Origin of the sequence: Pseudotabrizicola sp. (genome assembly GCF_030656345.1) — a bacterium.
GTDB lineage: Bacteria > Pseudomonadota > Alphaproteobacteria > Rhodobacterales > Rhodobacteraceae > Pseudotabrizicola.
Genome location: NZ_JAUSNR010000002.1, coordinates 114136 through 170965 on the forward strand (window position 1 = coordinate 114136; position 56830 = coordinate 170965).

Here is a 56830-nt window from a genome sequence, read left to right on the forward strand (position 1 = left end):
TGAACCGCTTGCGCGCCGAACGCGGGCTGACCTTTCTGATGGTCAGCCATGACCTTGCCGTGATCGACCATATGTGTGACCGCGTGCTGGTCATGCAGCATGGCCGCGCGGTCGAAGAGCTGACGCGCGACCAGCTTGCCGGTGCGCAGATGACCACGGATTATGCCCGCACGCTGTTTGATGCCAGTGCGGACCGGATGCTCGAGGCCTGAGCGGGCCCCGGAAAGGATATGATGGATTTCCCGGTTTTTGACGGACATAATGATTTTCTGCTGCGGCTCTGCAACGCGCCTGACCGGCGCGAGGAATTGTGGCTGACGGGCGAGGTGGATGCGAACGGCAAAGCGGTCGGCCATCTGGACCTGCCCCGTATGCGACAGGGCGGGTTTGCAGGCGGGTTGTTCGCAATCTACATCCCGTCGCCCGTGGCGCATGACAGTGTCGACTATCAGGCGATGATGAATGCGCCCCCCTATGACCTGCCGCTTCCCGATCTGATCGACGCCAAGGGCGCGCAGCCGGTGGCGCTGTCGATGGCCGCGCATCTGCACTGGATGACGCGCGCCGCCCCCGATGATTTCAGCCTGTGCACCACCGCCACCCAGATCCGCGCGGCAATGGCCGCAGGCCGCATCGCGGGCGTGATGCACATGGAAGGGGCCGAGGCGATCAGCCCCAGTCTTGACGAGCTGCCGCTGTGGCACGCGATGGGGCTGCGGTCCATCGGGCCGGTCTGGTCGCGCCCCACAGTGTTCGGTCATGGCGTGCCGTTCCGCTTTCCGGGCGACCCGGATACCGGGCCGGGGCTGACCGATGCGGGCCACGCATTGGTGCGCGCCTGCGACGAGATGCGGATCATGCTGGACCTGTCCCACATCAACGAAGCCGGGTTCAACGACGTGGCCCGCATCTCAACCGCCCCGCTGGTTGCGACGCATTCCAACGCCCATGCGGTGTCGCAATCGACCCGCAACCTGACCGACCGCCAACTGGCGATGATTGCGGAAAGTGGCGGCCTTGTGGGGCTGAACTTTGCGACATCGTTTCTGCGCCCTGATGGCCGGCAATCCCCCGCCATGGACTGGGACCCGGTGATGCGCCACCTTGACCATCTGCTGTCCCATCTGGGCGAGGAGGGTGTCGGGCTCGGGTCCGATTTCGACGGTGCGACCATTCCCGAAGGCATCGGCGACGTTACTGGCCTGCCCGCGCTGCTGCAGGCGATGATCCGGCACGGGTTCGGTGCGGATCTGGTGGAAAAGATCGCGCACCGCAACTGGCTGGCGCTGCTGCACCGGATCTGGGGCATGTGACCGGGGTGTTTGGTGCCGGGATCCGATGGATCGGGAGGAACTGCTCCGGCACTTATGTCCGGATTGACTTTCCGAACGGGCGGCCACCTTGCGTCGTTGTGACAGAAGCCTGCGGCGGCACACATCATATCGGCCGATTTTGCCTGCTGCATGGCCACGGGCAGCTGATGGCACCCCTCTACGCCCGACCCTCAGTCAAGGTCCACAGGAACGACGACCACGATGAGCAGGCTTCTGGCGGTTTTGTGGACACGAAGACAGGTTCGTGACCAAGGATGTCCTCGCCCGGCACGCCGGGAAATTCGGCCAGCGTTTAATGGACCGTCAGGTCAACGGGTTTCTGCCGCTCTGCGTCTAGCGGATCGCGCGGGACCGGGGACGTGGATATAGCGACCGCCCCTCGCCACCCCGTTCCCGACCCGGGAACAATTTCCCCCCTCAGCAGGTTCGACCGGAAGGAAGGCAAAGAAGGGGGAGCCGGGATGCTGCGGAAGACATGGGGTACGCTGCCCGTTCTGGTCAGGTTCATGCTGTCGCAGTTCGCGAACGGGGTGGCGATGGGATGGTCTTTTGGCTTGATGGTGATCTGGCTTGACCTTGGCGGCTTTGGCACGCTGCTGGCCCGTGTTGACAGCGCTGCGCTGACCGCACTGTTTTTTGCCAACGGCGGGCTGTTGTTCGGCACGACTGCGGCCAGTGTGGCGATCATGAGCCTGGGTGACGATTGATCCGGACCCTGCGCGACGCGTCTTGCGCCGGTCCGGCCTTGCTCAGACAAAGAAGGCGATTGTGGCCAGCGTTGCCAGCACCACAGCCAGACCCAGATACCGAGTGTTCTGATACCACGGCTTTTCAGCCATCTCGCGGCTTTCGTCGTCCCAGGTCTTGCGGCTGAACACCATGTCCTCCTCCAGCTCCGGCGGATCAGAGGTGAAGGTGATGAACAGAAAGATGCCAAGCGACAAAAGCAGCATCAGGCCGGTCCCATAGAGAAACTGCAGGTCGATTACCTCCATCACCTCGATCAGGGCAAAGCTCGCCAGACCCACCGGAATGCCGATGGCCAGCGTCGGAAAGGCGGCGTGGCGCGGCGGGCGGGCCCAGAACAGGCCGCCCAGAAACACCACCACCACAGGCATCGTGATGTAGCCGAGGAAAGACTGGAAATACGCCACGATCCCGTCGAAGTTCTGGATCATCGGGGCCCACAGGGCGGCAATGATCATGAAAACGCCCACCAGGACACGGCTGATCAGCAGCAACCGCGCTTCGCTCAGGTCTTTGTACCGGCGTTTGACGAAGTCGTTCACCGCGATGGACGCACTGCCGTTCAGCACGGAATCCATGGTCGACATCAGCGCCGCAATCAGCGCCGCAAGCGCCAGCCCGCGCAAGCCGGTCGGCAGAAACTCAAATACCAGCGCCGGCCAGATATGATCGCTTTCCTCAAGGTCGGGAAAAAGCGCACGGCCCATCAGGCCCGGCAAAACAAGGATGAACAGGAACGGCACTTGCAACGCGCCCGCCATCAGAGCCCCCCAGCGACCATGGTCGAGCGACTTGGCCGCCAGCACCTTCTGAACCACCACATGATTGGTCGTCCAGTAGTAGAACCCAAGCCAGAGCACGCCGGTAAAGATGCCGGGCCATGGCATGAAATCATCATCCGCGGGCTTGATGACCGACATGCCGCCTTCGGGCGCGGCATCGTTTACCGCCTGCCAGGTGCCGCCGATTTCGATGAAGACCATGACAAAGATGACGGTGCCGACAATCAGCAGCAGGATGCCCTGAACCGTGTCGGTGACCATCACAGCCTTGAGCCCGCCGAAAATGACATAAAGCCCGCCCAGCAGGGCGATGCCGGAAATCAGCATCCACAATGAAAATTCGGGAAACAGCAGTTGCAGCGTCATCGCGCCGGCAAAAAGCGCGCCCGCACTGTCGATAAAAATGGCGGTAAAGACCGAAAACCCTCCGAACAGGCTGCGCGCCTTGCTGTCATAGCGATGCTCAAGAAACTGCGGCATCGTGTTGACCTTGGAGCGCAGATAGAACGGCAGAATGAATATGGCGAAGAACACCAGAACCAGCGTGCCCATCCATTCATAATTCCACACCGCGATCCCGTCGCTGTAGCCCGACCCCGCAAGCCCGACGTAGGAGGTGCCGGAAAGGTTTGCCGACATCAGCGACAGGCCCACAATCGGCCACATCGCAGATCGACCGCCCAACAAAAAGCCTTCGCTGTCCTTTTGCGCGCGGCTGATCCAGAGCCCGAGGCCGATCACCGCGACAATGTAGATACCCGCAACGGTCAGGTCGATTGCGCCAATTTCGAAGTCTGGCATGGCTACCTCTGCTGGCTTGAAGGCAATTCGGGAACCAAGAAGCGCCGAAAAGGTTCCCGCAGAAGATGTTTTTTGCGCGGCCCGGCCGCCTTGGGCCTGAGGTCAGTTCCGTTGGAGTGTCATGCCAGAGTGGATGGAAGCGGTTGTTGTCTTTGTTGCTGCCCTGGCCCTGGCCTGGGTGCTGGGATTGTTGTTCTACCGCCTTGTGCTGAAGGCTTTGGCGCGGGTCGATACCTTTTGGCAAGAGCTGCTGGCGCGCACCCGGGGCCCGGTGCAGATGGCCCTGATCATCGTTGCGTTGGGGGTTGCCGGCAATCTGGCTCCGCTGTCCGTGCGGGTCACGGCAACCCTGCAACATGCGGTGTTGATCGGTCTGATCGCCTGTCTCACATGGGTGGTAAAGACCGCGCTGGATATTTGGATCATCCTGCATCTGAAGCGCTATCGCATTGATGTTGAAGACAACCTACTGGCGCGCAAGCATGTCACGCAGTCCAGAATCCTGCAGCGTGTCGGCACGATCCTGATCATCGCGGTCGGGACTGCAGCAGTTCTGATGACCATCGAGGCGGTGCGGCAGGTCGGGGTCAGCCTTCTGGCTTCGGCAGGGGCCGCCGGCATTGTGATCGGCCTGGCGCTGCAATCGGTTCTGCGCAATCTTCTGGCCGGCATCCAGATCGCGCTGACCCAGCCGATCCGTATCGATGACGCGGTCATCGTCGAGGGACAGTGGGGCAATATCGAGGAAATCAACGCAACCTATGTGGTCGTCCGCATCTGGGATCTGCGGCGGCTGGTGGTGCCGCTGACTTACTTTATTGAACAACCGTTTCAGAACTGGACACATAAAGATGCCACGCTCATCGGCTCGGTCATCCTTTACGTGGACCACGAGGTTTCCATTGCCGATCTGCGCCGCGAAGCCGAGCGCGTGGTCTCTCAATCAGCGCTGTGGAACGGGCAGGTCTTTGCGCTGCAGGTGACGGATTTTACCGAGCGTCAGGTCGAGATCAGGGTTCTGGCAAGTGCGCCCTCGTCAGGAAAGGCGTTTGATCTGCGCTGCGAAATCCGCGAGGCGCTGCTGGCCTATCTGCAGCACCAGCAGCCGAGCGCCTTGCCCAAAACCCGCATCGACCGACTTGCGCGCATTGGCCCCGGGGCGCGCGCCCCGGTGAGCCATGATTCAGGGCAACGCCGACATGAGGAGCCAAAGACACCGCAATCTGCCCTGACCGAACTGGTCGATGAGCCCCGGCAAATCGAAGATAAAGCCACCCGACCGGACCCGCCCGCCGATCAGAAACCTGAGCATTGAAAAGCACCACGCGCCCTCCCCGGGCCGTCGGTCAACGCGGCCTTGATTCAGTCAGCGACCACCCGGACAGGTACGCCCTTTGATGCAGGGGTCTTCGATGCCTTATCGTGCAGGTCAAGCGGAACCAGTGGGTTGGCCTCGGGATAATAGGCCGCCACACATCCGCTTGGCAGATCGTAGGGCACGATCCGCAGCCCGCCCAACCGACGCTCGAACCCGTCGTCATGGTCCGAAACCAGCGTCACCATCTGGCCCTCGGCCAGCCCGGCCCGGGTCACATCGCCGGGCGACATCAGCACGATCATCCGGTTGCCTTTCAAACCCCGCAGCCGGTCGTTGTCATCATAGATGGTGGTGTTGAACTGGCCATTCGACCGCAGGGTCATCAGCGTGAAGACACCGGCCCCCGGCACCTCGGCCAAGGCGGTCATGCGATCTGGAACGGTGAAGATCGCCTTGCCGTTTTCGGTTTTCCAGTCGCGCTCCCGGGCGCTGTTGCCGCGATAGAAGCCACCGGCCTGAAACATCCGTTCGTTGAACCGTCTGAACATGTCGGGATAGGTTTTCTCGATCTCGTCGCGGATCAGGCTGTAATCTGCGCACCACGCGTCCCAGCGCAGTTTGGGATTGGCAGTTCCCAATGTTGCCTTGGCCAGCCCGGTCACGATGGCGGGTTCAGACAGCAGCTGCGGCGAAGCGGGCGTGCGGCGGCCCACCGATCCATGAATATGGCTCAGACTGTCCTCGACCGTCACCGTCTGGCGGCCAGTCGCCTGCCGATCCTCTTCGCTGCGCGCAAGGCAGGGCAGCAGCCAGGCCCCATCGCCCACCAGCACATGCGACCGGTTGAGCTTGGTGGCAATCTGCACGTTCAGCGCCAGGTTTTGCCAGCACGGGTCCAGCCGCCCCTGATCGGGAATGGCCCGGGCAAAATTGCCACCCAGACTGAGAAAACCCTTCATCCGCCCGTCCAGCAGCGCCTCGGCCACAGAAACCGTGGTCCAACCTTCGTCGCGCGGGGGCTCAAACCCGAACTGTTCGGCAAGCTTGTCCAGTGGCACGAGGTCGGGCTTTTCCGAAATGCCGACCGTCCGTTGCCCCTGCACGTTGGAATGGCCCCGTACCGGGCAGATGCCTGTCCCTTCTCGCCCGATCATGCCGCGCATCAGCAGCAGATTGATCAGGGTTCCGATGCTTTGCGAGCCATGCACATGCTGCGTCAGACCCATGCCGTACAGGGCTATCGTCCGTTCAGAGCGGGCGCAGATATCGGCTGCCGCTTCCAGGTCCTGCCGCGACAGGCCCGAGAACGCCTCGATCTCGGCCCAGTCCAGCGCCCGCGCCCAGGCCTCAAACCCGGAAAACTCCGCCGTGTGCTCTTCGATGAAGGTCCGGTCCACAACCCCGCCGCGCTGATCCTCCAGCGCGAACAGGTGTTTGGCGATGCCGCCCATGGCGGCAATGTCGCCACCCGGGTTCAGTTGCAGATAAAGGTCAGACATCGCGGTGCTGGGCCCGGCCACCATCTGCGCCGGGTTCTGCGGATTGACGAATTCCAGCAGGCCCTTTTCGCGCACCGGGTTGAACACCACCACCTTGCAGCCCCGCTTGCGCGCCTGTTGCAGCGGATGCAGCAGGCGTGGGCTGTTTGATCCGGTGTTCTGGCCGAAGAATAACATCACGTCGCAGGTTTTGAAATCCTCCCAGACGCAGGTGCCCACCGAGACACCGATCACCTCTTTCAGCGCCACCGAGGTTGTCTCGTGGCACATGTTGGAACTGTCGGGCAGGTTGTTGTGACCATAGGCGCGCGCGAAAAGCGACCATAGGTAGGATGTTTCCAGACTGGCCCGGCCCGAGGTGTAGAAAACCGTCGATCTCGGATCAAGCGCGCGCAGGCTGGCCCCGATGCTGGCAAAGGCCTGATCCCAGCTTGCCGGTACATAACGGTCGCTGGCCGCATCATAGCGCATCGGATGCGTCAGCCGACCGGTCTTTTCCAAGGCGTGATCGCTCCAGCCCCGCAGTTCGGTGACGCTGTGCTGCGCGAAGAACTCCGGCGTGCAGCGGTCGCGCGTCAGCTCCCAAAGCGTCGCCTTCGCCCCGTTCTCGCAGAACTCGGCCGGATGCGGCGCGGGCGGCTTGGTCCAGGCACAGGACGTGCACATATGCCCGGCGGGTTTGTTCTGGCGCGCCAGCGTCATCAAGGCGCCGGGGGTAGGCCGATCCTGCAGAAACTGGCGCATGACGCTGTACAGCGATCCCCATCCGCCGGTGGCGTTCTTGTAATGCGGTGTTCCGGGGTCCTGGGTTTTCGGCGTGTCGTTCAAGGGGACTTCCTTTCCGAAGATCGGGCTCTGTAAGGGGAAGCATCCAGACGCGGATTTGTTCCACCCGACGCGCCCCGGGCTGGCCGGTTTGCGCCGGGCCCCATGTGCTTCGACCCTGCCGTCGGGGACAGTTTCGCCGTTCAAGGGTTTTCCGAAGGGAACAGAACCGCGCCGATCTGGTTGCACTTGCACCTACAGAAAGGAAAGCCACGCCATGACCAGCAACAAGCACCCGAAATCCGACAAGACGGTCGGTGCCGATCATCGTGACGATCTTGAGAATGACCCCGGTATCGGGTGTTCGAAGGGCCGGTTCGCCATGACGAACGAACCGCCACTTGAGGGGGAAAACACGTTCGAGGGTGATGTGAAGAACGACACCACCGCGCAAGGTGGGGTCGATCCGGAACAGCGGGGCCGGACCAACAAGTAGCGGCCCCAACACCCGGCGGGGAGCCTGAGCTTGCGCCGACCGCCCCTCCGCCCCGGATGGATTTTGCAGGAACACAAAGGGTGTGGTAGACTGACCCCCCGACAGAACACAAAGGGAAAGGCCTGAAATGTTCGAGAACGTGGATGCCATCCTGCTGGCCCGCATCCAGTTTGCCTTTACCGTCAGCTTCCACTTCCTGTTCCCGGCCTTCACCATCGGCCTTGCCAGCTATCTTGCCGTTCTGAACGGGATGTGGCTGCGCACAAAGGACGCGCAGTATCTTGATCTCTTTCGCTATTGGGTAAAGATCTTTGCGCTGGCCTTTGCCATGGGCGTGGTTTCCGGCATCGTCATGTCTTACCAGTTCGGCACCAACTGGTCGGTGTTTTCAGACCGCGCAGGCCCGGTGATCGGCGCGCCCATGGCCTATGAGGTGCTGTCGGCCTTCTTTCTCGAGGCGGGGTTCCTCGGCATCATGCTGTTCGGGCGGGAACGGGTCGGGCCGGTGCTGCATATGGTCGCCTGCGTGGCGGTTGCTGTTGGCACAGCGATGTCGGCTTTCTGGATCCTCAGCGTCAACAGCTGGATGCACACCCCCGCCGGATTCGAGATTGATCCGGAAACCGGGCAGTTTCTGCCGACGGATTTCTGGGCGGTGATCTTCAACCCCTCGTTCCCGTACCGGCTGGCCCATACGGTGACCGCCGCCTATCTGACCACCGCCTTCATCGTCGGCGGGGTTGCCGCCTGGCACTTGCTGCGCGCCCGCACCAGCGGCGGGCCGGGTACGGCCACGCGCACGATGTTTTCGATGGCGATGTGGATGGCGGCGTTGGTCGCGCCGGTGCAGATTTTTCTGGGTGACCTGCATGGGCTGAACACACTTGAACACCAGCCGGTCAAGGTCATGGCGATGGAGGGCCATTTCAACAGCTACCCCGAGGGTGCGCCGCTGTATCTGTTTGGCCTGCCCAATCAGGCAGAGCAGCGGCTGGACTATGCCATCGGCATCCCGAAGCTCAGTTCCCTGATCCTGCTGCACGATCTGAATGCACCGCTGGACGGGCTGAACACCGTGCCGGTCGAGGATCAGCCGCCGGTCGCCATCGTATTCTGGGCGTTCCGGGTGATGGTCGTCATTGGCTTCGCCATGCTTGGTCTGGGGATATGGTCGCTCTGGGCGCGCTGGCGGGGGCGGTTGTTCGACTGGCCGGCGCTGCACCGCGCGGCGCTGATCATGGGCCCTTCGGGTCTGGTCGCCGTTCTGGCGGGCTGGATCACCACAGAGGTCGGTCGCCAGCCCTTTACGGTCTATGGATTTCTGCGCACGGCCGACAGCGCCGCACCGCTGGACGCGGCGGCGGTGGGGGCGTCGCTGATGGCTTTTGTCATTGTCTATTTCGCGGTCTTTGGCGCAGGCACCTTTTACATCCTTCGACTCATGGCCAAGGCTCCCGCCGTTTCCGAGCCGTCGATCACCGACAGCATCGACGGCCCGATCCGCACCGCAGGCACAACGCCGGCGCAACAGTTTGAAACCCGCCGCGACGACCGGCCCGGCCCGAAGGCGGGTCACAGGGATTGATCGCAGAGACCGACCACGGAGACTGAGCATGCCCATCACCCAAGGCGTTTCCTTTGACCTCACCCTGATCTGGGCCTTCGTGCTTGCCTTCGCGGTGCTGGTCTATGTGGTGCTTGACGGTTTTGATCTTGGCATCGGGATGCTGTTCGCCACCGAACCGGAAAGCCGCGACCGCGATGTGATGATGAATTCGGTGGCCCCGGTCTGGGACGGAAATGAGACATGGCTGGTGCTGGGGGGTGGCGCGCTGTTCGCCGCCTTTCCGCTGGCCTATGCGCTGATCCTGCCCGCGCTCTATGTGCCGGTGACCGTGATGCTGCTGGCGCTGGTGTTTCGCGGCGTTGCCTTTGAATTCCGCTGGCGGACGGTACGTTGGCGGGGTGTCTGGGATGCGGCCTTTGTCGGGGGGTCGGCCATGGCGGCAATGGCGCAGGGCATTGCGCTGGGTGCCCTGTTGCAGGGCATCACCATTGACAAGGTCGCGCGCAGCTATGCCGGTGGCTGGTGGGACTGGCTGACGCCGTTTTCGGTGATGGTCGGGTTCGGGGTCATGGTCGGATACATGCTGCTTGGTGCCACCTGGCTGGTGATGAAGACCGAGGGCCCGCTGCAGGACAGGATGCGCAGGCGGGCCTGGGCACTTGGCATCGGAACGCTGGCATTCATCGCCCTTGTCAGCCTGTGGACACCGTTCCTGCAGGATGGCTATTACAGCCGCTGGTTTGGCGGGTGGAACATATTGCTTGCCGGTGCTGTCAGTGCTGCGGTGATGGGCGTGGCTTTCGGCCTGTATCGGTCGCTGACAGTCCGGCATCATGATTACTGGCCGTTCCTGCTGTCGCTTGCCCTGTTCGGGCTGAGTTTCGGTGGCCTCGGATACTCGATGTTTCCCTATATCGTGCCGGTCGAGGTGACGATCTGGGAAGCCGCCGCGCCCGAGAACAGCCAGCTTTTCATGCTGGCGGGTGCTGCGGTGTTGATCCCGGTCATTCTGATCTATACCGCGTATTCCTACTGGGTCTTCCGCGGCAAGATCGACCCGGATGAAGGCTATCACTGATGCGGCAGTCTCTGCGCCGATTGGGCTGGTTCGTGGCCATCTGGCTCGCCAGTGTCATCGTGCTGGCTGTGGTGGCCATGCTTTTGCGGGCGTGGATCGGCTAAGGCCTCAGGTGCCAATCGCCACCGGACTCTGCGCATGGGGATCAGACGGACCTGCGTTTCCCTTGCCCCTGTGTTACAGGGAAAGGATGTTCGGTAGTTCACGCAGACACCCCGGGCCGCATCGACGCCTGACGATCTTGACCCTGTGTTGCGTGCCAACATCGCCCTGATTAAGCATTTGTTGATCCAGCCCGGAGTGTTGTATTATCGCGCGTGCAGAAGATGGCAGAGCAGCTCTGTCAGGTGGCACCGCCCCCGCAGGGCATCAAACACCTGTGGCCTGCAGCAGAAAGAGAGCGCTAGGTGACCGCCGATCTGATCGACCTTGGCAGCGAAAGCCGGAATGCCGGAAGCTTCGTCACCTTCCTTGATCAGATCTGCGCCCGCTTCGAACTTGATCACGCCGCCTATGCCGGAACCAACCCGGTGTCTGGCGGGGTGCATGGTTATGTGAACTACCCCGACGCCTGGAAACGGCATTATTCCGAAAACGGCCTGCACCGGATTGATCCGACCCTGCTGGTCGCCAGCCGGTCGATCGCCCCGGTGGACTGGAGCCGGCTGGACCATACCGAGGGGTTTGAGAAGACCTTTCGCGATGCCCGCGATTTCGGCATCACCAACCGGGGCCTGACCATTCCGGTGCGCGGGCCGTATGGCGATATCGGCATGCTCAGCGTGACCCGCGATTGCAGTGTCGAGGAATGGGAAAAGCTGTCACGGCAGATCCTGCCGGATCTGCAATCGGTTGCGGTGCATGTGCATGACACGGTGATGCGGTCGGATGTGCTGTCGCGCGCCTTGCGCTATCCGGCGCTGTCCACGCGCGAACGCGAGATCCTGCAATGGATCGCCGCCGGCAAGTCGCAGCAGGATGTCGGGGACATTCTGGGCATTTCGCACCGCACGGTCGAGGTGCACCTGCGGTCCGGTCGCGAAAAGCTGTATGCGCTTACCACCCCGCAGGCCGTAGGCCGCGCGATCATGCTGGGCCTGATCTACCCGCTTTAACGCCTGATCGGGCGTGATCTTACGGGATTCCCCTCATAGTCTAATCCCTCTCCAACACGTTAACCTTGTTGGGGGAAGACCACTCATGTCAGGGGATAGATATGATTATCGTTATTGATGCACTGAACAAAGATCGTTTCGGCGATCTGCTGGATGAAATGTTCAAACTTCGCGCACGTGTTTTTGGCGACCGCCTGGGGTGGGAAGTCGAAATCATCAATGGGCGCGAGATTGACCAGTTTGACCGGCTCGATCCGGCCTATGTCATCGGGTTGGACGACGAAGGTCACGTCGTGTCCTGCGTCCGCGCGCTGCAGACCACGGGGCCGCACATGTTGTCAGACGTGTTTCAGGTTCTGCTGGATGGCGAACCGCCGCTGCGCAGCGCAACCTTGTGGGAATCGACCCGCTTTTGCGTCGATACCCAGCGGCTGTGCCGGAACGGCAACACGATGAAAGCCGTGTCGATGGCGACTTGCGAGCTGATGATCGGGTCGTTGGAATATGCGCGGCGGTCGGGGATTTCCGATATCATCACCGTGATCGACCCGGTGGTGAACCGGGTGCTGAAACGGTCTGACAACGCGCCCTATGACTATGTCGGCACGACCAAGCAGATGGGCAAGGTTCCGGCCATGGCCGCGCTGCTCGACTGCACCGAAGAGCGTATCAACCGGGTCCGCGCCTTTGCCGGCATCACCAATGACGTGTTTGCCAGCGAAGAAACCGTGCGCAGTCTGCTGGATGCGCGCCTTCTGGCATCGGCTGCGCAGATTCGCGATCCGTCAGACTGGGTCGCGATGATCCTGTCCGAGTCGGATGAACCCCTGCCGCCGGTTCTGCCGGAAGATATCCAGGATTATTGCCGCGCCCAGATCGAAGCCGCACAGACCGAAGAAGAGCGTGCCGCAGCCCTGCGGCTGGTCGATGTTCTGGTGCGCGAACGCATCCACCCGTCGATGCATCAGCTGGTGTTCCAAAGCTGAAGCCACGGGCGGCGCAGCTGTTCTGCCGCGAAAAAGGTGACCATTCCCGCAAAATGGGCCTTTCAGCGGGCTGCGCTGGCCCAGGGACCACAGCCTGCGCCGTCTTGTCCGCCAAACTGGTGGTCAGACCCTGCCGTCCACCGGCAGGGCGGCGCGGCGTGTCTTGCGCGTGCCAAGCCATCCGGCCAGCGCGAACAGAATCATAAATCCGCCACCGATCAGCGCAGTGTCCAGCAGGAATGACGGCCCCGCCATCACCTTGACCACCTGCGCCACATAGGCCAGCCCGGTGCTGGCGGCAAACACTGGCAGCGCGTGCTGTCCAAGTGTGATCAGCGGTGCCAGCTTCGGGCTTTCCGCCAGCCGCGTCAGCGCGGGCAGCGCGCTCAGCACATAGGCCAGCGCCAGAATGTGCAGCAAGCGGGGCAAGTGCACGAAACTCTTGTCGAAAGACGTGAACAGCCCCGGCGCGCCCAGGTATTCATGCGCCATCCACAGCGTGTGCCCGCCCCAGCCCGCAACCGCCGGCACCTGCACCCAGATCGCCGCTAGGCAAAGATAGGCCACCGCCAGCCAGAACGGCCAGATCCGGACCGGCAGCCATCGCCGCCCCTGCCGCATCGCCAGCCCGGTCAGCACACCGGCCACAAAGATCACTTGCCAAGCCAGCGGGTTGAAGAACCAGCCATTCTCCAGCGGCCATGTGGGCACCCTGATCCGGGCGATCCCGACCACCAGCCACAACAGCAATGACGCCAGCATCAGCCCGCGCGGCCAGCGCACACCCGCCGCCAGAACCAACGGGGCCGCCAGCAGCAGGGCAATATACAGCGGCAGAATATCGGCATAGGCAAACTGATGGCTCAGCGCCATCAGGGCCGGAACAAAGGTTACGGGGTCGGCAAGCGCGCGGGCAATGTTGCGCTTGACCGCCATTGCCGCCACTTCAGGATCGTGGACGGTCAGGTAAAACAGCGCCAGAATCCCCAGCACCACCAGAACATGCACCCACCACAGCGTCAGCACCCGCCGCCAGGGCCGCAGCGCCAGCGCCAGGGGCGGATAACGGTCGCGCATGAAAATGGGGCCATAGGCCAGCGCGGTGGCGATGCCGGACATCAGCACAAACCCCTCGGCCGCGTCGGAAAATCCGAAATTGCGCGAGGTTGCATGTTCCCACAACGTGCCCGGAATGTGGTTGATGAAGATCATCATCAAGGCAATGCCGCGCAGCAGATCCACCCGGTAATCGCGCCGGTGCGCTGCCTGCTCAGGCAACGCTTGTTTCCACCATGTCACTGTGCCAGTCGCGCAGCACTGCATTGTGGCGGGCAACAATGCCTGGCAGCACACGGTCCTCGGGCACCGGAAAGCGGCCGGGTGCCGCCGGTTGCGATGTCCACCAGATCAGCCCCGGGGCCAGCAGCATCGGCAGCAGCACCGGCAGCAGCCACAGCGTCAGCGCGGGGGCAAAATACTGCGCCACCCCAAGCCCCACAACGCCCCAACCGCTGATCCACCGGCCCGCAGCCCAGGCGTCGGCGAAGTCGAGCCCGCCATCGCCGCGATTGTTGGGCGGCCAGCCGCCATCGCGCCCCAAGAGCACCTGCACCACCGACCGGCATTGAAACGCCAGCAGCACCGGGGCGATCAGCGATGACAGCGCCAGCTCGGACAGCATGGCGCGCAGGGACGCCCCGGCCCCGCCAAACGCCGCCGAACGTCCCGAAAGGGCGGCGTCCAGTACCACCAGCAGTTTCGGCATGACCAGCAAACCGAAAATCCCCAGCGCCAGACCCACGGCCTTTGCCGTCTGGTCATAGGGAAACACCGGAAAGGGCCAGTTTTCCTGCGGAAAATAATCCGGCCCGCTGGCGGTGGCTGTGGCAATCACCGATGCCCCGATAAAGGCCAGCCAGATCACCGGCGCGATATAGGCGAATATGCCCTGAAACAGTGTGAATCTGCTCCACGCCTTCAGCCCCGGCGCGCCGATCACCTTGCCATGCTGCAGATTGCCCTGACACCAGCGCCGGTCGCGCTTGGCGTGGTCGACGATGTTTTCCGGCCCCTCTTCGAAGCTGCCCTGCAGGTCATCATCCAGCCGCACCGTCCATCCGGCGCGCGACAACAGCGCCGCCTCGACATAATCATGGCTCAGGATATGCCCCCCAAAGGGCGGACGGCCCGGCAGTTCCGGCAGGCCACAGCTTTCGGCCCAGGCGCGGATGCGCACAATGGCGTTGTGGCCCCAGAACGGCCCGGTGCGGCCCTGCATCGCCGCCAGACCATGGGCGAACACCGGCGAATGGAACGAGGCTGCAAACTGCATCGCCCGGCCAAACACCGTGCGCGCGCCGATCACCCGGGGCAGCGATTGCAGCAGGCCAAGCTTGGGGTCGGCCTCCATCCGGCGGATCATGGTCAGAACCGTTTCGCCCTCGATCAGGCTGTCGGCATCCAGGATCACGGCGTAATCCCATGCCCGACCTGATGTGGTGATGAATTCCTCGATATTGCCGGCCTTGCGCCCGGTGTTCTTGTCCCGGCGACGGTAAAAGATCCGGCCCTCGCCACCCTGCCGTGCCAGCAGGCGTGCGCACCAGTGGCGTTCTTCGGCGGCAATCGCCTCATCGCGCGTGTCGGACAGGATGGCAAAATCGACCGCCACCCCCGCGCCGGTCGCGCGCAGGGAATCGTCCATCGCCGCAATCCGGGCAAAGGTTATGCTGGGCTCTTCGTTATAGACCGGGACGATCACCACCGTCTTGCCGCTGATCTGCCCCCGCACTTCGGGGATCCGGGGCCGTGGCCCGGCAAACAGACCCAGCATTGCGGTGCCCGCGCCCCAGGCCAGCCACCAGGTGGACAGAAAGATCAGCCCCGACCGGACCAGATCCACCGCCGTGACCCCATCGGCCGCGCCATAGATGTGAAACACCATTCCCGCCGCAGCCGCAGACATCAGGCTGAACGCAATCGCAAACGCCCGCGCCCCGGCCGCGCGGAGGTTCCAGACAGGCGACAGGGCGGCGGTGGACACCGACACGGGCTTATCCCACGCGACCAAGATCCCGGCGCAGCAGGGACAGAACAGCACCAAAGCCGCGCAGCAGCGGACCGGCTTCGCGGGTCAGAGTTTGTTTCGGCATTGCCAGCGGGGCAACGGGCGGTTCAACCCCGCCCAGATCATTTGGGTCTGGAATCAAGGGGGCAGTCTTTTCGATGGTCATGCGCTCATCCATTGATAGAGCCAGTTTTCTGTCAGCTTGCGTCCGTAACCCGCCACATGCGCGACCAGTTCCACCGTGGCCCCCGCTTTCGGCTTCACATCGATGACAAGGCGCCAGACTGCATTGTTTTCAATCTTCGACAGGGTTTTGACTATAATTTCACCACCGGCGACGGTCACGACCGGCTCTACTTCGGCATCGGTGGGCAGACGCGACAGCAGGCCACCGGCGAAATCGACAACGAATTTGCGGGTGCCATCGGTGTTCTCAACGCCCGCAACCCCACCGACCCCGGCCCGGGTTTCCTTGACATACGCCACATCCGCCGCCGGATCGACCGGCAGCGCGCCCCAGTGCAGACGATAGGCAAATTCCAGCATCTGCCCCGGCACCGGCCTGGCCTCGGGCACCCAGAAGGCGACAATGTTGTCATTCACCTCCAGCGGGGTCGGAATCTCGACCAGACGCACCGCGCCCCGGCCCCATTCGCCCACTGGTTCCACCAGCAGGGAGGGACGGCGTTCATAATGCGATACCGCATCCTGATAATTCTCAAAATCGCGGTCGCGCTGCATCAGGCCAAAAGCCAGCGGGCTGTCTTCGACAAACCAGGACTCCGACAGCCGGGTCGGGTTGTTCAGGGGCCGCCAGTTGCGGTCACCGTCGCGGCGATGAATTGCCAGCCCGTCGCTGTCATGCACACTGGGACGAAAATCGTCAAAATCGGTGCGGCTTTTTTCCGAAAACAGATACATCGAGGTCAGCGGCGCAATGCCGATCTGGTCCACCTCTGTGCGGAAGAACAGCCGCGCGGTCACATCCATCACCGTATTGGTGCCGGGGCGGATCACAAAGCGGTAGGCCCCGGTGCAGCTTTCGCTTTCCAGCGCGGCGTGGACCACTACCTCGCGGGCAAACGCCGCAGGTCGCTCCAGCCAGAAGCGCGAAAAGCGCGGGAATTCCTCGGGCTTGCCCAGCCCGGTGTTGATTGCAAGCCCGCGCGCCGACAGGCCATAGCCGGTATCGCGCCCGACAGCGCGGAAGTAGCTGGCCCCCAGAAACGCCACCACCTCGTCAAACATATCCGCCCGGTTCAGCGGTGCGTTCAGCCGGAACCCAGCCACGCCCGGCAGCGGCTCATGCGCTGGCACCCGGTCGCGGATACGGTCGTAATAGCGGAAGTCATCGGTGGTGAACACGATCGGGCGGGCGGTGCCGGCCTCAACCTCGAACATGGTCACGGGTTCCGCGAACAGCCAACCAAGGTGAAAGGCATGCACATGAAAGCCGGCATCGGTTCCCGACCAGCGTGCCTGCGCCGGATTGAACTGCACGGCCTGATAATCATCATAGCTGAAGTCGCTGAAAAACCCTGCTGCCCGCTCTGCCGCCACATGTGGCGCGGCGGCTAAATTGCGCATCTCGTCGGTCAGCCGGTCAAAGTCGAACGGCACCCCGGCAGCATCTGCGGGCGCGTCTGTCTGTGCATGGGCAACGCCGGAAAGGGCGGTGCTGCACTGCAGCAGGGCCGCTGTTCCCAGCAGCCCAAGGAAAGACCGGCGTGGCATCATATCTGGCAGTCCCGGCGTATCCGGCATTTTGGCTCCCGCACGTCGATTCGGTAAAAACTCAATGAAGTTCTCAGGTTATAAGGGGGGGCGCCAGTGTGACAGCTATGCGCGCGGTGCAAGCCTGTCATGCTGCAACTGCAAAGCATTTTCCCGATCTGCCCCCAAAGCGCCCGGTCTACACGAAAGGCGCAGATGGGGTATCGGACCCGCGCCCGTCAATGGGCGATGCGCGGCGGTGCAGAACAATCTGCGACATATGGCTGCTTTCCGCCGAATGCCGGGTGGGTTTGCGGCCAAATCCGGCGAGACCCCGGGCCGAGCCGCCAGCGCCCCGCGCCCGTCACCCACCGGAACCGCTTTGCGAATCGGCGCGCGCGCCTGACACTCGGGGCAGGAAGGCAACGCCCGGGTCATTTTATCCGTGATTACGGACGCGTTTCTTTTATATTGACATCAAAGGCCAGCTTCACCACCATCCGCAGAATACAGAACAGGAGCCACCGATGTCGCGCACCGACTTCCTCCAACACCTCAACGACACGCTGTCGGACATCGAGTCTGCCGGCCTGTTCAAGCGCGAACGTATCATGTCTTCGCCGCAATCGGCGCATGTCACAGTGGCGGGGCGGCCGCTGCTGAACCTGTGTGCCAACAATTACCTCGGTCTGGCCAATGACCCGGCGCTGATTGCTGCGGCGCACCGCGCGCTGGATGATCAGGGGTTCGGCATGGCCTCTGTCCGCTTTATTTGCGGCACGCAAGATCTGCACCGCCAACTGGAAAGCCGCATCGCGCAGTTTCTGCACATGGACGACTCCATCCTGTTCGCCGCCTGTTTCGACGCCAATGGCGGGCTGTTCGAACCCCTGCTGGGGCCAGAGGATGCGGTGATCTCGGATGCGCTGAACCATGCGTCGATCATTGATGGCATCCGGCTGTGCAAGGCAAAACGCTATCGCTACGCCAATTCCGACATGGCGGATCTGGAGGCGCAGTTGCAAGCCGCCCGCGCGGATGGTGCGCGCCATATCCTGATCGCAACCGATGGGGTGTTCTCGATGGATGGCTATCTGGCCAACCTGCCCGCCATCACCGCGCTGGCCGAAAAGTACGGCGCGCTGACCATGGTCGATGATTGCCACGCCACCGGCTTCATGGGGCCGCAGGGCCGGGGCACGCCTGCGCATCACGGGGTCAGCGTCGACATCCTGACCGGCACCTTGGGCAAGGCGCTGGGCGGCGCGCTGGGCGGCTATATCGCCGGGCCGCAGGCCGTGGTGGATCTGCTGCGGCAACGGGCGCGGCCCTACCTGTTCTCCAACGCGCTGCCGCCGGCCATCGTGGCGGCGGGTCTGGCGGCGATTGATATGGTCGAGGCGGCAGATGATCTGCGCGCTCAACTCTTCGACAACGCCGCCTATTGGCGCGCCGGTCTGGCCGATGCCGGTTTCACCCTGCTGCCCGGCGAACACCCGATCATCCCGGTGATGACCGCCGAGGCCCCCTTGGCGCAAGCCATGGCCAGCGCGCTGTATGACCGTGGCGTCTATGTTTCAGGCTTCTTCTTTCCCGTCGTGCCAAAGGGGCAGGCCCGCATCCGCACCCAGATGAATGCGCAACTGACCCGGGCCGATCTGGACTTCGGTCTTGATCAGTTTCGTGCGGCGGGCAAAGTCGTAGGGGTGATCTGATGGGCCGCGACATGAAAGCACTGGCCAAAACGAAGCCAGAGGTCGGCCTCTGGCTGGAACAGCGCCCGGTCCCCGAAATCGGCCCCGATGACGTGCTGATCCGCATCCGCAAGACCGGCATCTGCGGCACCGACATTCATATCTGGAACTGGGACGATTGGGCCGCGCGCACCGTGCCGCTGGGTCTGGTGACAGGCCATGAATTCGCGGGCGAGATTGTCGAGTTGGGCCGCAACGTCACCAGCCTTGCCATCGGCCAGCGTTGCTCGGGCGAAGGACACCTGATTTCCAACCAGTCGCGCCAATCCCGCGCGGGCAAATTCCACCTTGATCCGGCCACGCGCGGCATCGGGGTAAATGAACAGGGGGCCTTTGCCCAATACCTGTCGCTGCCCGCCTTCAACGTGGTGCCATTGCCGGATGAGATTGATGATGACATCGGCGCCATCCTCGACCCGCTGGGCAATGCGGTCCACACCGCGCTGTCCTTCGATCTGGTGGGCGAAGATGTGCTGATCACCGGGGCCGGTCCCATCGGCATCATGGCGGCGGCGGTCGCACGCCATGTGGGCGCGCGGCATGTGGTGATCACCGATGTCAATCAGGACCGGCTGGATCTGGCCGCACAGGTGGCCGACGTGGTGCCGGTCAATGTGGCACTGCAGGATCTGCACGCTGTTCAGGCCAGCCTGAAGATGAAACAGGGCTTTGATGTCGGTATGGAAATGTCGGGCAATCAGGCGGCGCTCGATCAGATGATCGAAAATCTTGTGATGGGCGGGCGCATTGCCATGCTGGGCATCCCACCCGGCAAATCGCCGGTGGACTGGAGCCGGATTGTCTTCAAGGCCATCACCCTGAAGGGCGTTTACGGGCGTGAGATTTTCGAGACATGGTACAAGATGATCGCCATGCTGGAAAACGGGCTGGATATCCGCCGCGTCATCACCCACCGCTTTCCCGTCGACCAGTTCCGCGACGGGTTCAAGGTGATGCGCGCAGGGTCCAGCGGCAAGGTGGTGCTGGACTGGGGCTGAGCGGCTATAGCAGCCGGTTCAGATCGGCGGGGCGGTTTTCCAATATCCGCTCCATCGAAAACAACCCGGTCACCTTGTCGAATTCAAACCCGTCAATCAGCCGCTGATAAAAACGGTCATATCCGGCCATGCCTTGCGTGACGATCTTCAAAAGGTAATCCCATTCGCCGCCAATCCGGTTGAAGTCGATCACTTCCGGCAGGCTTTGCACGTGGCGCGAAAAGCGGTCCACCCAGTCGCGCGAATGGTGCCGGGTGCGGATCATCACAAACACCGTCAGATCCAGCCCCAGCGCCGCCAGATCCACCCGCGCCTGCGACCCGGCCAGAATGCCCGCCGCCTGCAACGCCTGTATCCGCCGCCAGCAGGCGTTCTGCGATAGGCCCACCAGATCAGCAATCTGGCGCTGCGACAGCGACGAATCACGCTGCAGCGTGGTCAGGATGCGCAGATCATAGATATCCATATTCTTCATATCTTAGATCATATGATCTGAATTTTTGGAAATCTACCGGAATAACGCCGCATCTGATTGCCGGTTTTCGATCTATCGTTAAGGCAGACCAAGGAGTACTGCCCCGTGACCGACACTGCCGATCTGTTTTCTCCGTTCCGCGCCGCCCTTCAGGCGGCAGATCCGCTGGCCGCGTTGCGCGGCGGACTGATCGGTGAAGGCATGCTGATAGACGGCCCATACGGCCCCAAACCCCTGATCTATGCCGATTACACCGCCTCTGGCCGCGCGCTGCGTCAGGTCGAAACCTTCCTGATGGATCACGTGCTGCCGTACTACGCCAACAGCCATACCGAGGCGTCGTTCTGCGGCGCGCGCATGACTCAAATGCGCCGCGCCGCCCGCGCCATCATCGCGCGGTCTTGCGGGGCAGGGCCTGATCATGCGGTGGTGTTCTGCGGGTCCGGGGCCACGGCGGGCATCAACCGGCTGGTGGCGCTGCTGGGGGCAGGCCCCGGCGTGCGGGTCATCCTTGGGCCGTATGAGCATCATTCCAACCTGCTGCCCTGGCGCGAAAGCGGGGCCGAGGTGATCGAGCTGGGCGAAGATCCCCAAGGCGGCCCCGACCGCGCCGGACTGGCGCAGGCGCTGGCATCGGCACCCAAGGGTGCGCGGGTGATCTGCTCTTTCTCTGCCGCGTCCAACATCACGGGCGAGGTGGCCGATGTGACAGCCCTTACCCGGCAGGTCCGGGCGGCGGGCGCGCGGATGGTCTGGGATTATGCTGGCGGCGGCCCCTATCTGCCGATCGCCATGTCCCCGGTGCCGGACGTCGACATCGATGCCATCGTGATTTCGCCGCACAAGTTCATCGGCGGGCCGGGGGCGTCGGGCGTGCTGATTGTACGCCACGATGCGGTGGTGTCAGACCGCCCCAGCTGGCCCGGCGGCGGCACGGTGCGCTTTGTCTCGCCCTGCACGCATGATTTCAGCCAGCGGCTGGAGGCGCGCGAAGAGGCGGGCACCCCGAATGTCACCGGCGATCTGCGCGCCGCACTGGTCTTCATGGTCAAGGATTGCATCGGCACCGCACAGATGGCCCGGCGCAACGCGGTTCTGGTAGAGCGCGCCAATGCCGCATGGGCCAGCCAACCGCGCCTCACCCTGCTCGGCCCCACCGACCGCAACCGCCTGCCGATCTTTTCCTTCCGTGTGCAGGACGGGCAGGGCGGCTTTGTGCATCATCAGCTGATCACCCGGCTTTTGTCCGATCTCTACGGCATTCAGGCCCGCGGCGGCTGCGCCTGCGCCGGGCCCTATGTGCACCGCCTGCTGGGCATCGACGCGGAAGCGTCTGCCCGCCTGCGGCAGGCCATCCTGTCGGGCGATGAGCTTCAGAAACCGGGCTTTGTCCGGCTCAACCTGTCACCGCTGATGACCGACGATAAGGTGCAGATCATACTGGACAGCGTTTCAGCCCTGTCCGGCAAAGCCGCCGATCTGGTGCGGCAGTATCAGTGTGATCCTGAAACCGCCATTTTTTCGCCCGTGCCCGAGGCGGCTTTGGCCTGAAGGCACCGCGCGCCGGATCCAGGTCACTTGCCAAAGCGTTGCATGCAGGCTGGGCTTGACCACGCTCCGGCAACCTGATCCTTCTGGCCAGCGTACCCCCAACAGGGCGGGGCCGGGTGCACGGCCCGTATCACGCCGGACATTACCATGACTGAAACTGCCGGACCCGCCATCACCACCGCTGCGATCACCCATCGCAGGGTGCTCAACATCGCCCTGCCGCTCCTTGTGTCCAATGCCACGATCCCGTTGCTGGGTCTGGTGGATACGGCTGTTATCGGGCAGATGGGGGCGGCAGCCCCGATCGGCGCGGTGGGTCTGGGTGGCATCATCCTGTCCTCCGTATATATGCTGTTCACCTTCCTGGGGATGGGCACCTCGGGCCTGACCGCGCAGGCGCATGGCCGGGGCCAACCGCGCGAAACCGCCCTCGTGCTTCACCGTGCTCTGCTGATCGCCTCCCTGTGCGGCGCGGCCCTGATCCTGTTGCACCTGCCGGTGCTGGCCGGGGCCTTCGCCCTGTCGCCCGCGTCAGACGAGGTCGAGGATCTGGCCCGCAGCTATGTGTCGATCCGCATCTGGGGGGCACCTGCCACCATCGCGATTTACGCCATGACCGGCTGGCTGATCGCGCAGGAAAGGACGCGCGCGGTCCTGATGCTGCAGCTATGCATCAACGGCATCAACATCGTGCTGGATGTGGTTTTCGTGATCAGCCTTGGCCTTGGCGTGCCGGGCGTCGCCGCCGCCACCCTGATCGGCGAATGGACCGGGTTTTGCCTCGCGCTCTGGCTTTGCCGCGCCGCATTTGTCCCCGCCATGCGCTCGCGCTGGGGCGAGATTGCGGAACGTGTGGCCCTCAAACGCATCATGGCGATGAACGCCGATCTGATGCTGCGCTCTGTTCTTCTGCAAGCCAGCTACACGTCTTTCGTCTTCCTCTCGGCAGGGCAGGGCGATGTCAGCCTCGCCGCCAATCAGCTGCTGCTACAATTTCTGCACCTGTTCTCTTACATGCTCGACGCCTTCGCCTATTCGGCCGAAGCGCTGGTGGGGCAGGCTGTCGGTGCCCGCGCCGTCGTCCCCCTGCGACGCGCGGCAATCCTGTCCGGCCAATGGGCGCTGGGCGGCAGCCTTGTGCTCACCACGGCGGCGCTGTTCGGCGGCCCGCAGCTCATCACCCTGATGACCACCGCCCCCGATGTGCAGGCCGAGGCGATGCGCTATCTGCCATGGGTCTGGATCATGCCGCTGGCCAGCTTTGGCAGCTTCATCTTCGACGGCATTTTCATAGGGGCCACCCTGTCGCGTCAGATGCGCAACGTGATGTTCATGTCGCTGATCTTCTACCTGATCACCATCGTCATCGGCATGCCGCTGATCGGCAACCACGCCCTGTGGCTGGGGATCATCGTGATGAGCCTGTCACGTACCCTGCTGATGGCCCGCGCCTATCCGCAGGTTGAGGCGAAGGCCCGCCTGCCGCAAGACTTTTAGCTGTTCTGCACAATCAGAATGGCCCGCGCCGGTCCGCCAACCGCCTCAATCCGGTGCGGGCGGTCGGCGAAATAGCGTGCCGTGTCGCCGGTGCCCAGTTGCTGGCTTTCCTCGCCCGAGGTCACCTCGATCCTGCCATCCAGCAGGGTCAGATGTTCCCGGCAGCCCGGCCCGTGCGGATCGCTGATCAGCTTGCCGCCCGTCGCAAAGGTCAGATCATAGACCTCATGCACCCCCACCGCTTCGGCAGGTGACAGGATACGGATGCTCACGCCAAGCCCGCGCCCGCCGATCACCGGGGCGGCCTCGGCGCGGATCACCTCAATCCTCGGGGTTTCGCGGGCCTCCAGTAAACCGGCGAAATCCACCTGCAACGCCTGTGTCAGGTTCCACAGCGTCGCCACCGTGGGGCTGCTCTCGCCGCGTTCGATCTGGCTGACCATCGACCGGCTGACCCCGGACAGCCGCGCCACGGCATCAAGGCTCAGGCCCTTGGCCGTCCGCGCCTCTTTCAGCGCGGCGGCAAGGCGGGCGTGAATTTCGGAACGCGGGTTCATGGATAATCTCTGACACAGGCCAAACCGTTGCACCGGACAGTCGGGCGCAACCGGGCAAGCGTGGCGCAATAACAGTGGCATGGCAATATGTTAAGTGTCGCGGACAGGCCCCCGCTCCGCCCCCGGCAGGCCGCGCACGGTCTGGTCATCGCGTCCCGGCCATGGCATCACAACGCTGATGGAACTCTGGATCGCCTTCACGATTTTCGCCGCGCTGACGCAAACCCTGCGGTTCGCGCTGCAAAAGGCGCTGGGCAGTACCGGCCTGTCCCCCGGCGGGGCGACATTCGCACGCTTCCTGTTTGCCGCGCCCTTGGCCACCGCCGCGGCCTGCGCGCTTTATGTGCAACAGGGCGTCAGCCTGCCCCTGCCCGCGCCGTCATTCTTTGGCTATGTCGTGGTCGGTGGCATCGCCCAGATCATCGCCACCGAACTGACAGTCCGCCTGATGGGGATGCGCAGCTTTGCTACCGGCATCGCCTTCACCAAGACCGAGGTGTTGCAGGCCGCCGTCGCCTCGGCGCTTATTCTTGGGGAAATGGTGTCTTTGAGTGCGGGCCTTGCCATCGCCGTCGGCTTTGCCGGTCTGGTCAGCCTGTCCTTCCCGGCCGGGCGACTGGCGTTTGAAGGCAAGCCCGTGGTCTTCGGCCTTGCCGCAGGCGCGCTGTTTGCGGTGGCCGCGATCTGCTATCGCGGCGCCACCCTGGCGCTGGAACCGGCCCCGTTCCTGCTGCGCGCCCTGCTGGCGCTGGCCACCGCAACGGTGATCCAGTCGGTGATTATGGCGCTCTGGCTGGTGGTGCGCGAACCGGGGCAGATCCGCCGCGTGCTGCACGGCTGGCGCCGCACCGTGCCGGTGGGCGTCACCGGGCTGCTGGGCTCGCTGGGCTGGTTCGCGGCGTTTTCCCTGCAAAACGCGGCCTACGTCCGCGCGCTGGGACAGGTGGAGGTGATCTTTACCCTGCTGTTCTCCACCCTCTACTTCCGTGAAAAACTGGGTGCGCGTGAGGTGGCGGGGCTGCTCTTGGTGTCGCTGTCGGTGATTTTTCTGGTGCTGGGCACTGACTAGGGCGGGGAAGGGGGCACCGCTGCGGACGCCCCCGTCTTGGCGGCTAAAGCCGCCTGCCGGTCGCGGGCGAGAACAGGTGAATGCGCCCCTCTGCCGCTGCCACATGCAGCCGGTCGCCGCGTTTGGCCACCGTGTTGCCGGGCAGGCGCAGGGTCATCAGCACATCCGACCCTTCAATCACGCCATAGCCAAAGGCATCCGCCCCCAGCCATTCGACTGATTTGAGGATCACCGGAATCGACGGCACGTCAGCGTCGACCAGCTCCATATCCTCGGGCCGCAACCCCAGCCGCACCTCGCCGCTGGCCGGCAGCCCCGGCAGCGGCAGGCGCTGCCCGCCGGGCAGCACCGCGACGCCCGCCTCGGCCTGCACGGTAAAGATGTTCATCGCAGGCGAGCCGATAAACCCTGCCACAAACTCAGTGGCGGGGGTCATGTAGACCTCATGCGGGGTGGCGATCTGGTCGGCCACGCCCTTGTTCATCACGATCAGCCGGTCCGCGAGGGTCATCGCCTCCACCTGATCATGCGTCACATACAGCGTGGTCTGCCCGGTACGCTGGTGCAGCTCCTTGATCTGCAACCGCATCTGCACCCGCAGCTTGGCGTCCAGGTTCGACAGCGGCTCATCCAGCAGAAACGCCGCCGGTTCGCGCACCAAGGCCCGCCCCATCGCCACCCGCTGCCGCTGTCCGCCCGACAGGGCGCGCGGCTTGCGGTCCAGATAAGGCTCCAGCTCCAGCATCGTCGCTGCTTTGGCCACCCGCGCTTCTATCTCCGCCACCGGCATCTTGGCGATCTTCAGGCCGTAGGCCATATTTTCCCGCACGCTCATATGCGGGTACAAAGCGTAGTTCTGGAATACCATCGCAATATCGCGCTCGCGCGGTTCCAGATCGTTCACCACCCGGTCACCAATGGAAATCGTCCCGGCGCTGATCCCTTCCAGCCCCGCCACCATCCGCAGCAGGGTAGACTTGCCGCAGCCCGAAGGCCCGACGATCACCACGAATTCCCCGTTGGAAATGTCCATCGTGATCCCGTGGATCACCTCTTGCCCGGCATAGCTTTTGCGCAGGTCGTTCAGTTGGATATGTGCCATTTACTTCTCCGTCTCGACAAGGCCCTTCACGAACCAGCGCTGCATCAGCACGACCACAAGGATCGGCGGCAGGATCGCCAGCACCGAAGTCACCATGACAAGGTTCCAGGGGGTATCGGCATCGGCAAAAGAAACCATCTTCTTCAGCGCGATGACGATCGTGTTCATCTCATTCGAATTGGTGACCAGAAGCGGCCACAGATACTGCGTCCAGCCATAGATGAACTGGATCACGAAAATCGCCGCCACATTGGTCAGCGACAGCGGCCACAGGATATCCTTGAAGAACCGCCACGGCCCGGCCCCATCCACCCTGGCTGCTTCCAGCAGCTCATCGGGAATGGTCATGAAAAACTGCCGGAACAGCAGCGTCGCGGTGGCCGAGGCGATCAGGGGCAGGATCAGCCCGGCATAGGTGTCGATCAGCCCCAGATCCACCATCACCTTATAGGTCGGCTGGATCCGCACCTCGACCGGCAGCATAAGGGTGATGAAGATCAGCCAGAAACAGGCCATGCGGAACGGGAACTTGAAGAACACGATGGCATAGGCCGAGGCCATCGAAATCACGATCTTGCCCACCGCAATCCCCACCGCAATCAGCGTGGTATTGCCCAGCAGACGCCACAGGCTGACCCCGCCGATCCGGTTGATCTCGCCCGAGAACGCGCCCCGGTAGTTTTCATAGGCGTCCGACCCCGGCAACAACGGCAAAGGCGGGCGCAGGATTGTCTGCACCGAATGGGTCGAGGCGATAAAGACGTAATAGACCGGAAAGGCCACGATGATCACACCCAGGATCATCCACAGATGCGCCATTGTCCGGCCCACCCCGCGCGCCACCAGCGGGCCTTGCGTGCTGTTATCCATAATGCACCCGCTTTTCTATGAACCGGAACTGAAAGGCCGTCAGGCTGATCACGATCACCATCAGGATCACCGACTGCGCTGCGGAATCGCCCATGATCAGGTTCACGAACCCGTCGTTATAGACCTTGTAAACCAGCGTCTCGGTCGACCTGCCGGGGCCGCCACTGGTGACTGCATGGATGATGCCGAAGGTGTCGAACAGCGCATAAACCGTGTTCACCACCAGCAGGAAAAACGTCGTCGGCGTCAGCAGCGGAAAAACGATGGTCCAGAACGCGCGCCGCTTGGTCGCGCCGTCAATCGCCGCCGCTTCCAGCAGGGATTTCGGAATCGCCTGCAAACCGGCCACGAAGAACAGAAAGTTATAGCTGATCTGCTTCCATGTCGCCGCCGCCACCACCAGCGCCATCGCCTGATCCCCGTCCAGCAGCGGGTTCCAGTTGATGCCCAACTGCCGCAACGGCCAGGCCAGCGTGCCAAAGGACGGGTTGAACATGAACAGCCATAGCATCCCCGCAATCGCCGGGGCCACGGCATAGGGCCAGATCATCAGGGTGCGATACACCCCTTTGCCGCGCACGATCTTTTCCACCTGCACCGCAAGGAAAAGCGCAATCGTCATGGCAAAAAACGCGACCAGCACCGAAAAAACCACCGTGACCTGCGCCGCATTCAGATAGGCCGGATCGTTCAGAACCTTGCGGAAATTCGCCAGCCCCACAAATGTCGACGACAGGCCGAACGGGTCTTCGCGCAGTACAGACTGGCGAAAGGCCTGCGCGGCAGGCCAGTAGAAAAAGATCAGGGTAATCGCCAGTTGCGGCGCCAGCAAAAGCCAGGGCAGCAGCTTGTGCGGAAAGACGGTGCGTCGCATCCACAATCCTTGCTTGCGTCAAAGTCGGAAGAAAAAGGCGCACACCGGCACTGGGCCGGTGTGCGCCCGGGGGTAGCCGGATCAGCCGCCCGTTGCTTCGCGGATCGCGGCATTGCCGCGCTCGGCCGCGTTGTTCAGCGCCTGTTCAGCGGTCTGCTGACCAGCGAGCATCTTTTCATACTCTTCGTTCTGGATATCGCGCAGCTGCGGCAGGTTCGGGGCGCGCACGCCTTTCGAATTTGCCGTCGGTTCCTTGCCCGACATCTGCAGGATCGGTACTTCACGCGCCGGGTTGGTGTCATAGAAACCCGAAGCCTTGGTCGCCTCATAGGCGGCCAGAGTCACCGGCAGATAGCCCGACTGTTCGTGCAGGAACTGCTGCACTTCGGTCTGAGACAGATAGTTGAAGAAGGTGCCGACACCTTTGTAAACCTCATCCGACTTGCCGCCCATCACCCAAAGCGAGGCACCGCCCGGCGTGGTGTTCTGCGGCGCACCTTCTGCGGTTTCGTCATAGGGCAGCTGGCCGATGCCATAGTTCATGCCCGATTTGACGATATCGCCAAGCCCGCCCGAGCTTTCGGTCAGAATCCCGCACTCGCCCGAGGTAAAGTTCTGCTTGGCTTCCGACGTGCGGCCGCCATAGACGAACACGCCTTCCTTGCCCAGATCAGCCAGTTCCTGGAAATGCTTGACGAACAGCGGCCCATTGATCGCCAGCTCCGGGTTGCCTGCCAGACCGTTTTCGTTGCTGGCCCAGGACACGTTGTTCCAGGCGGCAAAGTTTTCGGTGTGAATCCAGGTCAGCCAGGTCGAGGTATAACCACAGGTGGCCGCACCGCTGGATTTGATCTGCCGTGCAGCGGCCCAGACTTCGGCCCAAGTGGTCGGCGGAGCGTCAACGTCCAGCCCGGCCTTCTCGAAGATATCCTTGTTGTAATACAGGATCGGCGAGGACGAGTTGTAGGGGAACGACAGCATCTCGCCTTCGGGGCTGGAATAATAGCCCACGATGCCCTGCAGATACTCGCTTTTGTCAAAGGTGAAGCCGGCCTCGCTCAGCACTTCGGCCACCGGCTTGATGGCCCCTTGCGCGCCCATCATGACCCCGGTGCCCACGTCGAACACCTGAATGATGTCAGGGGCCTGCCCTGCACGGAACGCGGCGATGCCTGCGTTCAGGGTTTCAGGATAGGTGCCTTTGAAGACGGGTTTGACCACGTAATCGGTCTGGCTGGCATTGAAATCGGCGGCGATTTTCTCGACCACTTCCGAGTTCGCGCCGGTCATGGCATGCCACCAGGAAATCTCGGTCTGGGCCTGCGCTGCCATTGGCAGCGACATCAACCCGATAGCCCACAGGTTTACGGTTTTCATATGTGTCTTCCTCCTAGGGATTTGCTGACTGGGCACCTATTCCCGATAGACATGTCATCCATGTAACAATCGGCCTCCCCGACGCCCATTCATTTGTAACAAAGGAAGATTTTTTACCGGAAAGTCAATTGTCATGCGGCAAAGCGCAAAATGACCCTAGGGAAACGCCCGCCCTGCGGCATTGGCCGGGGCGGGGTGGGGGAACTTTGGCGGGCGCTGTGATGGGGGGTTAAGTGTTAAAACTCCCCTAAAATTTAAAAAGCCAAGCCTTTGAATTAACGTGTTTCTCACCACTGGAACACAAGGGGACGCTCGTGTCACAAGGCCCCTGCCTCAAGCGCCCCGCCGCCCCTCCAGCACCGCCTTGACCACCAGCGCCACCAAAGCCAGCAGGGTCAGCACCGACGCCGCCGCAAAAGCCCCGGTCGCGTTCAGATCGTTGAACAACAGCTCCACATGCAAGGGCAGGGTGTTGGTCTGGCCCCGGATATTGCCCGACACCACCGACACCCCGCCAAACTCCCCCACCGCCCGGGCGGTGCAAAGGACGGCCCCATACAGCAAGGCCCAGCGGATGTTGGGCAGGGTCACACGGGCAAACATCTGCCAGCCCGATGCGCCCAAAGTCAGCGCCGCCTGCTCCTGCTCCGACCCCTGCGATTGCATCAACGGCAGCACCTCGCGGGCAACAAACGGCGCGGTCACGAACATCGTGACCAGCACAATGCCGGGCAGGGCAAACATCACCTGCAGATCATTGGCCTGCAACCACGGGCCCAGCAACCCCTGCCGCCCATACAGCAGCAGGTAGCAGATGCCCGCGATGATCGGAGAGATTGAAAACGGGATCTCGATCGCCGTCACCAGAATGCTGCGCCCCGGAAAGCGGAATCGCGCCACCGCCCACGCCGCCGCGATGCCAAAGGCAATGTTGACCGGCACCACGATCAGCGCGACAACGCTGGTCAGCCAGATTGCATGCACCGTCGCCGGATGCATCAGGTTGGCGGCATAGACCCGCCAGCCTTCGCCAAAGGCGCGGGCAAAGATATAGGCCAGCGGTGCCACCACGATCAGCAGCGTCAGCGTGACCGCCACCCCGATCAACATGCGCGGCATCAGCCGGGTCCGGGCCGGGTTCATCGCAAGCGTCTGCATCATACCCCCTTGAACCGCAAAGCCCAGGCCTGCAGCCGGTTTGACACCACCAGCAGGATCAGCGCGAACATCAGCAGCACCAGCGCAATCGCCGATGCGCCCTGATAGTCAAATTCCTCCAGCCGGATAAAGGCCAGCAACGCCGCAATCTCTGTCCGGAACGGCAGATTGCCTGCGATGAACACAATCGCCCCCAACTCGCCCAGAGACCGCGCAAAGGCGATGGTGCAGCCCGCCAGCCACGCCGGCAAAATTTGCGGGAACACCACGCGGGCAAAGATCGCCCCCTCCGACGCGCCCAGCGTGCGCGCCGCCTGCTCATAGGCCGGGTCCAGATCCTCCAGCACCGGCTGCACGGTGCGCACCACAAAGGGCACCGAGGTGAAGGCCATCGCCAAGGCGACGCCCCAGATCGTATAGACGATGGAAATTCCCTGCGGCTCCAGCCATTGGCCGATCCAGCCATTGGCCGAAAACAGCGCGGTCAGCGACAATCCCGCCACCGCCGTCGGCAGGGCAAAGGGAATATCCATCAGCGCATCCAAAATGCGCTTGCCCGGAAACTCATAGCGCACCAGCACCCATGCCATCAGAAGGCCGTAAACCGCGTTGAAGGCGGTCGCGATCACCGCCGCGGTGATCGTGACCTGAAACGCCGCAATCGCCCGCGGTGCGGTGACGATTCCCCAGAACCGCGCCGGGCCGATCTCGGCCCCTTTCAGGATCAGCGCCAGCACCGGGATCAGGATGATCACGGTCAGGTACAGCAGCGTCGTGCCAAGGCTCAGCGTGAACCCCGGCAAGACGCGCTTGGCGCGGATGGGCGCGGCGGCAAAGATCATTGGTTTACAAAGACCTGATCAAGGATCGCGCCGTCAGCCAGATGCTCGGCGCGGATCGCATCCCAGCCGCCGAACACCTCATCCACCGTGACCAGCCGCACTTCGGGAAAGTCGGCGGCGTATTTTGCGGCGATTTCGGCGTCATTAACCCGGTAGAAGTTCTGCGCCAGAATGTCCTGCGCCTCTGGCGAATACAGCCATTCCAGATAGGCGGTCGCCACCTCGGTCGTGCCCTTCTTGTCGGCGTTTTCGGCCACCACCGCTGCGGGGAAGGCCGCGAACAGCGACAGCGATGGCGTCACGCGCTCGAACCCTTGGGCGGCATATTCCCGGGCAATGCCGCCGGTTTCGGCCTCAAACGTCACCAGCACATCGCCCAGTTCACGCTCGGCAAAGGTCTGCGTCGCCGCACGCCCGCCAGTGTCGAACACCGGAACCGAAGACAGGATCGCCTTCACAAACTCCTGCGCCTTCGCGTGGTCGCCGCCGTTCTGCTCCAGCCCATAGGCATAGGCCGCAAGGTAGGTATAGCGCGCGTTGCCGCTGGTTTTCGGGTTGGGGAAGATCGGTGCCACGTCTTCGCGGGCAAGATCCGACCAGTCCTGAATGTTCTTGGGGTTGCCGGCGCGGACAAGGAACGCGGGCAGTGAGTAATAGGGTGAGGCTCCGTTGGGCAGCGCATCACGCCAGTCGGCGGGCAACAGGCCGCCTTCGGCCAGCACGTCGATGTCGGTCTCCTGATTGAAGGTCACCACATCGGCCTGCAAGCCTTCCAGAATGGCGCGGGCCTGACGCGAGGACCCGCCATGGCTTTGGTCGATGGTCAGATCACGGCCGGTGTCGGCCTTCCACTTGGCGATGAACGCGGGGTTCAGCGCCTCGAACAGCTCACGCGCGATGTCATAGCTGACGTTCAGGATGCTGTCCTGCGCGGCGACTGGCGAAGCCGCGCCCAGAGTGGCGGCCAGAACGGCAGCCTTGATCAATCCGTGTTTCATTGGCGTTTCTCCTTGAGAATGGGAAGCGGACGCGGCGCACCATTTTGTGCGACGCCGTCCAAAGGAAAGACCGCGCCGGTCAGCGGGCGCAGGCGGAAAGCGGTGCCGGGGAAAAGATCCGGCGCAGAATGGCGTGGCAGATCGACCGGAATTTCAGTGCCATCCGTGTGGCGCAGCCTTGCGCGGATCATCGCGCCGTTGCTGGCCTTGTGTGTCAGAGTCCAGGGGCTGGCAGGGTCAGCATAAAGCGTGATGGCATCGGGGCGCAGGAACAGCTGTGCTGGCCCATCCGCCATCGCCCGACGCTCTACTGCGGTGGCATCCAGCCCCGCCGCCTCGGCCCGCCCGGCGCGCAAGGTCACGGGCAGTTCCACCACCGCGCCCATAAAGCGGGCGACAAAAGGTGATGCGGGGTGATCGTGGATCTGGTCGGCAGACCCGATCTGCTCGATCCGGCCTTCGCCCATCACCACGACACGGTCGGCGAGCTCAAACGCCTCTTCCTGATCATGGGTCACGAACAGCGTGGTTGACCCCGTCGCCTGATGCACCTCGCGCAGCCAAGCCCGCAGGTCGCGGCGGATCGCGGCATCCAGCGCGCCAAAGGGTTCGTCCAGCAGCAGCACCGCAGGTTCGATGGCAAGTGCGCGCCCCAAGGCTACCCGCTGGCGCTGACCGCCCGACAACTGCGCCGGAAAGCGGTCGGACAGGTGCGGAATCTGCAACAGGCCCAGCAGGTCATCGACCTTTGCCGCAATCGCCGCTTTTGCCGGACGCTCCGCCTTTATGCGCACGGTCAGGCCAAAGGCGATGTTGTCGCGCACGGTCATATGCGGGAACAGGGCGTAATGCTGGAACACAAAGCCGATCCGCCGCTTTTGCGCGGGCAGGGGCAGCCAGTCCTGCCCGTTGACCATCAGCCCACCGGCATCGGGCCAGTCCAGCCCGGCGATGATCTTCAGCAGCGTGGTCTTGCCCGAGCCTGATGGCCCAAGCAGCGCCACCAGTTCCCCGTCGTTGATCGTCAGATCAATGCCGCGCAGAACCGTGGTCTGGTCGAAGCTCTTGGTCAGCGATGATATGGCGATTGTCATGCGAGTCTTCCTGTGCTCGCCGTGAAATGCGCCGATATCGGGCGCAGTTCAATGGCTGCGCTCGATGCTAACCCGTTCGTTTCCGTGTGGAATTGGAATAACGTTCCGGGCCGGTCCAGCGCAGGCCCGGTGTCGTCCGCACAGGCCCCGGTCTGGCGGAACCCTGTGCGCCCCGGTGTCGCCGCGTCATGACGTGGTTCTTTTTCACCAGGGCCAAGGGATTTTGCGGGGGATCAGACCTCGACGCTAACCCGCCCGATCGGGTTTGAACAGCAGGCCAGAATGAAGCCTTCAGCGATTTCGTCATCCGAAATGCCGCCGTTGTGGACCATATGCACCTCGCCAGCGGTTTTGCGCACCTTGCAGGTGCCGCACAGACCAAAGGTGCAGCCCGAGGGGATGTTCAGCCCGGCCTTGCGCGCCACGGCCAGCACCGTATCGGTTTCCGCACAGGCGGCAGTGACGCCGGATGTGGTGAAGGTGACAGCGGCCCGGATATCGGCGTCGGGCACCACATCGGTGATCGGTTCGGCGTCGCTTGCCTTGCGAACCGGCGCGCCGAAACTTTCCTGATGATAGCGGTCCATGTCATAGCCGATCGACACCAGCATTTCACGCACCGACTGCATGAACGGTTCCGGCCCGCAGCAGAACACCTCGCGTTCCAGATAATCGGGCGCCATCAGGCCCAGCATGATCTGGCTCAGCCGCCCCTGAAACCCGTGCCAGGTGCGGAACGGGTCGGGTTCTTCCACTGTGAAGCGCAGTTTCAGCCCCGGCACCCGGTTGGCAAACTGCTCCAGCCGCTCGCGGAAGATGATCTCGGACGGGCGTTTTGCGGCGTGGACAAAGGCGATGTCGGGCATCTCGCCGGAATCCCAGGCCCAGGTGGTCATCGACATCATCGGCGTGATGCCGGACCCTGCCGAGATGAACAGGTATTTCTGCGCCGGATGGCGGTGAAAGCTGAAAATCCCCGAAGGCCCGTAAGCCTTGATCCGCATACCGGGTTTCAGATGATTCAGCATCCAGCGGGTGCCGATGGAGTCGGCCTGTGCCTTGACGGTGACCGAAATCGACAGCGGGCGCGACGGGCTGGAACTGATGGTATAGGTGCGCTGAATGTTGCCGCCGGGCACCGGCAGATCAAGGGTCACGAACTGCCCCGGCTGATAGTCGAACCACGCGCCAGACGGCGCGCGGAAGGTAAAGCTGGCGGTGTCAGCCGTATCCGGCACCACCATGGCGCATTCCAGCGGCTCAGAGTCCTGCCACGGCTTGGCGGCCCAGTTCATCTGGTTTGGCATGGTCTACTCTGCCGCCAGTGACGGGGCCGGGGTCAGCTTTTTGCCCATCGTGTCGCAATACCAGTCGATGAACTGGATCACGCCTTCTTCCTGAATCGGCGAATAGGGGCCGGGTTCATAGGCGGGCGACAGGATGCCTTTCTGGTTTTCCTCGACCACCTGACGGTCTTCGTCATTGGTGGTCAGCCAGACCTCGGTCAGGGTTTTCAGGTCGTAATCCTTGCCTTCGACCGCATCCTTGTGAACCAGCCAGTTTGTCGTGACCTCTGTCTCGGTCGGGCTGATCGGCAGCACGCGGAAGGTGATGGCATGGTCGCCAAGAAAATGGTTCCAGGTGTTGGGGTAGTGGTACATCAGCAGGCTGCCCGCATCGTTGAACGGCATGGTGCCGATGCGCCTTTGTACGGCCGCCTTGGTGCTCATCGTGTAGCTTTCGGCGTTGTTCAGCAGCGGGACGCGCGCCAGCCGCCACTGGTAGTCCGCCCCATGCACAAAGCGCGACGGCAGGCCGGCGGCTTCGCAACGGGTCCAATGCTCCAGAATTTCCGGGCTGGCCGAATGCGGACCATCCATCGCCCCCATCTTGGGGTTGTCTGAAAAGGTGCGGCACAGCGATGGATGCGATCCGCCGCAATGATAGCATTCGCGGTTGTTTTCGATCACCAGCTTCCAGTTGCCTTTTTCGATGATGCTGGACGAAAACGCGATCTTGGTATCGGCAAGGCCCGACGGGGCCAGATAGGTGGCGGCGGTGCGCGCCAGTTCGGCAATGGCCGGGGGCACTTCGGCAAGGCAGATGTAGATGACGCCGCCCAGATCGACGCAATGCACCTTTTTCAGACCATAGGCGGCCGGGTTGAAATCCTCGCCCATGTCGCGGGCCCAGGCCAGCTTGCCATCCAGATCATAGGTCCACTGATGGTAAGGGCAGACCAGTTTGGTCACAGTGCCGCTGGTCTTGGCGCAGAGCCTTTGTCCGCGATGGCGGCAGACGTTGTGAAAGGCGCGGATGCGGCCATCGGTGCCGCGCACGATCACCACCGGATAATCCCCGACCTGCAGGGTCGCATACGACCCGGCCTTGACCAGTTCACAAGATGGCACGGCGAACAGCCATTCCTTGTACCAGATCTGATCCAGATCGGTCTGATAGACACCCGGATCGCAGTATAATTCGCGCGACAGGGCAAAGTTTGCCTTGTGCGACTGGAAATGGTTTCGGATTTCGTCCTGGCTCAGCATCTGGACCTCGCTCTGCCCAATTCTCCGCTGTCGTCAGCGGCATCCTAAAGCGCCAAGATACGGAAGTCGCCGCGCCTGTCGTATCGCAGCGCCGACTTGGCGTGATCGCTTTCCGACTTTGCGGAAATTTGCCGGTTCAGACGCGGTGGGCGGATGGGCTTGCCGCGCCCGTGCGCACGGCGGTGCAATCTGTTCGTGCGACGATTAAGTTAACGGCAGACCGGGGAAATATGGAGAATTTTCGGGCGGTTTTCGGGGTCAGTGACCCCGCAGGCCACAGGCAGATCGCCCCTGCTCTTGCTCCGCCGCTTTTCAGTCTGACGGGGTGATCCTCATGGCAAGGCTTTCCATCATTGTGGTCGAGCGCGACCGGGAACGGGCGCTGCGCATTGTCGATGGTCTTATGGCCTCGGGCGATCATGCCATCACGGTCATTTCCGAAAAAACCGGCCTGGCGCGGCGGATCGCCGAGCAAAAGCCCGACATCGTGCTGATCGACGTGGCCGACCCGTCGCGCGACGTGCTGGAAGAACTGGCGCTGGTGTCCGGCCCGATGGAACGCCCGGTGGCGATGTTCGTCGACCGCTCCGATGAGCAGCTGACCCGCGCCGCGATAGAGGCCGGGGTGTCGGCCTATGTGGTGGATGGCTTGCAGCCGGAACGGATCAAGCCGGTGCTGGATGCCGCCATCGCCCGGTTTCACATGTTCCAGAAAATGCGCGCCGAACTGGCCGCCACCAAGGCCGCGCTGGAGGATCGCAAGATCATTGACCGCGCCAAGGCCATTCTGATGAAAGCGCGCGGGATTGACGAGGAAGCCGCCTATGCGCTGCTGCGCAAGACCGCGATGGATCAGAAACGCCGCGTGGCCGACATTGCGCAGCAGCTGGTGATGGCGGCGGGGCTGCTGACATGAGCCTGACCACGCTGCGCCTTGGCTATGTGCCGCTGACCGACGCCGCCCCGCTGATCGTGGCGCAAGAGCTTGGCTTTGCCGCGGAAGAGGGGCTGCACCTTGATCTGATCCGGGTGCAAAGCTGGGCGCAAAGCCGTGACCTGCTGGGCATGGGCGGCATTGATGCGGCGCATATGCTGGTGCCGCTGCCGATTGCGCAGACGCTGGGGCTTGGCCCGGACTATCCCCGGTTTGATCTGGTGATGATGCTGTCGGTGGGCGGGCAGGCCATTGCGGTCAGCGCGGCGCTGGCCAATGCGATGCGGGCGCAGGGGCATGGCTTTGGTTTTGATGATCCGGTTGCGGCACGCAACGCGCTGGGCGCAGTGGCGGGCGGGCAGTTGCGTGTGGGCGTGCCGTTTCCGTTCTCGACACAGGCCGAACTGGTGCGCCGCTGGCTGGACGGCACGGAACTGGCCGCAGGTGTCACCATCCACACTGTGCCGCCGCCGCTGATGGCCGATGCGCTGGCGGCGGGTGAGGTCGATGCGTTTTGCGTGGGCGAGCCTTGGGCCTCGTACGCGGTGGAAACCGGGGTCGGCGCGCTGTTGCTGGCCGGGCGGGCGATCTGGGCCTCGCCGCCCGAAAAGGGGCTGGTGCTGACCCGTGATTTTACCGAAAGCCGCGCGGAGGAAACCGGGCGGCTGATGCGCGCGGTCTGGCGCGCCTGCCGTTGGCTGGACCGGCCTGACAATCGCGGCACGGCCGCCGAAATCCTGTCGCGCCCGGACTATCTGAACCTGGCACCGGAACTGACCGAACGCGGCCTTCTGGGCCGGTTGCACATCAGTGCGGCGGGTGAGGTGCGGCAGTTTCCCGGCTTTATCCGCTTTCACGAGGGTGGGGCGAATTTCCCGTGGCGCAGTCTGGCGGCGCTGCTGGCACGGCGGATCGCCGGGCTGCACGGGCTGGACGTGGCGCGCGCGATGGAACAGGCGACGGAATGCTTCCGCACCGATCTATACCGCCAGCATCTGCGCAGTGCAGGGGCCGATCTGCCGGGCGCGTCAGCCCGGATTGAAGGCGCGATGGCGCATCCGACCGCTGTGGCGTCAGAGAAGGGCCAGATGATTCTGGCCCCGGATGCGTTTTTTGACGGCGAAACCTATGATCCGGCGTTTGCTTTGCGCTGAAGGATTCAGCAGACCCTTGCAGCTTTGCGCAAATGTCATGCTGCACTTGCGATGCAGCAGCGCAGCGCTTGACCGGCGGGTCGGAACGGTCGCATGCTGATAAGCAAGATCAAAGGCAATGGCGCTTTCGATCTGACAATCTTCCGCAAAGATGCGGTCCCCCAAAATGGCAATGCCGCCACCCATCCTGTCCTCAACCCGAGGCAGCGATCGAGGTGGCTTTTTGCTGTTCAGCCCAAGCCCGCCGCGCATCCGCCGGCCCGGCCTTTGCCAGAGGACACGCCACATGACCCTGATCCAGCCCACCCGCCGCAGTTTCCTGAAATCCGCCGTCGGGGTTGCTGCAACCGCCGCAGCCGCCCGCCTTGCCCTGCCGGGCGGGGCATGGGCCGCCACCGCCACCCCCGAAGTCACCGGCTGCACGCTGGGCTACATCGCGCTGACCGATTCCGCGCCGCTGATCATCGCCTTGGAAAAGGGCCTTTTTGCCAAACACGGCATGCCCGATGTGAAGGTGGAAAAGCAGGCCAGCTGGGGTGCCACGCGTGACAACATGGCGCTGGGGGCTGCCAGTGGCGGTATTGATGGCGGCCATATCCTGCGCCCGAAAGTGCATCTGTATTCCACCGGCAAGGTGATGCAGAACAATCAGCCACTGCCGATGTATACGCTGCTGAACCTGAACGAGGATGCGCAGGCAATCTCGGTCACGCAGGCTTATGCCGACAGCGGTGTGGGCCTCGACAGCTCCCCTCTGCGTGAGGTTTTCGCCGCCAAACGCGCGGCGGGTGCCGAAATCCCCGTCGCCATGACCTTCCCCGGCGGCACGCATGATCTGTGGATGCGGTATTGGCTGGCCGCTGGCGGGATCGACCCGACCAAGGATGTCGACCTGATTGTGGTGCCGCCGCCGCAGATGGTGGCCAATATGAAGGTCGGCAACATGGAGGCGTTCTGTGTGGGCGAGCCGTGGAACGAGCAACTGGTCAATCAGGGCATCGGCTTTACCGCAACCACCACCGGCGAGATCTGGGCCAACCACCCCGAAAAGGTGCTGGGCATGCGCGCGCAATGGGTGGACGATCACCCGAACGCCACGCTTGCCCTGATGATGGCGGTGATGGAGGCGCAGATCTGGTGCGATGACGCCGCCAACAAGGACGAGATGGCCGAAATCATCGGGAGTCGCCAATGGTATAACGTGCCGGTGGCCGATATTGTCACCCGTCTGAAGGGTCAGATCAACTATGGCAATGGCCGGGTTGAAAGCCGCCCCGATCTGGCGATGAAATTCTGGGGTGCTGACGGTGCCACCTCGTACCCCTGGAAATCGCTCGACAGCTGGTTCATCACCGAAAACAAGCGCTGGGGCACCTTTGCGGGCGACCTGGATGCCAAGGCGCTGGTCGATGCGACCAACCGCTCTGACCTGTGGCTTGCCGCCGCCAAAGGGCTGGGGCTGGAGCCGGGCTTTGGCGACAGCCGCGGGGTGGAGACGTTCTTTGACGGCAAGACCTTCGATCCGGCCAACCCGGACGCCTACCTCGACAGCCAGTCGATCAAGGCCATGGTGTAAGGGGGTGGGCATGTCTGTCGTCGCGTTGAAGAAGACTCTCCAAACGGCCAAGCAGCCCCCGGCGCAGATTGTGCCGCTGCCGGTTGCCGCCAGACCCCCGCGCTGGGTGCAAAAAGCTGTTTCATGGCTGGTTTCATCGGTGCTGCCGCCGCTGGTGGTGCTGTTCGTGCTGCTGGCCATCTGGCAGGTCGCGTTTTCCGGCCCCACTGCCGGGCTGCCCACACCCACCAAGGTTTGGGCCGAAAGCAGCGAGCTGATCCTTGATCCGTTCTTCGTCTACGGCTCGCAGGACATCGGGCTTGGCTGGCGGGTGCTGACCTCGCTGGAGCGGGTGGCCTATGGCTTTGGTCTTGCCGCTGTGGCGGGCGTGCTGATGGGCGCGGTGATCGGGCAATCGGCGCTGATGATGCGCGGCTTTGATCCGATCTTTCAGGTTCTGCGCACCGTGCCGCCGCTTGCCTGGCTGCCGATCAGCCTTGCCGCCTTCATGGACAGCCGGCCAAGCGCGATCTTTGTGATCTTCATCACCGCGATCTGGCCGATCATCATCAACACCGCCGCCGGGGTCCGCGCCATTCCGCAGGATTATCGCAACGTGGCCGCCGTTCTGCGCCTGAACCAGATCGAATTCTTCTGGAAGATCATGGTGCCCTCCGCCGCGCCCTACATCTTCTCGGGCCTGCGCATCGGGGTGGGCCTGTCATGGCTGGCCATCGTGGCGGCCGAGATGCTGACCGGCGGCGTCGGCATCGGGTTCTTCATCTGGGATGCGTGGAATTCCTCGCGCCTGACCGACATCATCGTGGCGCTGATCTACATCGGGGTGACCGGCTTTGTGCTGGATCGTCTGGTGGGCTGGATCGGCTCTGTTGTTTCCCGGGGGACAGCGACATGACCATTGCACCCACAAAATACCTGCAGATCGACCGGGTCTGCAAATCCTTTACCAACGGGTCCAAGGTGACAGAGGTTCTGGCCGACATCCGGCTGACCATCGACAAGGGCGAATTCGTGTCGATCATCGGCCATTCCGGTTGCGGCAAATCCACCCTGCTCAACCTGATTGCGGGCCTGACCGACGTGACCACGGGTGCCCTGAAGCTGGAAGGGCGCGAGGTCAACGCGCCGGGGCCGGAACGTGCTGTGGTGTTCCAGAACCACAGCCTGCTGCCCTGGCTGACCGTCTATGACAATGTGAAACTGGCGGTGACCAAGGTGTTTTCCGGCACCAAAACCCGCGCCGAACGGCATGACTGGATCATGCAGAACCTTGATCTGGTGCAGATGACCCATGCCGCCGACAAACGCCCGGGTGAAATCTCGGGCGGGATGCGGCAGCGTGTCGGCATCGCCCGCGCGCTGTCGATGGAACCCAAGGTGCTGCTGCTCGATGAACCCTTCGGCGCGCTTGATGCGCTGACCCGCGCGCATCTGCAGGATGCGGTGATGGATATCCACGCGCGGCTGGGCAACACCATGATCATGATCACCCATGATGTCGATGAGGCCGTGCTGCTGGCCGACCGCATCGTGATGATGACCAACGGCCCGGCGGCCACCATTGGCGAGGTGCTGGAGGTTCCCATCCCCCGCCCGCGCGACCGCATCGCACTGGCGAGCCACCCCGATTACGTCCGCGCCCGCGAAGCGGTGCTGCGGTTCCTGTATGAACGTCACCGCTTCGTCGAAGCGGCGGAGTAACCGATATGAAACAAAAACTTGTGGTGATCGGCGCGGGCATGGCCTCGGGCCGGATGCTGGAGGCTGTGTTTGAGGCAGGGGGCCATTTTGACGTCACCCTGTTCAACGCTGAGGCGCGCGGCAACTATAACCGGCTGATGTTGTCGCCGGTGCTGTCTGGCGAGAAAACCTATGACCAGATCGTGACGCATGACGCGGACTGGTACGCGGCACATGGCGTCGATTGTCGTTTCGGCGAGCCGGTGGTCAGGATCGACCGCGCCAACCGGATCGTCTATTCCAACGCTGGCGGCGTGCCCTATGACGCGCTGGTGATCGCCACCGGATCGGCCCCGTTCATCGTGCCGGTGCCGGGCAAGGATCTGCCCGGCGTGGTTGCCTACCGTGATCTGGAAGACACCAACGCGATGATTGCCGCCAGCAAACCCGGTGCCCGCGCCGTGGTGATCGGCGGCGGGCTCTTGGGGCTGGAGGCGGCGGCAGGCATGGCCGCACGCGGGGCCGAGGTGACGGTGATCCACCTGATGGGCCATCTGATGGAACGTCAGCTGGACCCCGCCGCTGGCTATCTCTTGCAGAAGGATCTCGAACGCCGCGGCATCCGCATCCATTGCAAGGGTGCCACCAAGGCCATTCTGGGCACCGACCGGGTTGAGGCGGTTCTGCTGGAAGACGGCACCGTCTATCCCGCCGATCTGGTTTGCATGGCCGTCGGCATCCGGCCCGAGGTGCGTCTGGCCAATGACGCGCATCTGGAGGTCGGGCGTGGCATCACCGTGGACGATCAGATGCGCACCTCTGACCCGGCGATCTTTGGCTTGGGCGAATGCGTGGAGCATGATCGTCAGCTCTTCGGCCTTGTCGCCCCGCTTTATGATCAGGCCAAGGTGCTGGCCGCAACCCTGCTGGGGCAGCAGGCCGCCTTCAAACCCGTGCAGACCGCAACCAAGCTGAAGGTCACCGGCGTCGATCTGTTCAGCGCAGGCGATTTCGCCGATGCGCCGGGGCGCGAAGATATCGTGTTCCGCGATCCGGGGCGCGGGGTCTACAAGCGCCTGATCCTTGAGGGCGAGCAGCTGATCGGCGCTGTGATGTATGGCGATACGGCCGATGGCGCATGGTTCTTTGACCTGATCAAGCAGGGCAAAGACGTGACCGACATGCGCGACACGCTGATCTTTGGCCCGGCATTCCAGGGGGGTGCCCAATCGGACCCGCTGGCAGCCGTTGCAGCCTTGCCGCCTGAGGCGGAGATTTGTGGCTGCAACGGCGTGTGCAAAGGCAAGATCGTGGCCGCCATCGGCGGCGGTGCCCATTCCCTTGATGCCGTACGCATGGCCACCAAGGCCAGCGCCAGCTGCGGCACCTGTACCGGGCTGGTCGAACAGGTGATGGCCCTGACGCTGGGCGACAGCTTCAGCGCCAATGCCAACCCCCCGATGTGCAAATGCACCGATCACACGCATGAAGACGTGCGCCGGCTGATCAAGACAATGGGGCTGAAATCCATTCCCGCCGTGATGCAGGAGCTGGGGTGGAAAACAGTCGGCGGCTGCGCGTCGTGCCGTCCGGCGCTGAACTACTACCTGATCGCCGACTGGCCGCTTGAGTATACCGATGACCGCCAGTCCCGGTTCGTCAACGAACGCAACCACGGCAACATCCAGAAGGATGGCACCTATTCGGTGGTGCCGCGCATGTGGGGCGGGGTCACCACGCCCGCCGAGCTGCGCGCCATCGCCGATGCCGCTGACCGCTATGCCGTGCCGATGGTCAAAGTGACCGGCGGTCAGCGGATCGACCTGCTGGGCGTCAAGAAGGAAGACCTTCCCGCCATCTGGTCAGACCTGAACGCCGCAGGCATGGTCTCTGGCCACGCCTATGCCAAAGGCCTGCGCACGGTCAAAACCTGTGTCGGGACAGACTTCTGCCGCTTTGGCACCCAGGACAGCACCGGGCTGGGAATCAAGCTCGAAAAGCTGCTCTGGGGGTCATGGACGCCTGCCAAGGTCAAACTTGGCGTGTCAGGCTGCCCGCGCAACTGTGCCGAAGCCACCTGCAAGGATATCGGCGTGGTCTGCGTCGATTCCGGCTACGAGATCAGCGTCGCGGGTGCTGCAGGCATGGATGTGCGCGAAACCGAATTCCTGTGCAAAGTCACCACCGAGGCCGAGGTGATGGAGGTGATCGCCGCCTTTACCCAGCTCTACCGCGAAAACGCCCGCTATCTGCACCGTATCTACAAATGGGTGGCACGTGTCGGCCTCGACTGGTGCCGCGCGCAGGTCGAAGATCCGGTCAACCGCCGCGCGCTGTATGACCGCTTCATGCTGTCCCAGTCCATTTACCAGACCGACCCATGGGCCGAACTGGCCGCAACCCCGGCCGACTGGGCACCCATTGCCGACCTGACCCTGAGGGCCGCAGAATGACCGCGTTTATCGACATCGCCGCCTTGGAGGACATCCCGCGCCAAGGCGCACGGCTGGTAAAAACCGCGCTGGGCTGCATTGCGGTGTTCCGCACCGCTGATGATCATCTTTTTGCGCTGGAAGACCGCTGCCCGCACAAGGGCGGCCCGCTGTCCGAAGGCATCGTGCATGGCACCTCTGTCACTTGCCCGCTGCACGCCTGGGTGTTCGACATGAACACGGGCCAGGCGCAGGGCGCGGATGAGGGGGCTGTCCACACCTTTCCCGTGCGGCTGGAGCATGGCCGCGTGCTGCTGGACGCCACCCGCCTTGCCCGGCGCAGTGCCGCATGACCGGCATCAGCACAACCTGCCCCTATTGCGGCGTCGGCTGCGGTGTGATCGCCACGCCCGATGGCAAGGGCGGGGTGCAGATCAAGGGCGACCCCGACCACCCGGCCAACCGGGGACGGTTGTGCGTCAAGGGGGCTGCGCTGGGAGAAACCCTGTCCACCGGCGGGCGGCTGCTGCAGCCGATGATCAGGGGCCGCGCGGCGACATGGGATCGCGCGCTGGATGAGGTGGCGACGCGGTTTTCCGATACCATCGCCAAGCATGGGCCGGACTCGGTGGCCTTCTATGTTTCGGGCCAGTTGCTGACCGAAGACTACTACGTCGCCAACAAACTGATGAAAGGCTTCATCGGCAGCGCCAATATCGACACCAACTCGCGGCTGTGCATGGCCTCTTCCGTCGCAGGCCATCGCCGCGCCTTTGGATCTGATACTGTGCCGGGCCAGTATGAAGATCTGGAACTGGCCGATCTGGTGGTTCTGGTCGGCAGCAATCTGGCATGGTGCCACCCGGTGCTGCACCAGCGCCTGATGGCGGCCAAGGCCGCGCGGCCAGCGATGAAGATCGTGGTGATCGACCCGCGCCGCACCGCCACTTGCGAAGGGGCCGATCTGCACCTTGCGTTGGCACCGGGGGCCGATGCCCATCTGTTCAACCTGCTGCTGTGCGAGCTTGCTGATCAGGGCCAGCTGAACCCGGATTTCCTGCCCCATGTCACCGGGCTGGACACCGCCCTTGCCGCTGCCCGCAGCAGCACTGCCGCCGCAACCGGCCTCGCCCCCGCCGATCTGGTCGCCTTTCTCACGCTCTGGGCCAATACCGAGCGGGTGGTCACCGTCTATTCCCAGGGCATCAACCAGTCCGACTCTGGCACCGACAAGGTGAACGCCATCCTCAACTGCCATCTTGCCACCGGCCGCATCGGCCGCCTTGGCATGGGTCCGTTCTCGGTGACAGGCCAGCCCAATGCCATGGGCGGGCGCGAGGTTGGGGGCTTGGCCAATATGCTCGCCTGCCATCTGGAGATCGAGAAACCCACCCACCGCGATGCCGTGCAAGGCTTCTGGTCCGCCCCCACCATGGCCCAAAAGCCGGGGCTGAAGGCCGTGGACATGTTCCGTGCGGTGGAAGACGGGCGGATAAAGGCGCTGTGGGTCCTGCACACCAATCCCGCCGTCACCATGCCTGATGCGGACCGGGTCGCGCGCGCCATTGCGGGTTGCGATTTCGTGGCGGTCAGTGACATCTGGCCCACGACCGATACCGCACGGCTGGCGCACGTTCTGTTGCCCGCGGCGGGCTGGGGCGAAAAGGACGGCACCGTCACCAATTCCGAGCGTATGATCAGCCGCCAGCGCGCCTTTGCCCCGCCCCCCGGTCAGGCGCGGGCCGATTGGTGGCAGCTGGCACAGGTGGCACAACGCATGGGCTTTGCCGGGTTCGGTTGGGACAGCCCGGCGCAGATTTTCGACGAATACGCCCGCCTGTCCGGCGTGGCAGGGGGTTTGGGCAGCGATTTCGACATTTCGGGTCTGGCGGGGGGCGACTACGAAGCCTTTCCCCCCGTGGTCTGGCCGCAGGCGGCGCAAAAGGGTGGCCGCTTCTTTGCCGCTGGCCGGTTTCACACCCCCGATGGCCGCGCCCGGATGGTCCCCGTCACCGCCCGCCTGCCCGCCGCTGTCACCAAGGCCCTGCCGTTCCGCCTGAACACGGGGCGCGTGCGCGACCAGTGGCACAGCATGACCCGCACCGGCATGGCCCCGCGCCTGACACAGCATCTGGGCGAGCCGTATCTGCAACTGCACCCCGCCGATGCCACGCGTCTGGGGCTTGCCCCGGCCGCGCTGGCCGAGGTGCATAATGACCATGGCCGCAGCATCCTGCGGGTGATGATCAGTGACCGGGTGCAGCCCGGCCACCCCTTCGCCCCGATGCACTGGACCGGGGAAACCGCGCCCACGGGCCGCATCGATGCGCTGGTGCCGGGCCTGACAGACCCGGTGTCGGGCCAGCCCGCCAGCAAATCCGCCGCCGTCGCCATCCGACCCTTTGCCGCCCGCTGGTACGGCTTTGCCCTGTCGCGGCACGACCTGCGGCCAGACTGCGACTACTGGGCCAAGGGTGCCATCGCAGGCGGAATCCAGCTGGAACTGGCGGGGCAGGTGGTGCCCGAAGACTGGGCCAAATGGGCCTCTGCCCTGTTCAATCTGCCGCCGCCATCCGCGATGCTGTCCGACCCCGCACGGGGCCTGCATCGCATGGCCTTTACCGATCAGGGCCAGCTTGTTGCAGCCCTGTTTATCGCCCGCGATCCGGTGCTGTTGTCACGCGCCCATCTGTCAACGGCACTGGATACCAACGACATGTCGGTGCTCGCCGGTCGCCCCGCCGCCAACCGCCCAGACCCCGGCCCAACCGTCTGCGCCTGCCTCAATGTCGGGCTCAACACCATCCTGCGTGCTCTGGACGGCGGGCTGATCAGCGTCGATGCCATCGGTGCCGCCCTTGGCGCGGGCACCAATTGCGGGTCCTGCCGCCCGGAACTTGCTGCCCTTTTGTCCCGTCACAGCCACCGCGAGGCCGCCGAATGAGCTATCTTCAGAATCCCGCCACCATCATTCCTTGCCCCGCCTCTTCGCAACGGGGCCGCATCACCCTTGTCGGGGCCGGGCCGGGCGCGGCAGACCATCTGACGATCCGCGCCGTGCGCTGCCTCGGTCAGGCCGATGTGATCTATTATGACCGGCTGGTTGACCCCGAGGTGCTGGGGTTTGCCCGCCCCGGCACCGAATGCATCTTTGTCGGCAAAGAGGTCGGTGCCCACAGCTGGCCGCAGGCCCGGATTGATGCCACCATCGTCGCCGCCGCGCTGCAGGGCAAACGGGTGGTGCGGCTGAAATCGGGTGATCCGTCGATCTTCGGCCGCGCAGGCGAAGAGATCGCAGCCGCCCGCGCCCATGGCATTGCCATCGACATCATTCCCGGCGTCACCGCCGCCTCTGCCGCCGCCGCCAGCCTGTGCCAGCCGCTGACCCTGCGGGGTGTGACAGACCGGGTGGTGCTGGCCACGGCCACCTGCTGCACCGGCGACATGCCTGTCGGCGTGGCCGAGATGGCGCGGCCCGGCACATCGCTGGTGTTCTACATGGCGATGAACCAGCTTGACGCGCTGACACAGCAATTGCTGCTGGCCGGTGTGGCGGCGGATCAGGCGGTCACGGTTGCCGCAAATGTCTCCAGACCTGACGAGCGCGCCATCGTCACCACGGTGTCGCGGCTGTCGCAGGATTGCGCGGCGGCAAAGCTGCGCAACCCTGCGATCCTTCTGATCGAGCTGGCAAAGCTGGCGTCCGGCGTTCCGGTCCGGACTGGCATGGCCGCCCCCGCAGAAGTGGCATGTCCTGCCTGAGAACCGGCATCCGGTCTAAAGCGCCACGCCCCGGATCATGTCCCGCAGACTGTCCTCCAGCGGGATCTGCGCCGCCCATCCGGTTGCCGCTGTCAGCCGTGCGGGGTTGCCGATGCTTCGGCTGACACCCGCCGGGTTGTGCGGTGCCCCTTCGCAAATGGCGGGATGCCAGCCGCCGACCCGGCACAGCGCCGTCAGCACCTCTTGCAGGCTATGCCCCACGCCGCTGGCCACATTGAACAGCCCGCGCGGGCCACCCGGTTGGCTGAGTGCCAGAAGCGCGGCAGCCACATCGCGCACATCCACCCAGTCGCGCACCGCATCGGGGTTCGAAAGCGCAAATGCCGCAGCACCGGCGCGCAATTGCGCCGCAAACATCTGCGGCACCAGATGCGGGGGCTGACCGGGCCCGGTCACATTGAACGGCACCGCGACCGCCAGATCGAGGCCAAGCCGTTCCGCTTGCGCAAGCGCATATCGCGTCGCCGCCAGTTTGCTGACCCCATAGGCAGCAGCGGGGCGCATCGGATGATCCTCGCCGGTTGTGGCCTGACCCTCCGCCATCGGTGCATAGATCGCGGCAGACGATACCACCACCACACGCACCGGGTGCGGCAGGCGTGCGACGGCATCGATCAGCCGGGCCGTGGCCGTCAGGTTGGCAGCCATCAGACCGGCCCGGCCAGCCTCTGTCTCCAAGGCCTGCGTCCTGCCTGCACAATGGATGATGGCGTCGGGGTGCAGGTCGGCCAGAATTTGGTCCAGTGGGCCGGTCACCAGATCGGCACACACAGCCTCGCCCCCGCAGGGCAAAGGTCCGGGTCGCGGCCGGTACAGCCCGATCCCGCGCTCCCCCCGTGCCGCCAGCGCGCGCAGCACCGCAGCGCCGATAAAGCCGCCGGCCCCGGTCACGACCACCCGCCGCCCTGTCATCTGTTGTATCGTGGAACCCATCTGCCCTTTGCCCTTCGCCCCCCAGTTGTGGGCAATTTTCGGCGTCAATCAACCCGCTGTCGTGGCCAAAGGGTGCAGGCGCCCACATCCGGGGCCGGATGCGGCACGGTTGCCAGCCTACAGATCAAGCTGTGCAAATCGCTGCCGCAGCTTCGCCGCCATGCCGGTCAAGCCTGACCGTGGGCCAGAACGCTGACTGGCCCGGCGCAAATAGGCAATCTGCTCAAAGGTCGTCGCAACCGACACCGTGCGCAGGATATCGCGCATCATCCCGATGTCTGCCCGCACCCCCGCGCGCCAGCCGCTTTTCTGCGCCTTCGACGGGCTGGCCACAGTGCCCCAGCGGACAATGGCCACTGACAGGCGGGCCGACCGGATATGGCTGTTCAGAAACACCTCCAGCCCGAACCGCGGCAGGGCCGCCATCTGCGGCAGCAGCGGTCGGACCAGCCACATCGGCAACACCCGCTCTCCGGTGATGTAATCCACGCCCAGCCAATGCCAGACCCGTGGCGCATTCCCCCGCAGGGAAAGGGACACATCGGTGTGGCCCTCGGCCACCGGGGCCAGCAGGGCGGACAGGTCTGCCGCGCGCAGCCCGGTCAGGTCGGCGTCCAGCAGCAGCACATGGCTGGTGCAGACGCGGCGCAACGCCTCGGCCAGCGCGGCGGATTTGCCCCGGTTGGGGACCAGCCGCAACACCTGCACCCCCGCCGCCCCGGCGATGGCGGCGGTGTCGTCGGTCGAGCCGTCATCGACGACCACAACCGCGTGGATCGTGGGGTGCGCCTGCACCGCCGCCAGAACCCCGGCGATGCGCGCGGCCTCATTATGGGCCGGGATCAGACAGGTGAAAGTCGGGGTCATTTTCGAACCTCGCTGCGGTTTCTGAAATGAAGGACGCCAAGCACAACAACGCAGACCAGCACCAACAGCGCCCCACCTGCAATCCAGTTGCCAATCCGGTCCGTGACCGCACCGAACCACCAGCCGACAGCGACGCAGACAGCGGTCTTGGGCACACTCGCCAGTGTGTTCAGCGCCAGAAACCGCATCAGCGGCATCCGCACCATGCCCGCCGCCAGCAACACCGCAAAGCCCGCCGAATGCGTCAGCTTGCCCAACACCAGCAGCCGCCCGCCATTGCGCCGGAAGGCGCGCAGCGCGGTGGCCAGTCGCCGCCGCGTCACGCCAAACCGGGCCAGCCAGGGCAACGCCAGACCGGCGCGACCCTGCCGCCCGATCCAGTACATCAGCAGATCGCCCGCCAGATCGGCCAGAACCAGAACCGCGAACACCCGTTGCAACGGCACCAGCCCCGCCTTTGCCAGATAGCCCGAGGCGACAGAGATCACCGGCCCTTCCAGCAGCGCCAAGGGCGCAATGATCAGCAGCCCGTAATCGCGGATCAGCGCGCCGACATCGGCTTCGGTCATCGGCTCACTCGGCAGGCAGGGCGCTGGGCGCAGGCGACAGCGCCGTGCCCCGCCAGTCAAAGCCCCGGCGCAGGAATGTCGCCAGCCACAGCGGCAGCATCAGCAGATCGCGCAGCACCAGAATCGGCAGGGTGTGCAGCCCCAACGGCCAGCCCGCCCGCGCGGCGACACAGATTTCAGCCAGATACCAGACCGCTGCGTAATACACTCCGAACACCGGATCAGCCCCGGTCAGGTGCAGCGCGGCAAAGGTGGCGGCAATCGGCACCACCCCCCCGTTCAGCACCTCAAAGGCGAACAGGGTCGGAAAGGCATCGCGGCGCACCCGGCTCCAGCGCAGCTGGCGGTTCCAGACCTGCGCCAGCGTGCGCCGCCCGATTGGCTGGGCAAAGGGCAGGGGGGTCAGCGTTACCTCGCGTCCCATCGCCCGCGTGATCCGGGTGGCGGCGGCATCTTCCGCGAGGGTCTCGCCCAGGGCGCGCAGCCCACCGGCATGTTCCATCAGGGACTTGTTGAAAAACAGCGTCTTGCCCTGCGCAAAGCCGGGGCCGACACTGGCCGCCGCACATTGCAGCAACGCCTGATTGCTGTTGAGGAAAGCGCATTCCAGCGCCCCGCCCATGTTCTGCGGGCGTATCCCCACCGGCGGCGACGACACCAGCCCGGTCGCCGGGCCCCAGCTCCCGACCACAGTTCCCAGATAATCGGGCGGCAGCAGCAGATTGCTGTCGGTCATGCAGACCCAGTCGCCGGTCGCCGCGTTCCAGCCTTTCAGCACATTGTTCAGCTTGGGGTTCCCCGAAATCCGGTCCAGCCCGATCAGCAGCCGCGCGGGCACATGCGGGTTGCGCGCAATCAGCCGGTTGACCAACCCGACCACCGGGTCATCGGCGGATTGGGCGCAAAAGATGATCTCATAGCGCGGATACTCCTGAGCAAAGGACGATTGCAGCGTTTCCTCATCAAACGCATCCAGCCCGCAGACCGGGCGCAGCAGCGTCACAAACGGCTGGCCAATCACCCCTGTTGCCGGTTTAGGGCGCTGCAAACGGTGCAGATACAGCCCCGCCGCGCCAAGATGCGCCAGCAGCAGCAGGCAGGCCAGCGCGGTCAATGCCAAGGCCATCATGCCGCCCCCTCCAACCCTTGCGCGCCCGCATCCGCGCTGATCGCAGCGGCCACCGGGCGCCAGGACAACATGCGCAGGCTGCCGTCATGGTCTTCGGCAAGTGCTGTCATGCTGTCCAGCCAGTCGCCGCAATTGGCATAGATCAGCCCATGGTCTTCATGCAGCCCGGCAATGTGGAAATGCCCGCAGATCACGCCGTGCACCCCGCGCTGCCGGGCCATATCCACCAAGCGGCGTTCGTGCTGGCGGCCCCGGTACAACAGCGCGTTGACCCCGGCGAGCAATGCTTCGATCGTGCTGCGCGCCTCTGCCGTTGTGCCGCGCCGCAGGACAGACAGGCCCCGGTCCAGCCTGCGCAGAATGTGGTCGATCCGGCTGCCCAGACGGGTCATCACATGCGACCGCACCACCCGTGCATCCGCAATATCGCCGTGCAGCACCAGATACCGGCGCTGATCGCCCGCGTGGTAGATCACCTGATCCACCGCCACCACCGCCAGTCGTTTCTGCCCGGGTGCAAGCATCGGGTCCGGGTCATGATTGCCGCGCAGATAGTGGATCACCGCCCCGGCCTTTTGCCGCTCCGCCAGATGGTCCACCACCTGCTGCGCCTCATCCGTCCAGTGCGGCAACAGCGGTTGCCACAGGTCAAGGATATCGCCGACCAGAAAATAGGTGCCCGCATGGTTGTGCTGCAGGAAAGACAGGATCAGGTCGGCCCGGCTGCCCAAGGCCCCAAGATGCAGGTCTGACAGGAACAAGGCTCTGTGTTGCCGGACTGATCTGATCATTGCCTTTGCTCCGCCACACCCTTTGCCCCGATCTTTCGCGCAAAAGCGCAACGGCAGTGTGAAGGATTTGCTGCATTGCAGCGACAGTTGCGGCAGGTGGCGGGATAATCCGCACCCTATGCGGGTGCGGGGTCAGACCAAGGCGCGGCAGGCAACGGCGGCGGCCTGCACGATGCGGTCGCGCGCGATGTGCCGCCCACCCCGCACCAGATGCCGCCCGGTGGCCCAGACATCCGCAACCACCAGATCCCGCCCGAAAATCCAGCGGTCGAGCAGCCGGTCATCGGCCATATCCAGCCCCATCGGGTCATCCAGCGCCACCAGATCGGCCGGCGCACCGGGGCAAAGCTGCGGCACGGGGGCCCCAAGCGCCTGCGCGCCCCCCATCGCCGCGCCGTGAAACAGCCGCGCGCCGGTAGAGCCTGTGTCTGCACAGACATTGCGGGCACGGGTGTTCAGGCGCTGCGAATATTCCAGCATCCGCGCCTCACCCGCCGCCGTGATCTGCACATTGCTGTCGGTGCCAAACCCGAACCGCCCGCCCGCTGCAAGGAACGCCTCTGCCGGGAAAATCCCATCGCCCAGATTGGCCTCGGTGATCGGGCACAGGCCCACAACGGCCCCTGTATCGGCAATGCCCTGCACCTCAGCGGGCGTCAGGTGGGTGGCGTGGATCAGGCACCAGTCCGCACCAACGGGCGCATGGGAAAGCAGATACTCCACCGGGCGCTGACCGCAAAACCCAAGGCAATCCTCCACCTCCTGCACCTGTTCGGCAATGTGGATGTGAAAGGGCCGCCCCGGAAACGCCTGCGCCAACCCGGTGATCTGCGCCACAGTCGCGGCACGCAGCGAATGCGGCGCAAGGCCCACGCGGTCCTGCGGGCGGGCCATCGCATCGCAGGCCTGCACCAGACGGGCAAACCCATCACCATCATGTAAAAACCGCCGCTGGCCGTCGCCCGCAGGTTTGGGCCCAAACCCGCCATGGGTATAAAACACCGGCAGATGCGTCAGGCTGATGCCGGTCTCCTCCGCTGCGGCAGAGATCCGCGCCGACATTTCCGCGGGGTTGTCATAGACCGCCCCATCCGGCGCGTGGTGCAGATAATGGAACTCGCCCACCCGGGTAAACCCCGCCTCCAGCATCTCGACATAGGCCAGCGCCGCAATTGCCTGCATCGCCTCTGGCGTCAGTTGCAGGGCAAAGCGGTACATCATCTCACGCCATGTCCAGAAACTGTCCCGGCTGGGCCCGCGCTGTTCGGTCAGCCCGGAAAAGCCGCGCTGAAAAGCGTGGCTGTGCAGGTTGGGCAGGCCCGGAATCAGGATATCCGCGCGGTGGTCGCCGGGCTGCGGCAGCGCATCCGGGGCAACGCTGGCGATCTGGCCCGCTGCAAAGGTCAGCCGCACATTGCGTGCCCAGCCATCGGGCAAAAGGGCGGTCCGGGCGTGAAGGGTCATGGCGTCGTCCTTTGCCAAAGGGGCTATGCAGGCGGTTCATTATATGTATATACTTAATCGGAACCCAAAGGAAGCAGATTCCTTTGCCGCAAAAGGGGGCCGCCATGCCAGCCACGCTTTGGACCAACGCCCGGGTGGTCACCGCCGACGGCAGCATCGACCGCGCCCCGCAGCCCGGCGCGCTGGAGGTGCTGACGCAAGACCGGCGGATCGTGGCCGTCGGGCCGGGGCTGGCGCGTGCGGGCCACACCATCGTTGACTGCGGCGGCCGCCTGCTCACGCCCGCGCCCGTGGATTGCCACACACATATCGTCTTCGGCGGTGACCGCGCGGTTGAGTTCGAGATGCGGCTGGACGGCGTGCCCTATACCCAGATCGCGGCAGAGGGCGGCGGGATCAAAGCCAGCATGCGCGCCACGCGGGCGATGAGCGTCGACGCACTGGTCGCGGCCAGCCTGCCAAGGCTGGATCACCTGCTGGCCGAAGGCACCTGCACGGTCGAGATCAAATCCGGCTACGGCCTGTCGGTCGCGGCGGAACTGACCATGCTGCGCGCCGCCCGCGCACTGGCGCAGGCGCGCAGGGTCAGGGTCTGCACCACCTGGCTGGCCGCCCACGCCCTGCCCCCCGAATACGAAGGCCGTCCTGACGCCTATATTGCCGAGGTCGCAATCGCGGGTTTGCAGGCCGCCCATGCCGAAGGTCTGGTCGATGCGGTCGACAGTTTCTGTGAAGGCATCGCCTTTACCCCCGCCCAACTCGCGCCGCTGTATGACCGCGCGAAGGCGCTTGGCCTGCCGGTAAAGATCCATTCTGAACAGCTGTCGCATCTGGGCGGCACCGCCTTTGCCTGCGCCTACGGTGCCCTGTCGGCAGATCATCTGGAGCATGCCACCGCGGCGGACGCGCAGGCGATGGCGGCATCTGGCACCGTGGCGGTGCTGCTGCCGGGTGCGTTCTATGCCCTGCGCGAAACCGTGCTGCCCCCGGTTGCGGCCTTTCGCGCGGCGGGCGTGCCGATGGCACTGGCCACCGATTGCAACCCCGGCACCTCACCGCTGACTTCGATTTTGCTGACGATGAACATGGGGGCCACGCTGTTCCGGATGACGGTGGCCGAATGCCTGTTGGGCATAACGGCGCATGCGGCGCGGGCCTTGGGCTTGCAGGATGTCACCGGGCGCATCGCCCCCGGCCTCGCCGCAGACATGGCGCTGTGGGATGTCGAGACCCCGGCGCAACTGGTGGCGCGGATCGGGTTCAACCCCCTCCACGCCCGGATTTATCAAGGAGAACTGGTCGCATGACCCACATGATCCTGACCCCCGGTGCCGTGCCGCTGGCCACGCTGCGTGATCTGTACTGGCAGGGCGGCACCCCCAGCCTGACCCCCGATTGCGCCCCTGCGGTGGCAAAGGCCGCAGCGCGGATCGCCGAGGTCGCGGCGGGCGATGCCGCCGTTTACGGCGTAAACACCGGCTTTGGCAAACTCGCCTCGATCCGCATCGCGGCAGGCGATGTGGCGCAGCTTCAACGCAACCTGATCCTGTCACATTGCTGCGGCGTCGGCGCACCGCTCGACCCAGCCGTGGTGCGCATGATCCTGACGCTGAAGCTCTTGTCACTCGGGCGCGGTGCATCCGGCACGCGTCCAGAGGTGGTGGCGCTGCTCGAATCCATGCTCGCCCATAACATCCTGCCGGTCATCCCCGAAAAAGGCTCGGTCGGTGCCTCGGGCGATCTGGCCCCGCTGGCCCACATGGCAGCGGTGATGATCGGCGAGGGTGAGGCGTATTACGCAGGCGACCGCCTGCCGGGCGGCGAAGCGCTGCGCCGTGCGGGCCTGACCCCTGTGGTGCTGGCCGCCAAAGAGGGGCTGGCGCTGATCAACGGCACGCAGGTCTCCACCGCCTTGGCCCTTGCGGGCCTGTTCCGGGCCGAACGTGCGCTCAGGGCCGCCATCGTCACCGGGGCACTGTCCACCGATGCGGCCATGGGCTCAACCGCCCCCTTCGCGGCAGAGATCCACTCCTTGCGCGGCCATCAGGGCCAGATCGACGTGGCAGCCGCCTTGCGCGCCCTGCTGTCCGGCAGCCAGATCCGCGACAGCCATGTCGAGGGGGACGAGCGGGTGCAGGACCCCTATTGCATCCGCTGCCACCCGCAGGTGGCCGGGGCGGCGCTGGATATTCTGCGCGGCGTCGCGCGCACGCTGGAGATCGAGGCGAATGCCGCCACCGACAACCCGCTTGTGTTGTCGGATGGATCGGTGGTGTCGGGCGGCAATTTCCACGCCGAACCCGTGGCCTTTGCCGCCGATATCGTGGCCCTTGCCGTGGCCGAAATCGGTGCCATCGCACAGCGCCGCATCGCCCTGCTGGTCGACCCGGCGCTGAACTTTGGCCTGCCCGGGTTTCTCACCCCCAAACCGGGGCTGAACTCGGGCCTGATGATCGCCGAAGTCACCTCCGCCGCGTTGATGAGCGAAAACAAGATGCTGGCGCATCCGGCCTCGGTCGACAGCACCCCCACCTCGGCCAACCAAGAGGATCATGTTTCCATGGCCTGCCACGGCGCGCGCCGCCTGCTGGCAATGACGCAGAACCTGTTCTGGATCATCGGGGTCGAGGCGATGGTGGCGGCGCAAGGCGTGGATCTGCGCGGGCCGCTGGCAACCTCCCCGGCCTTGCGAAGGGCCCTTACGGCAATCCGCGCGCAGATCCCGGTGCTGGAGGCCGACCGCTTCATGGGCGCGGATATGGAGGCGGCAGGCGAGCTGGTGGAATCCGGCGCGCTGGAGGCGGCAGGGGCAGATCTGCTGCCATGGGTGGCATGATGCAACCCGTTCAGGTTCACCCCGGCGACGGGCCGGTCATCCTCGCTTTCCCCCATGTCGGCACCGAAGTCCCGCCGCAGGTGGCCTCCCGCCTGAACGCCGAAGGCCAGCGCTTGCGCGACACCGACTGGCACATCCATGACCTCTACGCCGGGCTGATCCCCGGTCTGACCACCGTGACCGCCACCCAGTCGCGCTATGTCATCGACCTGAACCGCGACCCCAGTGGCACCAGCCTCTACCCCGGCCAGACCACCACCGGGCTGATTCCGGACACCACCTTTGACAATGTGCCGATCTGGACCCAACCGCCGGAAGCGGCAGATGTGGCCCATTGGCTGGAACACGTCCACCAGCCCTACCACACCGCCCTTGCTGCCGAAATCGCCCGCGTGCGGGCGCGTTATGGCGTGGCGGTGCTCTATGACTGCCACTCGATCCGCTCACAGATCCCATGGCTGTTCCCCGGCACCCTGCCCGACCTGAACATCGGCACCAACAACGGCACCACCTGCGCGCCCGCACTGGAACAGGCGGTCACGCAAATTGCCGCCGCCTCGGGCCACACCTGGGTGCTGAATGGCCGCTTCAAGGGCGGCTGGACCACCCGCCACTATGGCCGCCCCGAAACCGGCGTGCATGCCATCCA

General features: G+C 64.1%; 51 protein-coding genes (2 of these 51 running past the window's edge). 27 read left to right on the forward strand and 24 right to left on the reverse strand.

Translation table 11 applies throughout. From position 1 onward, the window contains the following. The 3 genes from Q7J44_RS00590 to Q7J44_RS00600 all read left to right on the forward strand — a co-directional run. On the forward strand, positions 1-212 hold the 3' end of the coding sequence (locus Q7J44_RS00590) for an ABC transporter ATP-binding protein (RefSeq protein ID WP_304875983.1). It extends 547 nt beyond the left edge of the window; the window shows 212 of its 759 coding nt (coding positions 548-759); its start codon lies beyond the left edge, outside the window; the stop codon is at positions 210-212. Between the two features lie 21 nt (positions 213-233). Continuing rightward, positions 234-1313: a dipeptidase gene (locus Q7J44_RS00595; protein WP_370692928.1), complete on the forward strand. Its 1080-nt coding sequence runs from the start codon at positions 234-236 to the stop codon at positions 1311-1313. Positions 1314-1795: 482 nt separating this feature from the next. Next, entirely contained in the window at positions 1796-2041 is a 246-nt protein-coding gene (locus tag Q7J44_RS00600) for a hypothetical protein (RefSeq protein WP_304875987.1), read from the forward strand. Between the two features lie 42 nt (positions 2042-2083). On the opposite strand, the gene Q7J44_RS00605 is transcribed toward Q7J44_RS00600, so the two are convergent. Then, the gene (locus Q7J44_RS00605) at positions 2084-3664 is read right to left on the reverse strand and encodes a sodium/solute symporter (RefSeq protein WP_304875989.1); all 1581 of its coding nucleotides are present in this window, start codon (positions 3662-3664) and stop codon (positions 2084-2086) included. Between the two features lie 121 nt (positions 3665-3785). Here Q7J44_RS00605 and Q7J44_RS00610 point away from each other — a divergent pair, with 121 nt between their 5' ends. Next, positions 3786-4979, forward strand: coding sequence for a mechanosensitive ion channel family protein (locus tag Q7J44_RS00610; protein ID WP_304875991.1), 1194 nt, complete (start codon positions 3786-3788; stop codon positions 4977-4979). Between the two features lie 47 nt (positions 4980-5026). Here Q7J44_RS00610 and Q7J44_RS00615 read toward each other — a convergent pair whose 3' ends face one another. Further along, a complete protein-coding gene (locus tag Q7J44_RS00615; protein WP_304875993.1) occupies positions 5027-7309 on the reverse strand; it encodes an FdhF/YdeP family oxidoreductase in 2283 nt (760 codons plus the stop codon). 214 nt (positions 7310-7523) lie between these two features. Between Q7J44_RS00615 and Q7J44_RS00620 the strand changes: the two genes are divergently transcribed. From Q7J44_RS00620 to Q7J44_RS00645, 6 genes are all read left to right on the forward strand, one after another. Next, on the forward strand, positions 7524-7742 hold the full coding sequence (locus Q7J44_RS00620; RefSeq protein ID WP_304875995.1) for a hypothetical protein: 219 nt from the start codon (positions 7524-7526) through the stop codon (positions 7740-7742). Positions 7743-7869: 127 nt separating this feature from the next. Continuing rightward, entirely contained in the window at positions 7870-9327 is a 1458-nt protein-coding gene (locus Q7J44_RS00625; RefSeq protein ID WP_304875997.1) for a cytochrome ubiquinol oxidase subunit I, read from the forward strand. Positions 9328-9355: 28 nt separating this feature from the next. Then, positions 9356-10387 carry a cytochrome d ubiquinol oxidase subunit II gene (cydB, locus tag Q7J44_RS00630; RefSeq protein WP_304875999.1) on the forward strand — a complete coding sequence of 344 codons (1032 nt, stop codon included), beginning with the start codon at positions 9356-9358 and terminating at the stop codon, positions 10385-10387. Next, positions 10387-10491 carry a DUF2474 family protein gene (locus tag Q7J44_RS00635; protein ID WP_304876001.1) on the forward strand — a complete coding sequence of 35 codons (105 nt, stop codon included), beginning with the start codon at positions 10387-10389 and terminating at the stop codon, positions 10489-10491. The genes cydB and Q7J44_RS00635 overlap by 1 nt, the downstream gene beginning before the upstream one ends. A 303-nt stretch (positions 10492-10794) precedes the next feature. Next, the gene (locus tag Q7J44_RS00640) at positions 10795-11502 is read left to right on the forward strand and encodes an autoinducer binding domain-containing protein (protein ID WP_304876002.1); all 708 of its coding nucleotides are present in this window, start codon (positions 10795-10797) and stop codon (positions 11500-11502) included. 101 nt (positions 11503-11603) lie between these two features. Further along, entirely contained in the window at positions 11604-12488 is an 885-nt protein-coding gene (locus tag Q7J44_RS00645) for an acyl-homoserine-lactone synthase (RefSeq protein ID WP_304876004.1), read from the forward strand. Between the two features lie 123 nt (positions 12489-12611). Here Q7J44_RS00645 and Q7J44_RS00650 read toward each other — a convergent pair whose 3' ends face one another. Genes Q7J44_RS00650 through Q7J44_RS00665 form a run of 4 tightly spaced genes read right to left on the reverse strand, consistent with a single transcriptional unit; the run spans position 12612 to position 17319 of the window. After that, positions 12612-13766 carry an OpgC family protein gene (locus Q7J44_RS00650; protein ID WP_304876006.1) on the reverse strand — a complete coding sequence of 385 codons (1155 nt, stop codon included), beginning with the start codon at positions 13764-13766 and terminating at the stop codon, positions 12612-12614. Beyond that, a complete protein-coding gene (mdoH, locus tag Q7J44_RS00655; RefSeq protein WP_370692929.1) occupies positions 13759-15537 on the reverse strand; it encodes a glucans biosynthesis glucosyltransferase MdoH in 1779 nt (592 codons plus the stop codon). The genes Q7J44_RS00650 and mdoH overlap by 8 nt, the downstream gene beginning before the upstream one ends. Positions 15538-15541: 4 nt before the next feature. Next, on the reverse strand, positions 15542-15721 hold the full coding sequence (locus Q7J44_RS00660) for a hypothetical protein (protein ID WP_304876008.1): 180 nt from the start codon (positions 15719-15721) through the stop codon (positions 15542-15544). Next, positions 15718-17319 carry a glucan biosynthesis protein gene (locus Q7J44_RS00665; protein WP_304876010.1) on the reverse strand — a complete coding sequence of 534 codons (1602 nt, stop codon included), beginning with the start codon at positions 17317-17319 and terminating at the stop codon, positions 15718-15720. The genes Q7J44_RS00660 and Q7J44_RS00665 overlap by 4 nt, the downstream gene beginning before the upstream one ends. Positions 17320-17795: 476 nt before the next feature. Here Q7J44_RS00665 and Q7J44_RS00670 point away from each other — a divergent pair, with 476 nt between their 5' ends. Together Q7J44_RS00670 and tdh are read left to right on the forward strand one after the other, a co-directional pair. Then, the gene (locus Q7J44_RS00670; RefSeq protein ID WP_304876012.1) at positions 17796-18983 is read left to right on the forward strand and encodes a glycine C-acetyltransferase; all 1188 of its coding nucleotides are present in this window, start codon (positions 17796-17798) and stop codon (positions 18981-18983) included. A gap of 11 nt (positions 18984-18994) precedes the next feature. Then, positions 18995-20020, forward strand: a complete 1026-nt coding sequence (tdh, locus tag Q7J44_RS00675; RefSeq protein WP_304876366.1) for an L-threonine 3-dehydrogenase — start codon at positions 18995-18997, stop codon at positions 20018-20020. 4 nt (positions 20021-20024) lie between these two features. On the opposite strand, the gene Q7J44_RS00680 is transcribed toward tdh, so the two are convergent. Further along, positions 20025-20495 carry an Lrp/AsnC family transcriptional regulator gene (locus Q7J44_RS00680; protein WP_304876014.1) on the reverse strand — a complete coding sequence of 157 codons (471 nt, stop codon included), beginning with the start codon at positions 20493-20495 and terminating at the stop codon, positions 20025-20027. A gap of 105 nt (positions 20496-20600) precedes the next feature. Between Q7J44_RS00680 and Q7J44_RS00685 the strand changes: the two genes are divergently transcribed. Together Q7J44_RS00685 and Q7J44_RS00690 are read left to right on the forward strand one after the other, a co-directional pair. After that, positions 20601-22046, forward strand: coding sequence for an aminotransferase class V-fold PLP-dependent enzyme (locus tag Q7J44_RS00685; RefSeq protein WP_304876015.1), 1446 nt, complete (start codon positions 20601-20603; stop codon positions 22044-22046). 147 nt (positions 22047-22193) lie between these two features. Then, positions 22194-23543: an MATE family efflux transporter gene (locus Q7J44_RS00690; RefSeq protein ID WP_304876017.1), complete on the forward strand. Its 1350-nt coding sequence runs from the start codon at positions 22194-22196 to the stop codon at positions 23541-23543. Here the strand turns inward: Q7J44_RS00690 and Q7J44_RS00695 are convergent. After that, positions 23540-24100 carry a helix-turn-helix domain-containing protein gene (locus Q7J44_RS00695; protein ID WP_304876019.1) on the reverse strand — a complete coding sequence of 187 codons (561 nt, stop codon included), beginning with the start codon at positions 24098-24100 and terminating at the stop codon, positions 23540-23542. The two genes, Q7J44_RS00690 and Q7J44_RS00695, sit on opposite strands and share 4 nt — an antisense overlap. 178 nt (positions 24101-24278) lie before the next feature. Here Q7J44_RS00695 and Q7J44_RS00700 point away from each other — a divergent pair, with 178 nt between their 5' ends. After that, complete coding sequence (locus Q7J44_RS00700; RefSeq protein ID WP_304876021.1) at positions 24279-25169, forward strand: EamA family transporter; 891 nt, start codon at positions 24279-24281, stop codon at positions 25167-25169. Positions 25170-25212: 43 nt separating this feature from the next. Here the strand turns inward: Q7J44_RS00700 and Q7J44_RS00705 are convergent, their stop codons facing one another. The 10 genes from Q7J44_RS00705 to Q7J44_RS00750 all read right to left on the reverse strand — a co-directional run bounded on the left by Q7J44_RS00705 (position 25213) and on the right by Q7J44_RS00750 (position 36033). Continuing rightward, positions 25213-26271, reverse strand: coding sequence for a sn-glycerol-3-phosphate import ATP-binding protein UgpC (locus Q7J44_RS00705; protein ID WP_304876023.1), 1059 nt, complete (start codon positions 26269-26271; stop codon positions 25213-25215). After that, entirely contained in the window at positions 26272-27141 is an 870-nt protein-coding gene (gene ugpE, locus Q7J44_RS00710) for a sn-glycerol-3-phosphate ABC transporter permease UgpE (protein ID WP_304876025.1), read from the reverse strand. Further along, positions 27134-28015 carry a sn-glycerol-3-phosphate ABC transporter permease UgpA gene (gene ugpA, locus Q7J44_RS00715; protein ID WP_304876027.1) on the reverse strand — a complete coding sequence of 294 codons (882 nt, stop codon included), beginning with the start codon at positions 28013-28015 and terminating at the stop codon, positions 27134-27136. Before ugpA ends, ugpE begins: the two co-directional genes overlap by 8 nt. An 81-nt stretch (positions 28016-28096) precedes the next feature. Then, positions 28097-29392: a sn-glycerol-3-phosphate ABC transporter substrate-binding protein UgpB gene (gene ugpB / locus Q7J44_RS00720; RefSeq protein ID WP_304876029.1), complete on the reverse strand. Its 1296-nt coding sequence runs from the start codon at positions 29390-29392 to the stop codon at positions 28097-28099. 333 nt (positions 29393-29725) lie between these two features. Next, positions 29726-30553 (reverse strand): sulfate ABC transporter permease subunit CysW, encoded by an 828-nt coding sequence (gene cysW, locus Q7J44_RS00725; protein ID WP_304876031.1) that lies wholly within the window; start codon positions 30551-30553, stop codon positions 29726-29728. Beyond that, complete coding sequence (cysT, locus tag Q7J44_RS00730) at positions 30550-31392, reverse strand: sulfate ABC transporter permease subunit CysT (RefSeq protein ID WP_304876033.1); 843 nt, start codon at positions 31390-31392, stop codon at positions 30550-30552. Before cysT ends, cysW begins: the two co-directional genes overlap by 4 nt. After that, positions 31389-32390 carry a sulfate ABC transporter substrate-binding protein gene (locus Q7J44_RS00735; protein WP_304876035.1) on the reverse strand — a complete coding sequence of 334 codons (1002 nt, stop codon included), beginning with the start codon at positions 32388-32390 and terminating at the stop codon, positions 31389-31391. The genes cysT and Q7J44_RS00735 overlap by 4 nt, the downstream gene beginning before the upstream one ends. Beyond that, a complete protein-coding gene (locus tag Q7J44_RS00740; RefSeq protein WP_304876037.1) occupies positions 32387-33484 on the reverse strand; it encodes a sulfate/molybdate ABC transporter ATP-binding protein in 1098 nt (365 codons plus the stop codon). The genes Q7J44_RS00735 and Q7J44_RS00740 overlap by 4 nt, the downstream gene beginning before the upstream one ends. A 233-nt stretch (positions 33485-33717) precedes the next feature. After that, the gene (locus tag Q7J44_RS00745; protein WP_304876039.1) at positions 33718-34791 is read right to left on the reverse strand and encodes a hybrid-cluster NAD(P)-dependent oxidoreductase; all 1074 of its coding nucleotides are present in this window, start codon (positions 34789-34791) and stop codon (positions 33718-33720) included. A gap of 3 nt (positions 34792-34794) precedes the next feature. Then, complete coding sequence (locus Q7J44_RS00750) at positions 34795-36033, reverse strand: SRPBCC family protein (RefSeq protein WP_304876041.1); 1239 nt, start codon at positions 36031-36033, stop codon at positions 34795-34797. Between the two features lie 334 nt (positions 36034-36367). Here Q7J44_RS00750 and Q7J44_RS00755 point away from each other — a divergent pair, with 334 nt between their 5' ends. The 9 genes from Q7J44_RS00755 to cobA all read left to right on the forward strand — a co-directional run bounded on the left by Q7J44_RS00755 (position 36368) and on the right by cobA (position 47571). Further along, the gene (locus tag Q7J44_RS00755; RefSeq protein WP_304876043.1) at positions 36368-36949 is read left to right on the forward strand and encodes an ANTAR domain-containing response regulator; all 582 of its coding nucleotides are present in this window, start codon (positions 36368-36370) and stop codon (positions 36947-36949) included. Next, complete coding sequence (locus tag Q7J44_RS00760) at positions 36946-38121, forward strand: ABC transporter substrate-binding protein (protein ID WP_304876045.1); 1176 nt, start codon at positions 36946-36948, stop codon at positions 38119-38121. The genes Q7J44_RS00755 and Q7J44_RS00760 overlap by 4 nt, the downstream gene beginning before the upstream one ends. 286 nt (positions 38122-38407) lie before the next feature. Next, positions 38408-39697: a CmpA/NrtA family ABC transporter substrate-binding protein gene (locus Q7J44_RS00765; RefSeq protein ID WP_304876047.1), complete on the forward strand. Its 1290-nt coding sequence runs from the start codon at positions 38408-38410 to the stop codon at positions 39695-39697. A gap of 10 nt (positions 39698-39707) precedes the next feature. Beyond that, positions 39708-40592, forward strand: a complete 885-nt coding sequence (gene ntrB / locus Q7J44_RS00770) for a nitrate ABC transporter permease (RefSeq protein ID WP_304876049.1) — start codon at positions 39708-39710, stop codon at positions 40590-40592. Beyond that, positions 40589-41398, forward strand: a complete 810-nt coding sequence (locus tag Q7J44_RS00775; protein WP_304876051.1) for an ABC transporter ATP-binding protein — start codon at positions 40589-40591, stop codon at positions 41396-41398. The genes ntrB and Q7J44_RS00775 overlap by 4 nt, the downstream gene beginning before the upstream one ends. Positions 41399-41403: 5 nt before the next feature. Continuing rightward, positions 41404-43830, forward strand: a complete 2427-nt coding sequence (nirB, locus tag Q7J44_RS00780; protein WP_304876053.1) for a nitrite reductase large subunit NirB — start codon at positions 41404-41406, stop codon at positions 43828-43830. Further along, positions 43827-44162 (forward strand): nitrite reductase small subunit NirD, encoded by a 336-nt coding sequence (gene nirD, locus Q7J44_RS00785; protein WP_304876055.1) that lies wholly within the window; start codon positions 43827-43829, stop codon positions 44160-44162. The genes nirB and nirD overlap by 4 nt, the downstream gene beginning before the upstream one ends. Next, complete coding sequence (locus Q7J44_RS00790; protein ID WP_304876057.1) at positions 44159-46753, forward strand: nitrate reductase; 2595 nt, start codon at positions 44159-44161, stop codon at positions 46751-46753. The genes nirD and Q7J44_RS00790 overlap by 4 nt, the downstream gene beginning before the upstream one ends. After that, a complete protein-coding gene (gene cobA / locus Q7J44_RS00795) occupies positions 46750-47571 on the forward strand; it encodes a uroporphyrinogen-III C-methyltransferase (protein ID WP_304876059.1) in 822 nt (273 codons plus the stop codon). Before Q7J44_RS00790 ends, cobA begins: the two co-directional genes overlap by 4 nt. Positions 47572-47586: 15 nt before the next feature. Here the strand turns inward: cobA and Q7J44_RS00800 are convergent, their stop codons facing one another. The 6 genes from Q7J44_RS00800 to Q7J44_RS00825 all read right to left on the reverse strand — a co-directional run bounded on the left by Q7J44_RS00800 (position 47587) and on the right by Q7J44_RS00825 (position 53345). Then, positions 47587-48525, reverse strand: a complete 939-nt coding sequence (locus tag Q7J44_RS00800) for an NAD(P)-dependent oxidoreductase (RefSeq protein WP_304876061.1) — start codon at positions 48523-48525, stop codon at positions 47587-47589. Between the two features lie 117 nt (positions 48526-48642). Then, positions 48643-49392 carry a glycosyltransferase family 2 protein gene (locus Q7J44_RS00805; RefSeq protein ID WP_304876063.1) on the reverse strand — a complete coding sequence of 250 codons (750 nt, stop codon included), beginning with the start codon at positions 49390-49392 and terminating at the stop codon, positions 48643-48645. Beyond that, complete coding sequence (locus Q7J44_RS00810) at positions 49389-49961, reverse strand: DedA family protein (protein WP_304876064.1); 573 nt, start codon at positions 49959-49961, stop codon at positions 49389-49391. The genes Q7J44_RS00805 and Q7J44_RS00810 overlap by 4 nt, the downstream gene beginning before the upstream one ends. 4 nt (positions 49962-49965) lie before the next feature. Further along, positions 49966-51087, reverse strand: coding sequence for a ceramide glucosyltransferase (locus tag Q7J44_RS00815; protein WP_304876065.1), 1122 nt, complete (start codon positions 51085-51087; stop codon positions 49966-49968). Further along, complete coding sequence (locus tag Q7J44_RS00820) at positions 51087-51881, reverse strand: UDP-2,3-diacylglucosamine diphosphatase (RefSeq protein ID WP_304876066.1); 795 nt, start codon at positions 51879-51881, stop codon at positions 51087-51089. The genes Q7J44_RS00815 and Q7J44_RS00820 overlap by 1 nt, the downstream gene beginning before the upstream one ends. A 132-nt stretch (positions 51882-52013) precedes the next feature. Then, entirely contained in the window at positions 52014-53345 is a 1332-nt protein-coding gene (locus Q7J44_RS00825; protein ID WP_304876068.1) for a formimidoylglutamate deiminase, read from the reverse strand. A 104-nt stretch (positions 53346-53449) separates the two neighbouring features. On the opposite strand from Q7J44_RS00825, the gene hutI reads away from it, so the two are divergent. The 3 genes in view from hutI to hutG are tightly spaced (each overlapping or abutting the next) and all read left to right on the forward strand, a layout consistent with a single transcriptional unit that may run on beyond the window. Then, on the forward strand, positions 53450-54652 hold the full coding sequence (gene hutI, locus Q7J44_RS00830; RefSeq protein WP_304876070.1) for an imidazolonepropionase: 1203 nt from the start codon (positions 53450-53452) through the stop codon (positions 54650-54652). Beyond that, positions 54649-56181, forward strand: coding sequence for a histidine ammonia-lyase (hutH, locus tag Q7J44_RS00835; protein ID WP_304876072.1), 1533 nt, complete (start codon positions 54649-54651; stop codon positions 56179-56181). Before hutI ends, hutH begins: the two co-directional genes overlap by 4 nt. After that, positions 56181-56830, forward strand: partial view of an N-formylglutamate deformylase gene (hutG, locus tag Q7J44_RS00840; RefSeq protein ID WP_304876074.1) — the 5' portion only. 142 nt of this gene lie beyond the right edge of the window; only the first 650 of its 792 coding nucleotides appear in the window; its start codon is at positions 56181-56183; its stop codon lies off the right edge, out of view. The genes hutH and hutG overlap by 1 nt, the downstream gene beginning before the upstream one ends.

What these genes read in the sequence shown, in the direction of transcription:
- Q7J44_RS00595 (WP_370692928.1), top strand. Translation starts at nt 234, where the DNA reads ATGGATTTCCCGGTTTTTGACGGACATAATGATTTTCTGCTGCGGCTC.
- Q7J44_RS00600 (WP_304875987.1), top strand. Translation starts at nt 1,796, where the DNA reads ATGCTGCGGAAGACATGGGGTACGCTGCCCGTTCTGGTCAGGTTCATG.
- Q7J44_RS00605 (WP_304875989.1), bottom strand. Translation starts at nt 3,664, where the DNA reads ATGCCAGACTTCGAAATTGGCGCAATCGACCTGACCGTTGCGGGTATC.
- Q7J44_RS00610 (WP_304875991.1), top strand. Translation starts at nt 3,786, where the DNA reads ATGCCAGAGTGGATGGAAGCGGTTGTTGTCTTTGTTGCTGCCCTGGCC.
- Q7J44_RS00620 (WP_304875995.1), top strand. Translation starts at nt 7,524, where the DNA reads ATGACCAGCAACAAGCACCCGAAATCCGACAAGACGGTCGGTGCCGAT.
- Q7J44_RS00625 (WP_304875997.1), top strand. Translation starts at nt 7,870, where the DNA reads ATGTTCGAGAACGTGGATGCCATCCTGCTGGCCCGCATCCAGTTTGCC.
- cydB (WP_304875999.1), top strand. Translation starts at nt 9,356, where the DNA reads ATGCCCATCACCCAAGGCGTTTCCTTTGACCTCACCCTGATCTGGGCC.
- Q7J44_RS00635 (WP_304876001.1), top strand. Translation starts at nt 10,387, where the DNA reads ATGCGGCAGTCTCTGCGCCGATTGGGCTGGTTCGTGGCCATCTGGCTC.
- Q7J44_RS00645 (WP_304876004.1), top strand. Translation starts at nt 11,604, where the DNA reads ATGATTATCGTTATTGATGCACTGAACAAAGATCGTTTCGGCGATCTG.
- Q7J44_RS00660 (WP_304876008.1), bottom strand. Translation starts at nt 15,721, where the DNA reads ATGACCATCGAAAAGACTGCCCCCTTGATTCCAGACCCAAATGATCTG.
- Q7J44_RS00665 (WP_304876010.1), bottom strand. Translation starts at nt 17,319, where the DNA reads ATGCCGGATACGCCGGGACTGCCAGATATGATGCCACGCCGGTCTTTC.
- Q7J44_RS00670 (WP_304876012.1), top strand. Translation starts at nt 17,796, where the DNA reads ATGTCGCGCACCGACTTCCTCCAACACCTCAACGACACGCTGTCGGAC.
- tdh (WP_304876366.1), top strand. Translation starts at nt 18,995, where the DNA reads ATGAAAGCACTGGCCAAAACGAAGCCAGAGGTCGGCCTCTGGCTGGAA.
- Q7J44_RS00680 (WP_304876014.1), bottom strand. Translation starts at nt 20,495, where the DNA reads ATGAAGAATATGGATATCTATGATCTGCGCATCCTGACCACGCTGCAG.
- Q7J44_RS00690 (WP_304876017.1), top strand. Translation starts at nt 22,194, where the DNA reads ATGACTGAAACTGCCGGACCCGCCATCACCACCGCTGCGATCACCCAT.
- Q7J44_RS00695 (WP_304876019.1), bottom strand. Translation starts at nt 24,100, where the DNA reads ATGAACCCGCGTTCCGAAATTCACGCCCGCCTTGCCGCCGCGCTGAAA.
- Q7J44_RS00700 (WP_304876021.1), top strand. Translation starts at nt 24,279, where the DNA reads ATGGAACTCTGGATCGCCTTCACGATTTTCGCCGCGCTGACGCAAACC.
- Q7J44_RS00705 (WP_304876023.1), bottom strand. Translation starts at nt 26,271, where the DNA reads ATGGCACATATCCAACTGAACGACCTGCGCAAAAGCTATGCCGGGCAA.
- ugpE (WP_304876025.1), bottom strand. Translation starts at nt 27,141, where the DNA reads ATGGATAACAGCACGCAAGGCCCGCTGGTGGCGCGCGGGGTGGGCCGG.
- ugpA (WP_304876027.1), bottom strand. Translation starts at nt 28,015, where the DNA reads ATGCGACGCACCGTCTTTCCGCACAAGCTGCTGCCCTGGCTTTTGCTG.
- ugpB (WP_304876029.1), bottom strand. Translation starts at nt 29,392, where the DNA reads ATGAAAACCGTAAACCTGTGGGCTATCGGGTTGATGTCGCTGCCAATG.
- cysW (WP_304876031.1), bottom strand. Translation starts at nt 30,553, where the DNA reads ATGATGCAGACGCTTGCGATGAACCCGGCCCGGACCCGGCTGATGCCG.
- cysT (WP_304876033.1), bottom strand. Translation starts at nt 31,392, where the DNA reads ATGATCTTTGCCGCCGCGCCCATCCGCGCCAAGCGCGTCTTGCCGGGG.
- Q7J44_RS00735 (WP_304876035.1), bottom strand. Translation starts at nt 32,390, where the DNA reads ATGAAACACGGATTGATCAAGGCTGCCGTTCTGGCCGCCACTCTGGGC.
- Q7J44_RS00740 (WP_304876037.1), bottom strand. Translation starts at nt 33,484, where the DNA reads ATGACAATCGCCATATCATCGCTGACCAAGAGCTTCGACCAGACCACG.
- Q7J44_RS00745 (WP_304876039.1), bottom strand. Translation starts at nt 34,791, where the DNA reads ATGCCAAACCAGATGAACTGGGCCGCCAAGCCGTGGCAGGACTCTGAG.
- Q7J44_RS00750 (WP_304876041.1), bottom strand. Translation starts at nt 36,033, where the DNA reads ATGCTGAGCCAGGACGAAATCCGAAACCATTTCCAGTCGCACAAGGCA.
- Q7J44_RS00755 (WP_304876043.1), top strand. Translation starts at nt 36,368, where the DNA reads ATGGCAAGGCTTTCCATCATTGTGGTCGAGCGCGACCGGGAACGGGCG.
- Q7J44_RS00760 (WP_304876045.1), top strand. Translation starts at nt 36,946, where the DNA reads ATGAGCCTGACCACGCTGCGCCTTGGCTATGTGCCGCTGACCGACGCC.
- Q7J44_RS00765 (WP_304876047.1), top strand. Translation starts at nt 38,408, where the DNA reads ATGACCCTGATCCAGCCCACCCGCCGCAGTTTCCTGAAATCCGCCGTC.
- ntrB (WP_304876049.1), top strand. Translation starts at nt 39,708, where the DNA reads ATGTCTGTCGTCGCGTTGAAGAAGACTCTCCAAACGGCCAAGCAGCCC.
- Q7J44_RS00775 (WP_304876051.1), top strand. Translation starts at nt 40,589, where the DNA reads ATGACCATTGCACCCACAAAATACCTGCAGATCGACCGGGTCTGCAAA.
- nirB (WP_304876053.1), top strand. Translation starts at nt 41,404, where the DNA reads ATGAAACAAAAACTTGTGGTGATCGGCGCGGGCATGGCCTCGGGCCGG.
- nirD (WP_304876055.1), top strand. Translation starts at nt 43,827, where the DNA reads ATGACCGCGTTTATCGACATCGCCGCCTTGGAGGACATCCCGCGCCAA.
- Q7J44_RS00790 (WP_304876057.1), top strand. Translation starts at nt 44,159, where the DNA reads ATGACCGGCATCAGCACAACCTGCCCCTATTGCGGCGTCGGCTGCGGT.
- cobA (WP_304876059.1), top strand. Translation starts at nt 46,750, where the DNA reads ATGAGCTATCTTCAGAATCCCGCCACCATCATTCCTTGCCCCGCCTCT.
- Q7J44_RS00800 (WP_304876061.1), bottom strand. Translation starts at nt 48,525, where the DNA reads ATGGGTTCCACGATACAACAGATGACAGGGCGGCGGGTGGTCGTGACC.
- Q7J44_RS00805 (WP_304876063.1), bottom strand. Translation starts at nt 49,392, where the DNA reads ATGACCCCGACTTTCACCTGTCTGATCCCGGCCCATAATGAGGCCGCG.
- Q7J44_RS00810 (WP_304876064.1), bottom strand. Translation starts at nt 49,961, where the DNA reads ATGACCGAAGCCGATGTCGGCGCGCTGATCCGCGATTACGGGCTGCTG.
- Q7J44_RS00815 (WP_304876065.1), bottom strand. Translation starts at nt 51,087, where the DNA reads ATGGCCTTGGCATTGACCGCGCTGGCCTGCCTGCTGCTGCTGGCGCAT.
- Q7J44_RS00820 (WP_304876066.1), bottom strand. Translation starts at nt 51,881, where the DNA reads ATGATCAGATCAGTCCGGCAACACAGAGCCTTGTTCCTGTCAGACCTG.
- Q7J44_RS00825 (WP_304876068.1), bottom strand. Translation starts at nt 53,345, where the DNA reads ATGACCCTTCACGCCCGGACCGCCCTTTTGCCCGATGGCTGGGCACGC.
- hutI (WP_304876070.1), top strand. Translation starts at nt 53,450, where the DNA reads ATGCCAGCCACGCTTTGGACCAACGCCCGGGTGGTCACCGCCGACGGC.
- hutH (WP_304876072.1), top strand. Translation starts at nt 54,649, where the DNA reads ATGACCCACATGATCCTGACCCCCGGTGCCGTGCCGCTGGCCACGCTG.